This window comes from Halioglobus japonicus, from assembly GCF_001983995.1.
GTDB classification, from domain to species: Bacteria; Pseudomonadota; Gammaproteobacteria; order Pseudomonadales; family Halieaceae; genus Halioglobus; species Halioglobus japonicus.
Genome location: NZ_CP019450.1, coordinates 919,862 through 977,532, shown reverse-complemented (window position 1 = coordinate 977,532; position 57,671 = coordinate 919,862). Strand labels below are relative to the sequence as shown.

52 protein-coding genes and 1 pseudogene (2 of these 53 running past the window's edge) are annotated in these 57,671 nt (G+C 59.4%); 28 read left to right on the top strand and 25 right to left on the bottom strand.

Annotated elements, in window-relative coordinates; all coding sequences use genetic code 11:
• Positions 1–1,230, bottom strand: partial view of a MipA/OmpV family protein gene (locus tag BST95_RS04655; protein WP_084198351.1) — the 5' portion only. The gene continues 183 nt to the left of window position 1, outside the view; 1,230 of the gene's 1,413 nt are visible here — the first part of the coding sequence; its start codon is at positions 1,228–1,230; the stop codon falls past the left edge of the window.
• A 148-nt stretch (positions 1,231–1,378) separates the two neighbouring features.
• On the opposite strand from BST95_RS04655, the gene BST95_RS04650 reads away from it, so the two are divergent.
• Positions 1,379–1,963: a nuclear transport factor 2 family protein gene (locus BST95_RS04650; protein WP_084198350.1), complete on the top strand. Its 585-nt coding sequence runs from the start codon at positions 1,379–1,381 to the stop codon at positions 1,961–1,963.
• A gap of 66 nt (positions 1,964–2,029) precedes the next feature.
• Positions 2,030–3,697 carry a hypothetical protein gene (locus BST95_RS04645; protein ID WP_084198349.1) on the top strand — a complete coding sequence of 556 codons (1,668 nt, stop codon included), beginning with the start codon at positions 2,030–2,032 and terminating at the stop codon, positions 3,695–3,697.
• On the opposite strand, the gene BST95_RS04640 is transcribed toward BST95_RS04645, so the two are convergent.
• Positions 3,694–4,737, bottom strand: coding sequence for a SagB/ThcOx family dehydrogenase (locus BST95_RS04640; protein WP_157114452.1), 1,044 nt, complete (start codon positions 4,735–4,737; stop codon positions 3,694–3,696). The two genes, BST95_RS04645 and BST95_RS04640, sit on opposite strands and share 4 nt — an antisense overlap.
• Positions 4,738–4,874: 137 nt before the next feature.
• Between BST95_RS04640 and BST95_RS04635 the strand changes: the two genes are divergently transcribed.
• A complete protein-coding gene (locus BST95_RS04635) occupies positions 4,875–5,609 on the top strand; it encodes a hypothetical protein (RefSeq protein WP_084198347.1) in 735 nt (244 codons plus the stop codon).
• 119 nt (positions 5,610–5,728) lie between these two features.
• On the opposite strand, the gene BST95_RS04630 is transcribed toward BST95_RS04635, so the two are convergent.
• From BST95_RS04630 to BST95_RS04610, 6 genes are all read right to left on the bottom strand, one after another.
• Entirely contained in the window at positions 5,729–6,217 is a 489-nt protein-coding gene (locus BST95_RS04630; protein WP_240500261.1) for an alpha/beta hydrolase family protein, read from the bottom strand.
• The gene (locus BST95_RS04625; protein ID WP_169843853.1) at positions 6,193–7,935 is read right to left on the bottom strand and encodes a S9 family peptidase; all 1,743 of its coding nucleotides are present in this window, start codon (positions 7,933–7,935) and stop codon (positions 6,193–6,195) included. Before BST95_RS04625 ends, BST95_RS04630 begins: the two co-directional genes overlap by 25 nt.
• On the bottom strand, positions 7,932–8,729 hold the full coding sequence (locus BST95_RS04620; RefSeq protein ID WP_084201044.1) for an SAM-dependent methyltransferase: 798 nt from the start codon (positions 8,727–8,729) through the stop codon (positions 7,932–7,934). Before BST95_RS04620 ends, BST95_RS04625 begins: the two co-directional genes overlap by 4 nt.
• The gene (locus BST95_RS19615; RefSeq protein WP_066049011.1) at positions 8,726–8,911 is read right to left on the bottom strand and encodes a hypothetical protein; all 186 of its coding nucleotides are present in this window, start codon (positions 8,909–8,911) and stop codon (positions 8,726–8,728) included. The genes BST95_RS04620 and BST95_RS19615 overlap by 4 nt, the downstream gene beginning before the upstream one ends.
• Before the next feature lie 90 nt (positions 8,912–9,001).
• Positions 9,002–10,102 carry an MBL fold metallo-hydrolase gene (locus tag BST95_RS04615; RefSeq protein ID WP_229801758.1) on the bottom strand — a complete coding sequence of 367 codons (1,101 nt, stop codon included), beginning with the start codon at positions 10,100–10,102 and terminating at the stop codon, positions 9,002–9,004.
• Positions 10,102–11,019, bottom strand: coding sequence for an oxidoreductase (locus tag BST95_RS04610; protein ID WP_084198343.1), 918 nt, complete (start codon positions 11,017–11,019; stop codon positions 10,102–10,104). The genes BST95_RS04615 and BST95_RS04610 overlap by 1 nt, the downstream gene beginning before the upstream one ends.
• 95 nt (positions 11,020–11,114) lie before the next feature.
• On the opposite strand from BST95_RS04610, the gene BST95_RS04605 reads away from it, so the two are divergent.
• The gene (locus BST95_RS04605) at positions 11,115–11,735 is read left to right on the top strand and encodes a TetR/AcrR family transcriptional regulator (RefSeq protein WP_084198342.1); all 621 of its coding nucleotides are present in this window, start codon (positions 11,115–11,117) and stop codon (positions 11,733–11,735) included.
• Position 11,736: 1 nt separating this feature from the next.
• Here BST95_RS04605 and BST95_RS04600 read toward each other — a convergent pair whose 3' ends face one another.
• Positions 11,737–13,302 carry a SulP family inorganic anion transporter gene (locus tag BST95_RS04600; protein WP_084198341.1) on the bottom strand — a complete coding sequence of 522 codons (1,566 nt, stop codon included), beginning with the start codon at positions 13,300–13,302 and terminating at the stop codon, positions 11,737–11,739.
• A gap of 228 nt (positions 13,303–13,530) precedes the next feature.
• Here BST95_RS04600 and BST95_RS04595 point away from each other — a divergent pair, with 228 nt between their 5' ends.
• Positions 13,531–14,094: an NnrU family protein gene (locus BST95_RS04595; protein ID WP_084198340.1), complete on the top strand. Its 564-nt coding sequence runs from the start codon at positions 13,531–13,533 to the stop codon at positions 14,092–14,094.
• Between the two features lie 12 nt (positions 14,095–14,106).
• On the opposite strand, the gene BST95_RS20860 is transcribed toward BST95_RS04595, so the two are convergent.
• Genes BST95_RS20860 through BST95_RS04570 form a run of 5 tightly spaced genes read right to left on the bottom strand, consistent with a single transcriptional unit; the run spans position 14,107 to position 20,663 of the window.
• On the bottom strand, positions 14,107–14,985 hold the full coding sequence (locus BST95_RS20860) for a tetratricopeptide repeat protein (RefSeq protein ID WP_276205930.1): 879 nt from the start codon (positions 14,983–14,985) through the stop codon (positions 14,107–14,109).
• On the bottom strand, positions 14,880–15,539 hold the full coding sequence (locus BST95_RS20330) for a M48 family metalloprotease (RefSeq protein ID WP_084198338.1): 660 nt from the start codon (positions 15,537–15,539) through the stop codon (positions 14,880–14,882). The genes BST95_RS20860 and BST95_RS20330 overlap by 106 nt, the downstream gene beginning before the upstream one ends.
• A 14-nt stretch (positions 15,540–15,553) precedes the next feature.
• The gene (locus BST95_RS04580) at positions 15,554–18,139 is read right to left on the bottom strand and encodes an AsmA family protein (protein WP_084198337.1); all 2,586 of its coding nucleotides are present in this window, start codon (positions 18,137–18,139) and stop codon (positions 15,554–15,556) included.
• The gene (locus tag BST95_RS04575) at positions 18,136–19,746 is read right to left on the bottom strand and encodes a glycerol-3-phosphate dehydrogenase/oxidase (RefSeq protein WP_084198336.1); all 1,611 of its coding nucleotides are present in this window, start codon (positions 19,744–19,746) and stop codon (positions 18,136–18,138) included. The genes BST95_RS04580 and BST95_RS04575 overlap by 4 nt, the downstream gene beginning before the upstream one ends.
• Positions 19,747–19,775: 29 nt before the next feature.
• Positions 19,776–20,663: a LysR family transcriptional regulator gene (locus BST95_RS04570; RefSeq protein ID WP_084198335.1), complete on the bottom strand. Its 888-nt coding sequence runs from the start codon at positions 20,661–20,663 to the stop codon at positions 19,776–19,778.
• A 94-nt stretch (positions 20,664–20,757) separates the two neighbouring features.
• Between BST95_RS04570 and BST95_RS04565 the strand changes: the two genes are divergently transcribed.
• From BST95_RS04565 to BST95_RS20855, 5 genes are all read left to right on the top strand, one after another.
• Complete coding sequence (locus tag BST95_RS04565; RefSeq protein WP_084198334.1) at positions 20,758–21,891, top strand: citrate/2-methylcitrate synthase; 1,134 nt, start codon at positions 20,758–20,760, stop codon at positions 21,889–21,891.
• A 52-nt stretch (positions 21,892–21,943) separates the two neighbouring features.
• Complete coding sequence (locus tag BST95_RS04560; RefSeq protein ID WP_066048979.1) at positions 21,944–22,891, top strand: HlyD family secretion protein; 948 nt, start codon at positions 21,944–21,946, stop codon at positions 22,889–22,891.
• Positions 22,884–23,816 (top strand): ABC transporter ATP-binding protein, encoded by a 933-nt coding sequence (locus tag BST95_RS04555; protein ID WP_084198332.1) that lies wholly within the window; start codon positions 22,884–22,886, stop codon positions 23,814–23,816. Before BST95_RS04560 ends, BST95_RS04555 begins: the two co-directional genes overlap by 8 nt.
• The gene (locus BST95_RS04550; RefSeq protein ID WP_084198331.1) at positions 23,813–24,919 is read left to right on the top strand and encodes an ABC transporter permease; all 1,107 of its coding nucleotides are present in this window, start codon (positions 23,813–23,815) and stop codon (positions 24,917–24,919) included. The genes BST95_RS04555 and BST95_RS04550 overlap by 4 nt, the downstream gene beginning before the upstream one ends.
• A 159-nt stretch (positions 24,920–25,078) precedes the next feature.
• Positions 25,079–25,213, top strand: coding sequence for a hypothetical protein (locus tag BST95_RS20855; protein ID WP_268244999.1), 135 nt, complete (start codon positions 25,079–25,081; stop codon positions 25,211–25,213).
• 28 nt (positions 25,214–25,241) lie between these two features.
• Here the strand turns inward: BST95_RS20855 and BST95_RS04545 are convergent, their stop codons facing one another.
• Positions 25,242–26,906, bottom strand: a complete 1,665-nt coding sequence (locus BST95_RS04545; RefSeq protein ID WP_084198330.1) for an aminotransferase class V-fold PLP-dependent enzyme — start codon at positions 26,904–26,906, stop codon at positions 25,242–25,244.
• Between the two features lie 162 nt (positions 26,907–27,068).
• On the opposite strand from BST95_RS04545, the gene BST95_RS04540 reads away from it, so the two are divergent.
• Positions 27,069–27,521: an Lrp/AsnC family transcriptional regulator gene (locus BST95_RS04540; protein ID WP_084198329.1), complete on the top strand. Its 453-nt coding sequence runs from the start codon at positions 27,069–27,071 to the stop codon at positions 27,519–27,521.
• A 3-nt stretch (positions 27,522–27,524) separates the two neighbouring features.
• Here the strand turns inward: BST95_RS04540 and BST95_RS04535 are convergent, their stop codons facing one another.
• Positions 27,525–29,414 carry a hypothetical protein gene (locus BST95_RS04535; protein ID WP_146004222.1) on the bottom strand — a complete coding sequence of 630 codons (1,890 nt, stop codon included), beginning with the start codon at positions 29,412–29,414 and terminating at the stop codon, positions 27,525–27,527.
• A gap of 96 nt (positions 29,415–29,510) precedes the next feature.
• Between BST95_RS04535 and BST95_RS04530 the strand changes: the two genes are divergently transcribed.
• The 8 genes from BST95_RS04530 (at position 29,511) to BST95_RS04495 (ending at position 37,159) form a co-directional block, all read left to right on the top strand.
• Positions 29,511–30,071 carry an outer membrane beta-barrel protein gene (locus BST95_RS04530; protein ID WP_084198327.1) on the top strand — a complete coding sequence of 187 codons (561 nt, stop codon included), beginning with the start codon at positions 29,511–29,513 and terminating at the stop codon, positions 30,069–30,071.
• Positions 30,072–30,169: 98 nt separating this feature from the next.
• Positions 30,170–31,228: an MBL fold metallo-hydrolase gene (locus BST95_RS04525; protein WP_084198326.1), complete on the top strand. Its 1,059-nt coding sequence runs from the start codon at positions 30,170–30,172 to the stop codon at positions 31,226–31,228.
• A gap of 120 nt (positions 31,229–31,348) precedes the next feature.
• The gene (locus BST95_RS04520) at positions 31,349–32,998 is read left to right on the top strand and encodes a peptide ABC transporter substrate-binding protein (RefSeq protein ID WP_084198325.1); all 1,650 of its coding nucleotides are present in this window, start codon (positions 31,349–31,351) and stop codon (positions 32,996–32,998) included.
• 1 nt (position 32,999) lies between these two features.
• A complete protein-coding gene (locus BST95_RS04515) occupies positions 33,000–33,932 on the top strand; it encodes an ABC transporter permease (RefSeq protein WP_066048954.1) in 933 nt (310 codons plus the stop codon).
• 1 nt (position 33,933) lies between these two features.
• A complete protein-coding gene (locus BST95_RS04510; protein ID WP_084198324.1) occupies positions 33,934–34,821 on the top strand; it encodes an ABC transporter permease in 888 nt (295 codons plus the stop codon).
• A complete protein-coding gene (locus BST95_RS04505; RefSeq protein ID WP_084198323.1) occupies positions 34,821–36,410 on the top strand; it encodes an ABC transporter ATP-binding protein in 1,590 nt (529 codons plus the stop codon). Before BST95_RS04510 ends, BST95_RS04505 begins: the two co-directional genes overlap by 1 nt.
• Before the next feature lie 69 nt (positions 36,411–36,479).
• The gene (locus BST95_RS04500) at positions 36,480–36,959 is read left to right on the top strand and encodes a methyltransferase domain-containing protein (RefSeq protein ID WP_084198322.1); all 480 of its coding nucleotides are present in this window, start codon (positions 36,480–36,482) and stop codon (positions 36,957–36,959) included.
• Positions 36,956–37,159, top strand: coding sequence for a hypothetical protein (locus BST95_RS04495; RefSeq protein ID WP_084198321.1), 204 nt, complete (start codon positions 36,956–36,958; stop codon positions 37,157–37,159). Before BST95_RS04500 ends, BST95_RS04495 begins: the two co-directional genes overlap by 4 nt.
• On the opposite strand, the gene BST95_RS04490 is transcribed toward BST95_RS04495, so the two are convergent.
• The 3 genes from BST95_RS04490 to BST95_RS04480 form a co-directional block, all read right to left on the bottom strand.
• Complete coding sequence (locus BST95_RS04490) at positions 37,156–37,902, bottom strand: hypothetical protein (protein WP_084198320.1); 747 nt, start codon at positions 37,900–37,902, stop codon at positions 37,156–37,158. The two genes, BST95_RS04495 and BST95_RS04490, sit on opposite strands and share 4 nt — an antisense overlap.
• A 108-nt stretch (positions 37,903–38,010) precedes the next feature.
• Positions 38,011–39,318, bottom strand: coding sequence for a carbohydrate porin (locus tag BST95_RS04485; protein WP_084198319.1), 1,308 nt, complete (start codon positions 39,316–39,318; stop codon positions 38,011–38,013).
• A gap of 127 nt (positions 39,319–39,445) precedes the next feature.
• Positions 39,446–40,822: an amidohydrolase family protein gene (locus BST95_RS04480; protein WP_205737325.1), complete on the bottom strand. Its 1,377-nt coding sequence runs from the start codon at positions 40,820–40,822 to the stop codon at positions 39,446–39,448.
• Positions 40,823–40,984: 162 nt separating this feature from the next.
• Here BST95_RS04480 and BST95_RS04475 point away from each other — a divergent pair, with 162 nt between their 5' ends.
• The gene (locus tag BST95_RS04475) at positions 40,985–42,013 is read left to right on the top strand and encodes an AraC family transcriptional regulator (RefSeq protein WP_084198318.1); all 1,029 of its coding nucleotides are present in this window, start codon (positions 40,985–40,987) and stop codon (positions 42,011–42,013) included.
• Here BST95_RS04475 and BST95_RS04470 read toward each other — a convergent pair.
• Positions 41,989–42,684 (bottom strand): response regulator, encoded by a 696-nt coding sequence (locus BST95_RS04470; protein ID WP_084198317.1) that lies wholly within the window; start codon positions 42,682–42,684, stop codon positions 41,989–41,991. The two genes, BST95_RS04475 and BST95_RS04470, sit on opposite strands and share 25 nt — an antisense overlap.
• Before the next feature lie 325 nt (positions 42,685–43,009).
• On the opposite strand from BST95_RS04470, the gene BST95_RS19610 reads away from it, so the two are divergent.
• On the top strand, positions 43,010–43,180 hold the full coding sequence (locus BST95_RS19610) for a hypothetical protein (RefSeq protein ID WP_157114450.1): 171 nt from the start codon (positions 43,010–43,012) through the stop codon (positions 43,178–43,180).
• 107 nt (positions 43,181–43,287) lie between these two features.
• Positions 43,288–44,091 carry an inositol monophosphatase family protein gene (locus tag BST95_RS04460; RefSeq protein WP_169843852.1) on the top strand — a complete coding sequence of 268 codons (804 nt, stop codon included), beginning with the start codon at positions 43,288–43,290 and terminating at the stop codon, positions 44,089–44,091.
• Positions 44,092–44,095: 4 nt separating this feature from the next.
• On the opposite strand, the gene ggt is transcribed toward BST95_RS04460, so the two are convergent.
• Positions 44,096–45,817, bottom strand: coding sequence for a gamma-glutamyltransferase (ggt, locus tag BST95_RS04455; RefSeq protein ID WP_205737324.1), 1,722 nt, complete (start codon positions 45,815–45,817; stop codon positions 44,096–44,098).
• 148 nt (positions 45,818–45,965) lie between these two features.
• Positions 45,966–47,003, bottom strand: coding sequence for a TIGR03617 family F420-dependent LLM class oxidoreductase (locus tag BST95_RS04450; protein WP_268245004.1), 1,038 nt, complete (start codon positions 47,001–47,003; stop codon positions 45,966–45,968).
• Between the two features lie 185 nt (positions 47,004–47,188).
• Between BST95_RS04450 and BST95_RS04445 the strand changes: the two genes are divergently transcribed.
• Together BST95_RS04445 and BST95_RS04440 are read left to right on the top strand one after the other, a co-directional pair.
• Entirely contained in the window at positions 47,189–48,766 is a 1,578-nt protein-coding gene (locus BST95_RS04445) for an AMP-binding protein (RefSeq protein ID WP_084198312.1), read from the top strand.
• Positions 48,763–49,848, top strand: a complete 1,086-nt coding sequence (locus BST95_RS04440; protein ID WP_229801755.1) for an MBL fold metallo-hydrolase — start codon at positions 48,763–48,765, stop codon at positions 49,846–49,848. The genes BST95_RS04445 and BST95_RS04440 overlap by 4 nt, the downstream gene beginning before the upstream one ends.
• A gap of 32 nt (positions 49,849–49,880) precedes the next feature.
• Here BST95_RS04440 and BST95_RS04435 read toward each other — a convergent pair whose 3' ends face one another.
• The 3 genes from BST95_RS04435 to BST95_RS04430 form a co-directional block, all read right to left on the bottom strand.
• Positions 49,881–51,122 carry a flavin-containing monooxygenase gene (locus BST95_RS04435; RefSeq protein ID WP_205737323.1) on the bottom strand — a complete coding sequence of 414 codons (1,242 nt, stop codon included), beginning with the start codon at positions 51,120–51,122 and terminating at the stop codon, positions 49,881–49,883.
• Positions 51,094–51,342 carry an FAD-dependent oxidoreductase gene (locus BST95_RS20060; RefSeq protein WP_205737322.1) on the bottom strand — a complete coding sequence of 83 codons (249 nt, stop codon included), beginning with the start codon at positions 51,340–51,342 and terminating at the stop codon, positions 51,094–51,096. Before BST95_RS20060 ends, BST95_RS04435 begins: the two co-directional genes overlap by 29 nt.
• A 245-nt stretch (positions 51,343–51,587) precedes the next feature.
• A complete protein-coding gene (locus BST95_RS04430; RefSeq protein WP_146004220.1) occupies positions 51,588–52,619 on the bottom strand; it encodes a hypothetical protein in 1,032 nt (343 codons plus the stop codon).
• A gap of 244 nt (positions 52,620–52,863) precedes the next feature.
• Here BST95_RS04430 and BST95_RS04425 point away from each other — a divergent pair, with 244 nt between their 5' ends.
• The 4 genes and pseudogenes from BST95_RS04425 to edd all read left to right on the top strand — a co-directional run.
• Complete coding sequence (locus BST95_RS04425) at positions 52,864–53,889, top strand: AraC family transcriptional regulator (RefSeq protein WP_102106341.1); 1,026 nt, start codon at positions 52,864–52,866, stop codon at positions 53,887–53,889.
• Positions 53,890–54,060: 171 nt separating this feature from the next.
• Positions 54,061–55,515 carry a glucose-6-phosphate dehydrogenase gene (gene zwf / locus BST95_RS04420; RefSeq protein ID WP_084198309.1) on the top strand — a complete coding sequence of 485 codons (1,455 nt, stop codon included), beginning with the start codon at positions 54,061–54,063 and terminating at the stop codon, positions 55,513–55,515.
• Entirely contained in the window at positions 55,508–56,230 is a 723-nt protein-coding gene (gene pgl, locus BST95_RS04415) for a 6-phosphogluconolactonase (protein WP_084198308.1), read from the top strand. Before zwf ends, pgl begins: the two co-directional genes overlap by 8 nt.
• Positions 56,190–57,671 (top strand): annotated as a pseudogene (edd, locus tag BST95_RS04410) (phosphogluconate dehydratase) (it continues 326 nt past the right edge of the window). The gene pgl and the pseudogene edd overlap by 41 nt, the downstream one beginning before the upstream one ends.

Here is a 57,671-nt window from a genome sequence, read left to right as displayed (position 1 = left end):
GTTCAGGAAATGGGAACTGTTCTTGCCGCGCTTTTCCTGCTTGCTCTGCTCCACCGCGGGAATCTTGTCCGCATAGGAAAATCCGTAGCCGAAGCCGTAGCGAAATAGCTCACGATTACTCCAGGGGGAATATCCGGTGCCCATGAGCATCAGATAGGGATTTATCTCCCAGAAGTCCTCTTGGTAATCCTTCTCGAGGCGCCGGTTCAGTGACACCCGCCCCCATACATCCAGGCGCTTGCCGTTCAGTGCCAGTTTGCTCAGCGTCAGCCCCGCTAGATAGGTCTCGACATTATCGTTCTGTTTGATCGCACCGCGGTGAACCGCATGGAAGGTATGCTCTGCGGTGTAACCGGCGTTTGCGCGCCAGCTCCACTCGCCGGCGCGCTCCGGGTCACGTCTGCCCGCCTGGTCATCCTCGATCAGGTTACCCCAGGCATAGGCCAGGCCAATCATCGCACTGGTGGTATAGTCATCGCCCACCAGTGGAGAGTCCTGCACCTCCTCATCCAGCGCATCGACAGCAACATTGGCAAACAGCCGCAGGCGTTTCGACCAGCGATAGGTGGTGTTAACGCCTGCGCGCCAGATTGTCGACGACCCCGGCTGGTAAACCGGCAGGTCTTCGCGGGCCTCGGCGGGTGTCACACCGTAATAGTATTCGGTCAGGCTGCGATCCCAGTGCACATAGCTGGCAAAGGGCGAAACCGTCCAGCGATCGCTGAACCAATTGTAACGATAAGTGAGATCGAACTCTTCACCATTGTGGTGATCGAGGGTGTCCTGCAACCAGGTAACGGTGACCTTACCCCAGTCACCGCGCACACTGGCGCGCAAGCCGCCATCCAGGCTTTGCTCACGCTCCTCCACGCCTTCATAGTAGTCATTGCGCTCGGGCTCCAGCCGGTCAAAGCGGTAGGCAATAAGCGCATCTGCACTGAATGTGCCATCGTCAAACAGGTGTACACCGGCCGTACTACCGTGCGCGAACAGGTATTTTCCCTCATAGTAATAAAACGGCAGGATGTCGGAATTTTCTTCCGTTTCCTTGGAGGAAATGTCGTCGATATATCGGTAAGGGCTATCGCCGAAGCGCCAGCCAAAACCCAGGCCCAGGGTACCCGCGGAAATATCGCCGGTGGCGATTTCGGTCACGGGATTAATTGCATGGACAGGCATACATGCAACCGCCATCAATAGCGACAGCCCGTATCGAAAAATGCCTGGCATGAATCTCCCCTGAAGCTCCGGGCGCCATGCTAACACTCCCAAACTCGGCGTTCCATCTGGTTGACTGTATCAAGGCTTTTGACCGCTAAAGACAACCAGCCAGCCCACAGGCGCCGCTATACTCAGGGGCAACAACGGAGGACCCGCCATGAGCGACGAAAGACAACTGCTGAACAAAGACACCATGGGTATTGCCGATGGCATCCCGCTGGAGGCCTCCACCGGTGGCGTGGAAGAGCTGCGCAAGGACATCCAGCGCCTCATGGATATGGAGGCAATTCGTCAGCTCAAGCACGCCTATTTCCGCTGCATTGATACCGCCAACCTGGCTGAGCTTGCGACCTTGCTGCACCGCGATCTTGTGGTGGACTTCAAGGGAGGCAATTATCACTGGCAGTTCGACAACAGGGATGCCTATATTGAGAGCATTGGCGGCGCATTCAGCAAGCAGGCCATTACCCAGCACCACGGCCACCATCCGGAAATCCAGATGCTGTCAGAGACCGAAGCCACCGGTATCTGGTACCTGGAAGACAAGTTCTGGGTAATGAACCTCGGCTTTTACACTACCGGCACGCTGCTCTACTGGGATCGCTATGTCAAAGAAGATGGGCGCTGGCAGATTCGCGAAACCCGGTACGAGCGACTCTATGAATTTGCAGAGCAGCTGGACGAACCGCCCGCTCCGTCTTCGCACTACCTCGGCACGCACGGCGGCGAGCCCCAATACTGAATTTGCCGCGTGACACATTGGCAACAATCTGGCTTATAATTTGATCAGATTTTCAGTTTCCCATCGATGATGTCATTTTTTTCACCGCGGGAGGGGCAGTCCCGCACCCTCACATTTGTGCTTCTGGTGCTACTTATGGTGGCACTCGGGCTTTTGGTCGCGGATCGATTAACCCCCGCAGGCACGCTGGCTTCGATCTCCGCAGGAACATCCAGTAACGAAAGCAACGCCACCGAAGAGTCTATTGCCGTATTGCCCTTTGCGGCCCTAAGCAATGCCGAGGCAGACGCCTACTTCGGCGAGGGCCTGGCGGAAGAGTTACTCAATTCGCTGGCAAAACTGCCACGCCTGCAGGTGGCCGCGCGCACGTCTGCCTTTGCCATCGCTGAGCAGGATCTGGATTTGCGGGAAATGGGTCGGCAGTTGGGGGTGAACCATGTACTGGAGGGGTCGCTGCGGCGCTCGGGAAATCGTCTGCGGGTGACCGCACAGTTGATTCGCGTCAGCGATGGCTTCCACCTGTGGTCGGAAACCTATGAAAACGAATCGGAAGATATTTTTCAGGTTCAGGATGAGATCGTCCGTCAAATTTCCCACGTATTACAGATTCGGCTCGGCGTTGGCGGGGGCGAGGGCCGTGCCGCAGCCAATGAGGTTCACCCCCAGGCCTATGAAGACTATTTGCGCGGCCTCGACTACTGGTGGACTCGCGATCAGGCCGGGCACCGGCAGGCAGCCATTGAGAAGTTCATGATGGTGACTGAGCAGGACCAGGACTTTGCCGATGGCTGGGCGGCCTACGCCATGGCCCTGGCCCTGAGCGGCAGAAGCTTTGCGCCTCACTTCCCCGCGGGCACCTACATCGACTCCGTGGAAGACGCCTTTAACCGGGCATTGGAACTCGACCCGCGCAGCCACCGCGCCCTGGCGGCACTGGTGTACTGGCACACCAACCGCGCCATCGACATGCCCCGGGCTTACGAATACCTCAAGCGGGCCGAAGCCGCAGAAGTGTCCAATGGCTTCACCTATTACACCGCCTCTCAGTACTACTTTGCGGTAGGCGATGAAGCCCTCACCATGCGCTCCATCCGCCAGGCCTCATTGGCCGACCCGTTGAACCACACCTACAGCCGCCACGAATTTCTGTATGCGGCCGCATTCGGCGACTACCGCTACAAGGATCTGCTCCTGACGGAAGTGGCTTCCTGTACCGCATCCGACTGTAGCCCCAACCAGTGGGTTATCGCCTATAGCGCTGCTCTGGCAGCTCTGCATGCCGCAGATGAACAGGAGATTCAGCGCGCCCGCGACACCCTCATCGAGGTCTACAGTGCCCTCGGCTCCGCAGGCTTCGCCACCGCCCACCAGGAATACCTGATCGCTTACATGGACCGGGTACTGGGGCAGGATTCAGGTCAGGCATTCTGGGAGAAAGCGGACTTCTCAGATCGCGAGGTGAGCACCCTGTTCACGCTGGATGCCGCCATCCTCGCCCGCGTCGGACGACTCGATGAAGCCCTTGACCTGCTGGAACGCATTGCCGAGGGCGAGCGCTTCTTTGCCAACCGCAGCCTACCCTACGTGCTGTCAGAGGGCGGCCTCGAAATGCCTGAGGATATTCGCCGCCATCCGCGCTATCACGCGATCTGGGCGCGGCCCGGCATGCCGGCCATCGAGTTGGCCCGGCGCTCCAACGGCACCACGGCGGGACTACCCCTGCCTATTCTCTAGACCGACTCAACGCCCCGCGGTTCGAAGGGCGTAAACTGGGTGCGCTCAAACGCCTGCGGGTCGCCATGGCCGACAAACACCGCATATACCAGCGCCTGGCGAACCCTGTTCAAACCCAGCAACTGCCGCGCAACACTGTCGGATACCGCCCCGGTGGGCGCGGCATCGAGCCCGAGTTCGGTGGCAGCCAGCAACATATTCTGGGCGATATGCCCGGCCTCCATCAGCACAACGCGATACGCATTGGGATGGGGGTACTTCCAACTGCTGCGCTCGAAATTTGCGACGAGTAAAATGGCGAACGCTGCGGTCTCCGTCCAATCCTGCTGGGCGAATAGCGCCGTGGTATCCACCGCCAGATGCGGCGCGACCAGCCCCAGCGAGTGATCAAGCGCACTGTAGTGGTAAATACCGGGCTGCAGCCCTTCGACATTGCGCACATACACGTAGGCCTCGTAGGGATTGCGAGCCCCACCCGAAGGCGTCATCGTCAGCGGTAGATGCGGATCTTCACCGGGAATCTGGGTATCCAGAAATCCCGTCACGCCCATGCCTGCATAGAGACAATCTCGCAGTGCATTGGCAGTGACCGGCTCTGGGAGGAAAGTGCGCACACTGCGCCGCGCCTTCATTGTCGCGAGCAGGCCGCCTTCGACTTCAGGCAGGGCCATCGGCGCAACATGCTCGAGGCCTTCATTACTGGTGAACTGGGGAATTGCTGGCTGGGTGGCGGCGATATGATGCATCCACTGGGCGGATTGATCCTGGTCGAGCCACGGTGGATCCTGAATACCGAAATGGTACAGACCCGCCGTCGTATCCCAGGCCCAGGCAGCCTCATATTCCATGTCCAGTTGCGCGGCCTCGGTGTGCTCCATTACCAGCAGGCCGTGCTCTGTCATACCATGTAGATAGGCATCAACGGTTGCCGGGGGCGTGGCCGGATATAGCGCATGCAGACCCTGCGGCAACTGCCAATCGTCGGTGCGAGACAGCAACTCCAGCGTGAAGCCGTCTACCGGCATGGGCTGCTGATACATAAAGTTGCGCACCACTGGGCTTGCCCGGCAAAAGTCACTACCAGGGATCTGGCCCTGCGAATACGTACCACCGATCAGGACTCCAGGGTCAGGGGCTGCCGTCAGCCGACGCCATAAACGGACTGGCCGGAGATGCCATGAACGGGCTCGCAGGCGATGCCATAAATGGACTAGCCGGAGACGCCATAAACGGACTCGCGGGCGACGCCATAAACGGACTTGCCGGAGACGCCATGAACGGACTCGCAGGCGATGCCATAAATGGACTAGCCGGAGACGCCATGAACGGGCTCGCAGGCGATGCCATAAATGGACTAGCCGGAGACGCCATAAACGGACTCGCGGGCGACGCCATAAACGGACTTGCCGGAGACGCCATGAACGGGCTCGCGGGCGACGCCATAAACGGGCTGGCCGGAGACGCCATGAACGGACTCGCGGGCGACGCCATAAACGGACTTGCCGGAGACGCCATGAATGGGCTCGCGGGCGACGCCATGAACGGACTTGCCGGAGACGCCATGAATGGGCTCGCGGGCGACGCCATGAACGGACTTGCCGGAGACGCCATAAATGGACTGGCAGGCGAGGCCATGAACGGACTTGCCGGAGACGCCATGAATGGACTGGCAGGCGAGGCCATGAACGGACTCGCGGGCGAGGCCATAAATGGGCTGGCGGGGACACCCGGGGCGCCCGGCTGCATGGCACCACCTGAAGCGACCAGCATCGATTGCTGGGCTATCACAGCCAGGTCAACGTCGGTCAATTCACTGGTATCGGTTTCTTTCCAGGCTTTCTGGGTGGCGTCCAGATACACCTTCAGTGATTTGCGGGCCTGCTCACGCACCGACTCCAGGTACGCGTCATAGGCCTCGCGGAACGGATCCATAGGGCTTGTATCTTCTTTCTTTGTTGATTTCTTCTGTGCCATTTTCAGAACCTCGAAGGGTTAACGATTAATTATCAGCTGCCACACCCGCCCGCCGGGCTACAGCTTCTCTTCAAAAAAGTCAGTGATGCGCGTCCACAGTCGGGCCGGGCTCTGGCCCATACCAAAGAACGACATATGCTCCTGCTTCGGATAAAGCATCATCTGGAAACGCTTGCCGTCCTGAATCAATTGATTAACCAGTTGTATTGAGTGCTGCAGATGCACATTCGGGTCGGCCGCACCATGCATTAGCAATAAATCGCCGTCCAACCGATCACCATACTGGGGAATCGCGGTTTCGGTGTAGCCCGACTCGTTGCAGGCAGGAAGGTTCATATAGCGTTCCGTGTACACACAATCGTATTCGCGCCAGTCTGTCACCGGGGCATAAACGGCACCCGTACTGTATGCACCTTCCGTGCGCAGCATCGCATTCAGCGTCATAAAGCCGCCGAAACTGCCACCGATAATGCCGATCCGATCGGGGTCTACCCAGGGCAGGCTTTTGAGGTAATCCACGCCTACCAGCTGGTCTTGCAGCTCCACATGACCCAACTGCTGATAAATCGGCGTTTCCCAGTCGTGCCCGCGGGGGCTGCGTTAGAGCCACGATTATCAAGTGAAAACACGCCATAGCCATTCTGCGCCATCATCTGCAGCCACAACTCGGGCACCGGGCGCCAATAGTTCATGACGTTGCGCGCCAGGCCAAAGCCACCGGGCAGCGGGCCACCGTAGATATACACAATGACAGGGTATTGCTTGCCCTTTTCAATGTTCGCCGGCTCCAGCAATTTCGCCTGCAGCGGCATATCGTCGGAGGGGATGCCCAATTGCGCGGCGGGCAGGCTGAAAAATTCGAACTCGCGCAAGCCATAGTCGGCCAGTGCCTCGCAGGCATTGGCTTCAACCACAGCCAGCGCCTTGCCCTCAATGTCACGCAAGTCGAGCCGGGGCGGGCGCACTGCGGTGGAATTGATATCGGCAAAGAAGCGAAAATCCGGCGAGATATGTCCGAAATGCGATTCCCCCGCGGCGGTAAGCTGTTCGGCACCCAGCACGCGGTAGCTGCCTTTTTTCTCGGCGAAACGCACCCGCTTCACCTGCGCTTCGGTGTAGGGGTCAGGCCACACCACGTAATAAACAGCGCTGCCGGCCTCATCCAGCTGATTGACAGCAACACTGGCCTCAGGCCCGTCGGTGAGCTGAAGTAGCTCATTGCCGTCAATATCGTACAGGTACAGATAGCGATAGCTGTCGCGCTCAGATGACCACAGGAAACGTCTGGAATCAGAGAAGAAGCGCAGGTCATCGGCTACATTCACCCAGTAGGGATCGGTCTCCGTGAGAATAGTCCAGGTCACCCCGGTCAGACTGTCGGCAATCACAAGGTCGAGGCGTTTGTGGTCCCGGCTTAACATCTGCAGGGCGAGATGGCGCGAGTCAGGCAGCCACATAACACGCGCCAGGTAGTCACCCGCCCAGGCCCGGGTGTTAATATAACGATACCCTTCAGGGCCCAGTACTTTCAGGGCCATCAGCGGAATATTGTCACCGGGCTGCGGGAAACGCTCCGGGCGATTCTGTCCATCAGAGGACATGAGGTCGGCATACCAGAACATTGGCACACCGCTTTCGTCGGTTTCCAGAATGGCAATCTGACTGGCATCCGGCGACCACCAGTGGCCCATGCCTGAAAGCACATCGCCCATGGTGTCTGGCGTCGCTGAACGATATCGCTCACTGCTGCCGGTGGTCAGCGGAATCTCCCAGCCAGTGGCCAGGTCCCTCATATACAGGTCCCAACCCAAGCAGTAACTGACGTAACGGCCATCCGGAGAGACGCAGGTGTCTCGAATACTGGCGCCGGCCCGGCTAACGGGCACGAGCAGATCAGACGCCAGGTGCAGAACACAAGGTGCTGCACCGGCTTCCACGACAAGAATTCGTTCACCGTCGGGGAACCAGGTATAGGATTGATAGCCCGCCGCCTGCACCCGGCGGTGCCAGCCCTCGCTGCGGGCATTATGGGCCGCGGCCTGGTCCGCGTGTATGCAGACACCCGGTGCTTCCAGCCGGCAGTAGTCGAAGAGCACCCGGTGCGTGTCAGCAGCCGGATCATAGCCTACCAGTTCGGTACCGCTATCAGCTTCACGGAGATAAGTGAGCAACGACCCGTCCGGGCTCCAGCTAATATCGTCGATGGCGTAGCCGCTGAGGTTGGGTTGGTCGTAGATACGATCAACGGTCAAGTGTTTGCTCATGCCGTTACCTGGGTCTGCATGCCCAGTTCCCATTGCACCTGCGTATCCGGCTGGGGTTTGGCCAGCGGGGGGATGTACATGGTGGCGTTGGGCGTGGGCGAACTATGGGGTAGCTGGCACAGGGGGCCTGTGCCGATGATAGGGTCCACGCCGGCAAACTGCGGCGCTTCATAGAGCGTCACCGGGTGATTGGGGCCGTAATAGGCCATCAGCTTCTGGGTCAGGCGCTCCAACCCGACCAGCGGATAATGGTGCGTCTCGTAGGTGAGCACACCCACGCCGCCGATCTGCCACAAAATCAGGTGACAGGCCGGATCAATGGCGCGCAGATTCAGCAGAAAGTCGGTGGCCTCGTAGGATATACAGCCCCCGAATTCATCCACACCCAGGTCGGCATACAGACAATCGGCTGCGGACACTGCCGGCAGCATTTTTGCACTGTAGCCTTCCGCCCGGGCCTTGCGCACGGCCTCATGCGTTGACATGGCCAAGACACCTGGATGGCCGTAGACTGCCATACAGACGCGCAGGCCCTGGCGCAGATAGTTCATAGTGCGCTCGACGATATCCGCGTAGGTATCCAGCCGCAGTTTGTCCGAGCCATAAAGATCCATCAACGACTCTGCGCCGTCCGGATTGAGGGAGCGAATCACTTCCTCCGCCACCGGGTCAGCGGTGATATACAGCACTTTATCTGCAGCTCGAATCCAGGCAATGGTCTCAATCGTGAGTTGGCCAGTCGCACGAATGCCCGTGCCGACCACAATGAGCTGTTCGTTATTAATGTCAGTCACGGGGTAGGTTCACCCCGCAGGCTGGTGTAAATCAGATTCTGGTCGCGGCTCAGTAGTATTGCCACGTCATCGGCGGACAGCCCGGCCCGCTCGGCGGCGCCGCGCGGGTCCAGGACAAATTCACTGTACAGGTCTGGCTGGGTGGCCACGGCCACCAGGTAGGACTTCAAATCGGTGCTCAAGCTGTCCCCTCACTCCCTATGCTTGTTCTTTTTTGTGGGCACTCGTAAAGAGCTACCCACAAGCTAGTGCAAGGGAGCGTGTGACGCAAGCTATCCGGCGGGTTCTGCGCCCATATTTACAGATTCAATTGAGGCAGTTTCGGTTTGTGTCGCTACTGTTCGCCACCAGGCGTGTCCGGGGGATGGCTCTAGCACCGACACAGGCGCACCAATCACCGGGGTCAGCACGTTCACATTGTGCTCCTCCCCCAACGCCGTCGCCCGTTCCATTGGTTCATACCAGGGATGAAACGCGAGGTCGAAAGTACTGTTGTGAATGGGCAACATAGCCTTGCCGCGCAGATCGAGGTGCGCCTGTAAGCCCTGCTCCGGCAGCATATGTACGCTGGCCCACAGTTTGTTATAGGCGCCGGTTTCGATCATCGTGATATCAAAGGGGCCGAGCCGCTCGCCGATTTCACGGAAGCCGTCGAAGTAGCCCGTGTCGCCACTGAAGAACAGCTTCGCGCTCGCACCTTCAATCACCCAACTCGCCCACAGCGTCTTGTTGCCATCGGTCAAGCCCCGACCCGAGAAATGCTGGGCAGGCGTTGCTGTCAGAGTCAGTCCTTCCAGCTCGAGGCTCTGCCACCAGTTCAGCTCGTGGATGCGCGTAGCGTCGATGCCCCAACGTCGCAGATGGGCGCCCACGCCCACCGGCACTACGAAATTTTCCACCTGAGCCGCAAGGCGCTTCACCGATCCCTTGTCGAGATGGTCGTAGTGGTCGTGACTGATGACCACGGCGTGAATGCGCGGCAGCTCTTGGAAGTCGATCGGCACTGGGTGGAACCGGCGCGGGCCAGCCCACTGCACCGGCGATGCACGCTTACTGAACACCGGGTCAGTGAGCACATACTGATCGCCGAGCTTAATCAGTACCGAAGAGTGGCCCAATCGATACAGCATCGGCCCGTACGCAGCCTCGAGGTCGGCGCGATGCAGTCGCTGCAGCGGTACCTCCGTCTTGGGCCGCTTATCAATTTGTTCTGTTGTAAACCGCGCTTTAATAATTTCCCACATTGCCATCTCTCTCGGACCAGCCTCGTTCTCAAATTTTCCATCCGCCCTGGGAGCGTTGCTTTCCAGCGTCGCCTGGGCAGCCATTGCAATCACAGCCACGACCAGCAGCATTAACCTGATGGCGCGCACTACAGCGTCCAACTCATGTCAGTCAGCGCTTCACTGCGCTGCCAGAGCTCAGCGGCAGACTGTTCATCACGACCGCGCCCTGCGATGCGCGCAGTGCCCACGGGCCCAATGGAGTCCATAAGCTTCACGGGGCCATAGTAACCGCCGTTCTCGGCCTCCTCGCCAGCCACCGCCAGCACAGTCGGAATGGCGCCTTTGTAGGCTGACTGGGCCCAGACTTTGTTTAGCACACCATAAAGCCCGACCAGAAAACCTTCCGGCCCGGTGCTCTGTAGGTTAGTTGCCGAATAACCGGGGTGACAGGCGTTGGCCATCACCGAGCTACCCGCGGCCGCAAGCTTGCGCGCCAATTCCTGGGCGAACAACATATTAGCCAGCTTACTCTGACCGTAGGCTTTGGTTGCGTCGTAGCGTTGCTCGAGCATCAGGTCATCGAAATGCATCTCACCAAATTTGTGCGCGATACTGCTGACCACGGTAATCCTGCCTGCGGCTTTCTCTACCAGATCAAACAGCAGGCCAGCCAAGAGGAAGTGACCCAGGTGGTTGGTACCCAGCTGCAATTCAAACCCATCCTCGGTCCGCGTGTCTGGGGTTTGCATAATCCCCGCATTATTGACCAGACCGTCCAGCGCATCCCAGCGCGAGCGTATTTCATCCGCCGCAGCGCGCACTGAAGCCTGCGATGACAGATCCAGTGCCACGGTGTCCACCGCGCCGGCGCCGGCAGCGGCGATTTCGCTCGCCGCCTCCTCCGCCTTGTCAGGATTGCGACAGGCGATCACGATATCGGCTCCGGCAGCTGCCATTATTTTGGCGGCCTCCAGGCCGATGCCGGAATTGCCGCCGGTGATGAGATAGCGCTTACCCGCCAGGGAAGGCAGCCGATCGGGGGTCCAGTTTCTAACCTTTGCCATGCCGTACTCCAATCAACATTTCATACAACAAGTAAACTACACGGTGTAGTTTAGTGTGGAATTTGAAAGTGTCCCTTTAGTGCAATTTTCGCAGCATGAACTCCGCGGAACCCAAGCTCACTCTTACCCAGCGCAAGCGCCTGGACATTCTGGCGGCCGCCCGCACTGAATTTCTGGAAACCGGTTTCCGCGACACCAGCATTGACCGGGCGGCAGAGCGGGCCCAGGTCAGTAAACGCAGCCTATACAACCACTTCGCCAGCAAAGAAGCGCTATTCGGCGCCATTGCCGAGCAGTTTGTCGCAGAACTGCAACAGGCTATTTATGTGGAGTACGATCCGGCACTACCGCTGGATGAACAACTGCGGGATATTGCCGAACGGGAAGTGGCCCACGTCACTGACGACGACTACGTGGCGGTCTTTCAGATGTTTTTCTCAGAGTCGGAAAGTTTGCGGGACATTATTGACGAGATGGCTGCCAGGGCCGGCGGCCATGACCCGATCGCCACCTGGATTAGCGCGGCGGCGGCGGATGGCAGGCTGGCGGTAGACGACCCCGCCTTTGCATCCGGGCAGTTTGTGGCACTGATCAAGGGGCCACTGTTCTGGCCACGGGTGGCAGGCTGCGGCCCTGCCCCCGGCCAGAAGGTAAAGGAAGCTGTGGTGAATGGCGCGGTAGAGATGTTCCTGGCGCGCTACGGCAAGCCAGCCTGAATCAGGCCAGCGCGTCCTCTGCAACAAAGTACTTGGGATCTTCAATCACGTTGACTTCAACCAGGGTGCCCGCCTTCTTGAGCAACTGCTTGCAGTCAGACGACAAGTGCACCAGGTGCAGCGTCTTACCGGCATTCAGATAGCGCTCAGCCAGCGTGTCGATGGCCTCCAGTCCGGAGTGATCACACACCCGCGACTCGGCAAAGTCGATGATGACGTCATCGTTGGCATCCGCGGGGTTGAACTGCTCCAGGAAAATCGTCACCGAACCAAAAAACAGCGGGCCACTGACGGCATAGACGGTTGAGCCCTTGTGGTCCTCGCGAGACTTCACCTGAATCTGCTTGGCGTGCTCCCAGGCAAATACCAGTGCCGATACGATCACACCGACGACGACTGCCACTGCCAGGTCAGTCACCACAGTCACACCGGACACCAGCACCAGCACCAGCGCGTCCGACTTGGGCACCTTGCGGATTACCCGGAAACTCGACCATTCAAAAGTGCCTATGACCACAATAAACATCACGCCAATCAGCGCAGCCAGCGGAATCTGTTCAATCAACGGCGACGCCACCAGAATAAAGGTGAGCAGGAACAGCGCAGCAGAAATACCGGACAGACGACCACGACCACCGGAGTTCACATTAATCATGCTCTGGCCGATCATGGCGCAGCCACCCATACCGCCGAAGAAGCCGGTGGCCACGTTGGCAACACCCTGGCCAACACACTCCTTATTGCCGCGACCGCGGGTCTCGGTAATCTCGTCCACCAGGCGCAGCGTCAGCAATGACTCGATCAGACCAATCGCCGCCAGAATGACCGAGTAAGGCAGAATAATCATGAAGGTTTCCCAGGTGAAGGGAACCGTCGGAATGTGGAAGGTTGGCAAGCCGCCCTTGATCGACGCCACATCACCCACCACCTTGGTGTCGAGGCTCAGGCCAATCACCAGCAGGCTCACGACAACAATCGCCGCCAGCGACGAAGGAATCGCCGTGGTCAGCTTGGGCAGGAAGTGAATGATTGCCATAGTGAGCGCCACCAGCCCACACAGCATGTACATCTGCTGACCTTCCAGCCAAGCTACATCGATAATCGTGCCTTCCATGAAGGTGCCGGTGAGCCAACCGGGCTCGCCTGGAGTGCCGAACTGGCCCAACTGCGCCAGGAAGATCACAATCGCCAGGCCATTCACAAAGCCCAGCATCACCGGGTGCGGCACCATACGGATAAACTTACCCAGGCGCAGGGCGCCAGCGGTAATCTGGATGATGCCCATGAGGACCACAGCGGCAAACAAATACTCAACGCCATGGTCGGCAACCAGTGCCACCATCACCACCGCCAGCGCACCGGTCGCGCCGGAGATCATGCCCGGACGGCCACCGATGCAGGCGGTGATAAGCCCCACCATAAAGGCCGCGTAGAGCCCGACCAGAGGCTCAACCCCTGCCACAAAGGCGAATGCCACGGCCTCCGGCACCAGGGCCAGGGCCACGGTCAGACCGGACAGCACGTCATTCTTGACGGTTGCTACTTTGCTGGGATGTAACTCAAACATCGCACTTCTCACCTGATTTTGGGGTTACGGTAACGGTCGGCGGAGTGGTTGTTATGCGCAGACAGAGAAAAGCGAGGCATTTTATGGAGATTGACCGACGTTAGCTACCACTATCAGTGGTGAAAAATCACACGCTCGGCACCCTCGTTAGGCCCACCCTAACCAGAGCCCCCATAGGCCCTGTCCTGGGTTACACTCTAGACCAATAATAAAAAAGGACGATTCGCTATGACACTGATACTCGTTGGTCTGCTGCTCTGGGCAGCGGTGCACTTCATTCCTTCCCTGGCCCCCGACCTGAAAACCAGCCTGAAAAACCGGCTCGGCGAGGGCGGTTATATGGGCCTGTTCAGCCTGGCGCTGGTGGCAGCACTGGTGCTTATGGTGTTCGGCTGGCGCTCGGTGGAGCAACCCACACACTACTACACGCTACCGCTCTGGACTCGCGATGCAGGGATGGGCCTGATACTCGTGGCGATGATCCTGTTCATGGCCTCCAAGCCACCCACCCGGATCCGCCGCATTATCCGCCACCCACAGCTGACCGGACTGATTGTCTGGGCCCTGGCACACCTGATGATGAATGGCGACAACCGCTCGGTGCTGCTGTTCAGCGGCCTGGCGGTGTGGGGCGCGCTGGAAATCCTGCTGATCAATCGCCGCGAGGGCGAGTGGGTTAAGCCGGAAGCGCCATCCTGGGGCAAGGAGATTGTGGTGGTGTTAATCGGCTGCGTTGCCTACGCCATCTTCGCATTTGCCCACCCGTGGCTGGCCGGCGTTGCCGTGTTCTGAGCGCCAGGCGGCTTAGAACTGCCCCAGGGCATGCCCCACCTGAATGAAGAAACCGCGGCGCTGGTTCAGCCGCTCTACTTCCACATCGTTGGGCGCCAGCTTTAACGCCAGGTCAATCTGTTCCAGCGCCGGTGGCATGGCGCCGTTGAGGAAGTAGTACTGGGCCCGTGACTGATGCACGCCGTAGACATTCCCCGCCAGGCCCTGCACTTCCGCCAGCCAATACCACAGGATCGCGTTTGTGGGCTTCACCTCGGCGTGTGCCGTCAGCAGCTCATCGGCTTCAGTGTAACGCCCCGCTTTGAAGTATGTTTTCGCCAGCTGGATGGTAATCGGATGATTCCCCGGCACCAATTCCAGCCCTCGCTGCAACGTGGCCACGGCATCTTCAAAACGCTCTTCTTGCAGAGCGATATCAGCGCCCGCCAGACCATAGGGAATGCTGCTGGGCTTGAATTCACGCATGGGCTTAAGGAGGGTCCGTGCTTCGGCTGTCTCACCATTGCGGGTCAGCGCCAACACCAACCCATACTGGGCCGCTACCGCTTCGGCACCGTGGCTCTCTTTGCGTTGCTTACGGAAGTGGGCCACCGCCTCGGCGGGGTCCTCAATCTGGGTCAGCGCCACTCGCGCCCGCATCAGGTGAAAGTCGGGGTTGTCCTGATACATGCGTCGCGGGTACTGGCCGGCGCGGTTGCGCGCATCGGCAATGCGCCGCTCGGTCAGCGGGTGAGTGAGCAGAAACTCTGGCGGGCGACTGCCGTATTTGCGCGACTCCGCCTGCATCACCTCGAACATTCCGGCCGTGGCGTTGGGATCGTAGCCCGCCGCCACCAGGTTTTGCATGCCGACCCGGTCCGCCTCCTGCTCGTGCTGGCGGCTGTAGCGCAATGACTCGCCCTGGGCTGCTGCCTGCGAGCCGGCCACCGCAGCAACGCCAACATCACTACCGCCCCTGCTGCGGCGGCCACCAGGCCTCCCAACATACCGAGCAGGGCTTTCTTTTGTGTCACCGCCGCATTCTCGCGGCTGCGCGAAAAGTGCCGCTGACTAAGGTGTGCCAATTCGTGCCCGAGCACGCTGGCTACCTGCGCCTCGTTCTCGGCCGCGAGCAACAAGCCGCCGTGTACGCCCACCACGCCTCCGGGCACAGCAAAGGCATTAATGGTGGCGTTGTCGACCATCACCACTTCCAGGCGGCGCTCACGCAACTGGCTGGTCTGGGCCAGGCGAAAAATCAGCTCTTCGATATAGTCCTGCAACAGCGGGTCTGCGAGCAACGGCGCCTGGCGCCGAAACTGCATCAGCCAGGCCCGGCCCAGCATATATTCCTGGTTGAGGGACACCGCGTTGCCCTCGCCGAAGTCGGGCAGGCCGTCCTGAGACTGTGCGGGGAGAGCAACCAACGCCGCAAACGCGGTGATAGAGAGCAGTAATTTTCGCATGGAGTTCCTTACGTTCAGGGGCGCCCGAATAGCTTGCGCAATTCTTCAGAGCCTTTGCTAGCCTGGCTGGACAATGCCTCACAGGGATTGGCAGCAGTGGCCACCCAGCGATCCCACATTCCCTCAGCCACGATCGACATGCCACCGGTCGCCATGGCCAGCCCACCGGAGATAACCACCCCCTTGGCGTTCACGCCTACCCGCGGGTGGGAGAAGTTGCCGCCCAGTTTCACATAGGGGGTGACGGCCTTGCTGGCGGAAATACCGACACCCTTACGGGCGCGGGTATTAAAGACCAGATTGAGCGCTTCAGTACCCAGATTAATCGTGCCACCGAGGCCGACATCCAGTTTGTGTGTTCGCAAGGCGATCCCGGGAGCAAGATTAATCACACCCTCTGCTATGGTCATGCTGCCCGCCTGGCACTCCACGTTGATGTAGGGCTCCTGGTGCGAGGTCGGATCGATGCGGCTGACAATTTCGCCAAACAAATCCCCCAGAATCAGATTCATGCCGGCATTGCTAAATCGCCCGCCAGTGCCCTTAAGCGCAAGCTGACCATCCAGCGCTGATGCCAGCTGCGCCAACGAGCCGCCTTCCGAGCTCAGCTGGGTGTGGTAGTGAATGCTGTTGTTGGGGCTGTCGTTACCGGTCAGCAACCACATCAGGGGCAGCCTGCGACTATCCAGGCTCAATTCAACGGCAGCGCCCTTTGCCGTCTCACGTAACGCTAACTGTGCCTTGCCCGCGGAAAATTCACCGCGCCATTCAAACTTCTCACTGGTGAGCGCTCCTTCCTTCATGACCAGCTTGAGCTCGCCGGAACTGCGAATGTTATCCGCGTAGCGTATCTCCTCAATGCGCAATTCCAGCTGACCTTCATAAGCGCTAAGCCAATTGAAATTCAACGGGGTATCGGGGATCATCCGGTCCGCCAGCTGTTTGTCGGTCAGGGCCTCAGAGTTACTGTAATTGTGCTCGGGAGCAGCGTCATTGTCTGCGATGGGCGCGGCCAGAAAGCGAAAATCAAGACGAGGCGCCACCAGCTTGGCCCTGATCTGGGCAGGCTGGCCCGGCGCATAAAACGCCTCACCGCGCAACTCACTGCTGCCCAGCTGAATGTCGAGGTCGCTCAGCTGCATCTCGCCCGAATCCGCCAGCGCCAGGCTCGCACTGAGCAGGTAGCTTTCGTCCGGGACCGGAGAATCCAAACCCAGCGACTCAAGCACGCGGTGGGCTCTTTTTCCCGTCGCTTTGACCTTTCCGGACAACGCCGGTTTTTCGCCGCTGAGATCGACATTGAAGTCTGCCCGCAATTGATTCTCACCGAACTCCATATCGACTTGATCCAGGGTGAGCACCGGCGCCTGCCACTCAGCTCTGGCGTCGATATCGTAGTGGGTATCTACCGGCACAGCTGGCAGCCAGGGCTGCAACAGCTGACCGAGGCGCTCACCACTGGCATTCAGCTGAGCCTGGGAGCCGGAAAAATCATCGGCCAGCACCCACTCCGCACTGCCACGTATTCGACCTTCACCGCTGTTGCCGGCGATATCCTGGAAGCGCAGGCGATCACCGCTTGAGGTCAGCCGCGTCTTCAGGGTCAAGGGTACTGGCGCGTCCAACTCGGGTGCCGGGGACAGTTCACGGAGATCGGGGCTGTTGGCTGATAGTGACAGCGCCATGCCCTGCAAGGTATTGAGATTACCGAGCGCACCCTCGGCCTCAATAACTGTCTGCCCTGCTTTGATGCTGCCCTGCCGCAGATGGAGGTTGTCGCCATTGCCGGTCAATTTCACCTGCAGGTGAACGGGCAGGCCAGCATCACTGTCGTCCGGCAGTGCCTGCCACTGACCACTGACATCGACACTCGCGTCCAGGCCGCTAAAGGCCAGCGGTTCGGCAAGCCGGGCCGTAGCATCCACCTGCCAGCCGGCGAGGTCACCACTTGCAGAGAGGATTGCCGCAGTGCCCTCTCGATCAAGATGACCGCTGAAATCGATCGACTGCCCCTGCGCAACACCGGAAAGGTGCACTCGAATACCGCCCTCGCCCTCCAACTGCCCTTCGAGCTTCGCTAGGACATCGCGCTCCGGGTCGCGGTAAATCACCTGACTATCGCGGATGTGCGCCTGGGCAAGATACACCGGCAACTGCACCGGCCCCTGCGCAGGCTCCGCCGGCTCATCAGACCCTAAATCCAACGCCCAGCTGGGCGACTCGCCTTCAGGCGCCAGCAAATTCGCCCGCAAACCGCTGACTTCAAGATCGCTGATCACAACGGGGCCATCAGACCACAGCGATGCCAGATCGAGATGGACACGCAGGCTATGTAATTGCAGCAGATACTGCTCCTCGGCCCAGGCGGGGTTGGCAATACTCAGGTCGCGCAACTCCACCCGGGTGTCGCGCCCGAGATGGAGGCCGGTGATTTCGCCGATACGTACCGCTCGCCCCAGTTGCTCGGCCACCAGCGCCTCCAATTTACGCGTGTCGTTCAGGTAGTGGTGAACCGCCCCTGCCAACAGGGCCAGTAACGCCAGCACCAGCAGTGCCAGCCCCGCCAGCCCCGCCAGCCACTTGCCCAGGGTACTACTCATTGGCCGGGCCCTTCGCGCAAGTACTCCTGCAAACGCTGTTCGGCCTGATCGCCGAACAGCAACTCACAGGCTTCACGCAGCCCCGGCGCTGATTCGATCTCATGCCAGCGCACCACCAGCTCAATCTTGGAGCGACGGCGCATGAAATCACTGAGCCGCGTAATCATCTCGCGCCGTGCGGCCAGTTCAATTTCGCAGCGGGTGTATTCTGCGTTTTCAATGAGCAACCGCGCGCAGGACTCGTCCTCGCGAATCCGTTCAAGCAGCCCAAAGGCCGCCGTACCGTAGCGACGCCAGAAGCGTTCTGACAGGGGCTCAGGTGAACTTGGATCGGTCAATGCATCCAGCTGCATCAGCCGGGCCTGCAACATGAATTCCGCTCGCTGACTGGCCGACGGTTCGCCGTACCAGCAATGCTCGGGATTGGGAATTCGCACTCCCAGCGCCTGAACCTGCTCGACGACTTCGTCACCCACATTGAGGCAGTCCGTGAGCTTGCCCCCAAAAATACTTAAGTGACGTGACTGGGTATTGGTTTCGATGACGTGTTTGCGCGACAGCTTCACCCAGTCTGCAACGCCGTCCTCGCCCTCAATCGCCAGGGGGCGCACACCGACGCGCTCGGCCACGACATCATCAAGCGACAGCTCCAGATCGAGCAGGGCATTCACATTGTCCAGCACGAACTGTCGATCCTCATCGGTAACCCCGACCTCAGGGTCGGCAACCTGTGTGTCGGTGGTACCAATGCAGGTTTTAGGGCCCATCGGAATGAGAAAGAAAAGGCGGCCATCACTGGCGAAAAACGTCAGCACGCGCTTGTTGTCGGTCACCCGGTCGACGATCAGGTGAATTCCCTTGGAGAACAAATGGTGATGGCGGGTCTGCTCGCCGGTCATCCGGTTGTGATCATCCACATAGGGACCACAGGCGTTAATCAGTACCCGGGAGCGGATCTGGAATTCCTTGCCGGTCATCGTATCCCGGGCGCTGGTAAACCACAGGTCTCCACCCTTGCGGTTGCCGAGGGACTCCACATAGTTCGCCGCAATACAGCCGTAGTTCAATGCTGTACGCACGAAGTTGAATACAAACCGGGCATCGTTGTCGTACAGGTAGCAATCGGAATACTCCAGCCCGCCAGCCGCGTTTTCTGTGTTAACCACAGGCTCTCGCGCCTCCAGTTGGCGCGCGGTGAAATAGCGCGGCGGCGCGGTCTTGCAACGCCCCATCAGCCAGTACAGCAAGGCGCCGAGATACACAAAGAACGACCAGAACCGGAAGCCCCGGGCGATGGTGGTAAAGAACCGGATTTCCTTGACCGTGGAAGGGTAGGCGCGCATCAACTCGTTGCGCGACTTGCACAGTTTGTTAACCAGCAGGTATTCGTGGCTCTCGAGGTATTTAATACCCCCCCAGGCGAGATTCGAAGAATTGGAGCTGACACCACTGGCAAAATCTTCGCGCTCAATCAGGGCGACTCTCACCCCGCGCCCTGCCAGGGCCGCCGCTGCCACCGCGCCGTTAATCCCACCGCCGATAATGAGCACGTCGTAGACCTGCTCAGTCAGTTTTTCCAGATTGGTATTGCGCAGCGTCGACGACATGGAATCACTCCGGATACAGAGCGAACACTCTACAAGCTCCAGCGGCGCTGGCAAAGCGCAATAAACTGTCGCGCAGCATCCGTTAGCTGTTTGCCCGTCCGGTAGTAAATACCTACCTGTTTATCGATGGTGCCGAAAGACACATCGTCGATGATATGGAAGTCGGCGCAATCCGGGTGCTCGGAGAGTAGCTGGCGGTCCACAAAGGCCACTCCCATACCCTGGCGCACCATATGCACCCGGAGCATCAGGCTGCTCACCTCCCACACGGTGCTGAACTGGTCGCGCAGGCGGGCAATAGATGGGCGCAGATCGGGACTGTCCAGTGCGGAGGTAATCAGGGGTGTCTGGCGAATGGCCTCGGCGTTGCCCTCCACCATGGCTTCGAAACGGGGATGACCAGGGCTGACGACCAGGTGCCGCGAGTCCGAGTACAAAGGCAGTGTTGCAAAAGCCTGCATATCTTTCTGAAAAGGGCCAAAGCCCAGTTCGACGTTACCCGCCAATACCGCGTAGATGATATTGCGCGCCGGCATCTCCGCCACCTGCAATCGGACCCGGGAGTTTTCGCGGTGAAAGCTGCTCATCAGCCCGGGGGCATGGAAGCGATTCACTGAGGCACTCAATGCCAGATTGAGGGTTTCAGCCTGGCCCGAGCGCAACTGGGCAATGTCCTCCAGGGTTTGCTGCTCACCGGTCAGCACCTCAAATGCATGGTCGAAAAGGCGCCGCCCGGCATCGGTGAGACGCAACTCTTTGCCGCGCTGGATTAGCGGCACACCCAACTTGCCCTCAAGTCCGGCCACCGCCTGGCTCACCGCCGACTGACTGATATGCAAAGCTTCGGCCGCCCGCCGAAAGCCGCCCTCTTCGATCACAGCACGAAACGCACGTAACTCACTGTTTTCCAAACGCATATAAGTTCACCTAATACTTCTATAAGTAAGATTAACCCACCTAATCAAAACCTGTGAGTATACTGCCAAAAAATACCAAAACCGGGAGCCGCACATGTCTAACACCGAATCTGTCTATTCCTCCGATCTCGCCGGGGTCGTGGTAGGTGAAACCGCCATTTCCGATGTTCAGGGCGAGGCGGGCGTGCTCAGCTACCGGGGTATCGATATCAATGACCTGGTCGACGCCTCTTTCCTGCACGTGGCCTGGCTGGTGGTCTTTGGTGAATGGCCGACCGGACGCGAGCAAAGTGCCATCAAGAGTTTCATGTGCCGCCACGCCACCCTGACCGACCGCGAGCAAGACCTGCTCAAGCAGGTTAATCGCGAACTCCACCCCATGCTGATGCTGCAGGGCATGGTGCCGCTGCTGGAACTGCCAACGGAAGCCACCCTGGGCCGCGGGCTCGACGCCGAGCAGGGCCTGTGTATTGCCGCCAAGATTTCCAGCCTGATTGCGGCTCACTATCGCCTGGGCCAGAACAAATCCATCCTGGAGCCCACCCCCGGCAAACTGCGTCACGAGAACTTCCTCACCATGTTCCACGGCCGGGCACCGAGCCGCGAGCAGGTGCGTATGCTGGACGCGGCGCAGATTCTGCAAATGGAGCACAGCTTCAATGCGGGCACGTTTGCCGGCCGGGTCTGTGCCAGCACCCTGGCACCGATTCAATCATCGATTTCCGCCTCCATCGGCACCCTGTTCGGCCAACTGCACGGTGGCGCCGACCAGGCGGCACTGGAAATGGCCATGGCCATTGGCAGCCCCGACAAGGCCGACGCCTACGTGAAGGACTGCCTGGCAAACAAGGTCAAGATCATGGGCATGGGGCATCGCGAGTACCGCACCGTCGACCCCCGCGCAAAAATTCTGAAACCCATGGCCGTAGAGCTGTGCCAGGACGAAGAGAGCAAAAACCTGCTGGCGACACTGGTCGCGGTCGAGGAAGCCTGTCAGCGAGAATTCGGTGCCAAGGGAAAGGAAATCTGGGCCAACGTCGAATTCTACAAAGGCGCGGTATTCCACAGCCTCGGCATTCCTACCCATTACTTCACTGCCATGTTCGCCCAGGCGCGTGTATACGGCTATATCGCGCACTTCCTGGAGTTCCGCCCGCAGAACAAGCTGATCCGGCCCAGGGCCCTCTACAACGGCACCCCACCCCAGAGCGACAAAAGCGCCGCCTGACGACCGCCGCGGGATGACCTACACTTTCCCCGAAGCCTGTCGGGGGAATCTCTTGCGCCAATTCATCTACGCTGCCTTTACCGTTCTGCTCCTGTCCGCCTGTGAGGGAGCAGATCGAAACGAAGCTCTGGGAACACTGGAGCGCGACCGTATCCTGCTCAAGGCCACGGACGACGAAATCATTACCGCCCAACCCGTCGCCGAGGGTTCTGCTGTCACCGCAGGCACACTGCTGGTGCAATTGGATGACCGCCGCCAGACAGCCAAGGTCGCCAGGGCCACCGCCGAGGTGGGGCGAGCAGCCGCGCAACTCGAGGAACTGCGCAACGGTGCCCGGGTTGAAGACATCGCAGCAGCCAGCGCACAGGTGGCCGCCGCCAAAGCCGCCCTCATAGAGGCCAGCGCCAACTACGAGCGCGCCGTATCACTGGTCGAGCAAAAGCTGGCCGCCCAGGCCCAACTCGATCGGGCCCTGGCTGGCCGCGATGAAGCCGAGGCCAATCTGGAAGCCGCCGAAGAGAACTTGCTGCGGCTGACCAACGGCACACGCCAGGAGCAATTGGACGCCGGTGCCGCGGCCCTGGCCGCCGCCCAAGCGCAACTGGCCCTGGAGCGACACCTGCTCGAGGAACTGAGCGTTCGGGCGACCCGCGACGCCTACCTGGACAGCCTGCCCTACAATGTGGGCGAACGTGTATCGCGCGGCGCCACCCTGGTGGCCATGCTGGCAGACAACACACCCTATGCCCGGGTGTACGTGCCCGAACCCTGGCGGGCACGGCTAAAAGTAGGCGACCGCCGTGCAATCCATATCGATGGCATAGACACCGCCTATACCGGCACGCTGCGGTGGATCGCCACCGATCCCGCGTTCACCCCCTACTACGCGCTCAACGCTAGCGACCGGGCGCGGCTGGTTTACATGGCCGAGTTCGATCTCGACGAGGGCAATGAACTGCCCATTGGCGTACCGGTACAGGTATTGCTCGAGAATGACTGACACCGCCATCCGCACTCGCGGCCTGACCCGTCATTTCGGCGAATTGGTGGCCGTGAACAATATCGACCTCAATGTGCCGCAAGGCGCCATTTATGGTTTTCTGGGGCCCAATGGCAGCGGCAAAACCACCGCCATACGCATGCTTTGCGGGCTGCTGACACCTACCAGCGGCGAAGTGGAGGTACTGGGAATGAAAGTCCCGGAACAATCTGACGCACTGCGCCAGCGGATTGGCTATATGACCCAGAATTTTTCTCTCTACGACGACCTGAGCGTGACGGAAAATATGGCCTTTATGGCGCGCATCTTCGGCATGTCGCGCAGCGATGGCAACGAGCGCATCAAGCAACTACTCGACCGCTACAACCTGAACTCCATGCGCGACCGTCGAGCCAGCGCCATGAGTGGCGGGCAGCGGCAGCGCCTGGCCCTGGCAGTGGCGACGCTGCACTCGCCCGACCTGCTATTCCTAGATGAACCGACGTCTGCGGTAGATCCGGAAAATCGGCGCGATTTCTGGGAAAAACTGTTTGACCTGGCAGACGAGGGAAAAACCGTGCTCGTCTCCACGCATTACATGGACGAAGCGGAGCGCTGTCACCAACTGGCGGTGCTGGAAACCGGGGAACTGCGCACCGCCGGCACGCCGAACGAACTGCTCGCTGCACTTGAGCAACGGGTTGTGGAGGTCTCCGGGCCAGGCCTGCGCCAGCTGAAAGACCAGCTATTGCAACTGCCCGAGGTCATCTCCGCAGCCCAACAAGGCATGCAACTCAGAGTGTTACTGCAACCCGACCTGACGGGATCACCCACCGAGCGGCTGGCATCAGCCATCGCTCGGGACGACATCAGCATCGCCGTCGCGCGGCCCAGTCTTGAGGATGTGTTTGTAGCGTCCACCACCCAACAGGAACAGGCCGCATGAGCTGGTCGCGACGCATCGGCGCCGTGGCGGGCAAGGAGTTTCGGCAACTGTCGCGGGACCGGATCACCTTCGGCATGGTGGTGATGATCCCCCTGATCCAGCTGCTGCTGTTCGGCTACGCCATCAACACAGTGGTGCGCGATATTCCCATTGCCGTCGTCGACCTCAGCCACTCCGCCGTCGCCCGCGCCATTGCTGAACAGGTGCGGGTCACCCAGGTGGTGGACGTGGTCACCAGTTACGATACGCCGGCAGAGGCCGAGGCCGCCATTGTCGCAGGCACCATTCGCGCTGCCCTGGTCTTGCCGGTTGATCTCACCCAGCGCCTGGCCGCCGGGCAGACCGCCGGGCAATGGATGGTTGACGGCTCTGACACCGTGGTGGGCTCGGCCATGCTGGCGCTGCGCAACATGCCTCTACAGCTCCAGGCGGGGACTCCCCCAGGTGCCTATACAGCTGGGAAACCGAGCTTTGAGGTTGCCTTGTTCTTTAACCCGGAAAGGCGCTCCGAAGTGAATGTTGTGCCCGGACTGACCGCCATCATCCTGACCATGACCATGATTCTGTTCACCTCCGCAGCCCTGGTACGGGAAACCGAGCGGGGGAATATGGAACTGCTGATTACCACACCGGTACGACCGCTGGAGCTCATGATTGGCAAACTGGTGCCCTATGTATTTGTCGGACTTATCCAGATCGCCATCATCCTCGGGCTGGGCCAGGTAGTTTTCAACGTGGTGTTCCAGGGCGAGTTGCTGGACCTGGCCATTATTACCGTGGCATTTATTGCCGCCTGCCTGACCCTGGGCCTATTGATTTCAACCATTGCCACCACCCAGATGCAGGCTATGCAGATGACGGTGTTCATTCTGCTCCCTTCCATTCTCCTGAGCGGCTTTATGTTTCCCTATGAAGCTATGCCCGAGGTGGCTCAATGGATTGCCGAAGTATTACCGGCAACCCACTTCATGCGTCTGATTCGCGGTGTATACCTGCGAGGCGCAGAGTTCCACCAACTGTTGCCGGACATACTATGGCTGTTAGGTTTCACCGTGGTTGTTCTGGCTATCGCCACCAAACGCTTTAACAAAACGCTGGACTGATTGATATTGCTGCATTACCGCCGTTGTTCAACGCGGACGCCCGGCGCGCCGGCCTCACTGCGGGCGCAGTTATCGCCGGAGAAACTCCTGCAGCGAACACCTGTCCCTAGCCAACAAGCGTTATCGCAATGGTGACTAGCCTACCTGGACGTGCTCGAAGTGCAGCGGCGCCTATTCGGCACACAGCTGGCGGTGAGCGGTGCCCGCGGGTCACAGCTGTTTGCGCTTGTTGATCTCTACAACGCACTCGGTGGCGGCTGGGACCCGACCACCGTGCCAGCCCCTGAAGAGTAAGCCGATACGTCGGTGAATCCAGCGGCCATCATGCGGCCACTGAATCGAAGGCGATATCCTGGGGAAGGACAAACCAGCGCAACCGCTCGGCGGCCTCGCTGAGCTCCAGTGCATAGCGTACGCCGCTGCGCTCCGCGCGCTGCAGCTCAGCCTCACCCAACGCCAGGCAGTCTGCCAGGGAGGGTGCATCCGCAGCACTGGAGCCGTCAGCCGCATTGATATCCGCGAAAGACCAGTCTTCAAGGCTCGCAGCCAATGACATTGGCATGCCCTGATAACGCCACACGCCGGCGGTGGCATCAAACTGATAGTACGGGAGCAGGCGCCAGCCGTGCTCTGCCACCAACTCGATGGCCCGCACCAGATATTCAAATTCTTCTTCGCCGATGAAGTAGTTGAAGTTCAGCCGCACCCAACCCGGGCGCAACACCATGGCACCGTTCTGAATTTCATGCTCGATGGCCCGGCTGTAATCCATATCCATGCCCAGCAGGCTATGTCCGTAGGGGCCTGCACAGGAGCAGCCGCCGCGGACCTGGATACCGAACAGGTCGTTCAACAACGAGACCACAAATCCGTAGTGCAGATCCTGCTCGCCATACTTGAAGCGCAGCGACATGATGGAGAGCCGGGGTGCAGACGGACTTCCCAACACTTCGATTTCCGGTCGGGCCGCGAAGCGCTCAAGCGCGCGCTGTACGAAATCGTGCTCGCGACGCTCGATCTCGTCCACCCCCACTTCCTGCTGCAACTTGAACACCAGGCCGGCGCGAATGGATTCGATGATGGCCGGGGTACCGCCTTCTTCACGACGCTCGTGATCCTCAATAAACAGATGGTCTTCCGGTGTCACATACATAACGGTGCCGCCACCAACGACGGCGGGCACAGAGTTTGTCAGCACAGACTTCTTGACCACCAAGACACCGGGGGTGCCAGGTCCACCCACAAACTTGTGAGGTGAAATAAACACGGCATCGATCGGGGTAGCGGCCTGCATATCAATGCCCACATAGGGCGCTGCGGCGGCATAGTCCCAGAATGACAGTGCATCGTGTTGCTTCAGCAGCGCGGTTACCGCCGCCACATCGCTCTTGATGCCGGTCACGTTCGAGCCTGCAGAGAAGCTGCCAATTTTCAGGGATCGGCTGGCATAGGCACACAGTTCCTCTTCCAGAACAGCCAGATTCAACTGACCGCACTCGGTGAGTGGAATGGAGACCACATCGGCAATCGACTCACGCCAGGGCAGTTCATTGGAGTGATGCTCATAGGGGCCAATAAATACCACCGGGCGATCCTCCGCCGGAATCTGCTGCTCCAGCGCATAGCGCTCATTAAGGTCAGCGGGCAGGCGCATATTGAGCATGTCGATGATCTTGTTGATGGCAGCCGTCGCCCCCGGGCCACAGAAAATGACCTGGTCTTCCTCACGTCCATTTACCGCACGGCGGATCTGCTGGCGGGCCTGCTCACGCAATGCAGTGGTCTGGGCACCGGTGAATGACGTTTCGGTGTGGGTATTGGCATACCAGGGCAGGGCCTGGTGGCGAATATAGTCCTCGACAAAGTCGAGGCCACGGCCGGACGCGGTGTAGTCCGCATATACCAGCGGCCGCACACCAAAGGGGGTCTCGACAGGTGCCCGGGCGCCGATGACGCCTGCGCGGATTTTCTGGATTAATGTCTTCATGCTACCTCCCCGAAATTCATGCCCTAAGCTTAGTCGAAGAAGGGGGAAACATTGTGCCTATTTGCAGCGCGATACAGCAACAACTAAGAACGTTTGTTTCTAAAATATCACTTCAATGATATATTTGTTTCACATTGATCAATTATTCAACACAAAAACTCCATGGACAGAACCGATCTGGGCATTCTCGCCGCCATGCAGGAAGACGCCACGCTGTCCGTTGGCGACCTGGCAGAGATTGTCAGCATCTCCAAGTCAGCCTGCTGGCGACGCATTCAGAAACTCGAAGAGCAGGGTGTCATCCGCGGTCGGGTGACCCTGCTCAATCCCGGGGCACTGGACTTGTCACTCACCGTTTTTATCGCGATCAAAACCAACCAGCACAACGAAAACTGGGCGCAGCAATTCAATGCCGTGACCGAGAGTATTCCGGGGGTGATGGAGGTCTATCGCATGGGCGGCGATGTGGATTATCTGGTCAAGGCGGTTGTCAAAGGCATGCCCGGCTACGATGCCCTGTACCAGGAACTGATCAAGGCCGACCTCTACGACGTCAGCGCCAGCTTCGTCATGGAGGAACTCAAGCAGACCACCGCCCTGCCGCTGCGCAGCTAACGCTTATTGCGCGAGCGTGTATTCGTCGAATCGCTCCCGCGCTTTGCGCAACTTCACCTTGGTTTCATCCCCAAGCATTTCCATGGTGGCCTGAAGCTTCTTGTAACGGGCATAGATCATGCCCTCACGGCCATCCGCTGAAAACATGGCCTTGGCTGCCACCTCCGCCTTGTCGCTGATGAGCACCGAATGAGGGATACGCAGGCGATTCTCCGCCAGTGCCAGTATTGCCTCGCCCTCGATGTCCTCCATCTCGAGCATATTTCCCACCCAGCGAGGCGCATCCAGGTGGTTGCTGAACATGGCGACCAGCGGCCGGGTATCGCTCACCGTCAAAATACTGTCAGCGTCAAACACCAGGGGGTTCTGGGCAACGACATTAGCCCGGGTCAGGCGGAACTTTGCCCACCAGTAATCCTCGTGAAAGGCTTCGCGCGCACCGGCGACACTGACATTTTCCAGAAGCACATCCGATGTGCTCAGATCAAACTGCATATTCGCGGGGTCGCCACCGGTGATGACCAGGTCAACACCGAGGTCACCGCGCAAGTCCTGCCCATCCAGGTCCATTGCCACGGCTTTGGAGCGCAACTCCAGACGCCCCTTAACCGTTTCCAGCTGTGATTCCACCGCGCCATTGAGGCTGGCCGTGCCACCGGTAAGCGTCAGCGGCAGATTGGGTGGCAGGTAGTCGTTAACAATGGCCATGTTCAACAAGGTCGCGTCGTCGATACTGAAACTCAGGTTACGGCGCTCGCCGCTATCACGGGCCTTCTCCTCCGCCACGATGGCCTCGAAGCTGAGCTCCCTGCCAGGAGCCACCAGGTTGGGATCGGAAAAGTCCAGTTGCAGGCTATCACCGGCGAGGAAGGGTTCGGTGTCGCCGTCGCGGGTGACCGTCAGGTCGCTGTAGTCGATTTCCAGACCCAGGGAGCGGCCCTGGTCGGCGGGCGTGTAAATGTGTACCTGCCCCTCCCCGACCACATTCATTTTCTGCACGTGGACACTCAACGTATTGGCGCTGGCCCACAGGTCAGTCCCATTGCGCATCAAGTTTTCAGCCAGATGCACCCGGCCCTTCACCTGCCCGGCGCCACCAATTTTCAGGTCCTGGAGGCCACCCGTGAACAGGTTGATGAAGGCCAGACTCTGCACGTCCAGGTCGAGGTCTGCATCGAGCCGCAAGAACGGCAACATCGCCAGGCCCTTGTTCTCACGGGGTACAAACGGGTCAAAGCCAAGTGTGCCGCGCACAGTGCCACCATGAAACACCTCGGCATCGCCATTGAGATAGCCTGGCGCCAGATCCAGGTCGAGATCATGCAACGCCAACTGCATGGGGCCGCCTGGGGATTCAATCTGGAAGTCGCCCGCAGCGCCGCCGCGACCACCGCCGGTCAGATTGAAAATCCAGAACGTGTGCTCACCCTCAAGGCGGGCATTGCTGACAAACACCTTCCATGGGCGCTTCTTTTTACGTGGCGCGGTCTCTACTCCCTGCACATCGCGGCCCTCGATCTCGGGGAAATAGGCGAGCCGTTCGCTGTAATCCTTATCCGGCTTCAGCCTCGGCCGCTGGCGATAGTCGACATCAAAGGCATCTACATTGCGCACATACACGCGTTTGGCGATCAACGGTAGTATCGACACACTGGCTGATCCGCCACCAATCTCCACCTGCCACTGCTGGCTGCGGCTCTGGCCATTGGCGGAAACGCCGCGCACATGGGCGCGAAAGGGGTAAAAGGTCCAGGCACGCTCCCAGCGAATATGGAATTTCTCTGGCCGGACCATATTGATCACATCCTGGGTCAGCGGCAGCCAGAGCAGGCTATTCACCACCAGCAGGTAGGCCAATTCCAGGCCCACCAGCCATTTTAAAACCCGAAACAATGGGTATTTTTGCCACCACAAATTCATTTTGGCGTCGTTTTTGTCCCGTACCATACCCAACAAACTAGCACACCACTGGTCCAGGGAGGACTCAACATGCGCAATTCATTCATCACCGCACTATTTCTGACTGTGCTGGGCAGTACGCTCAGCGCCAACCTCGCTCACGCTGATGGCACCGGCTTCTTTATCGCCGGTGGCGCCAACTGGGGCCAGTTGGATGCCGATATTGAGGACGTCATCGACTTTGACGGCCCCATTGAAGCCATCTTCGATGACAACGCAGTGGGCTATAACATCGGCGCGGGCTACCGCTTCAACAAGTGGCTGGCGGTCGACGCGGCCTATTGGGACTTGGGCGAATTCGATTCCGACCGCCTGGAAAACGGCCAGCGCATCGGCTTTGACAGCTCCATCTGGACCGTGGGTGGGATTGTCTCTGTACCGCTGTGGATTATCGACGTCTATGGCCGCGCCGGCGCCGCCATGTGGGATGTCGACTCTCGCTATATCGAAGAAGACGGTACCGACATGTACTACGGTGCCGGTGGTGCTATCAATATTCTCGGCAGCCTGGATGTGTACCTCGAGTACGTGCGTTTTGATGCCGACGAAGCGATCGACACGGCTAACCTGGGACTGCGCTGGACGTTCTAAGCCCTTCGGCGCGTCCCGGGGCGCGCCAGCTTCACCCCCTCCGAGCAGTGGCCAATCGCTGTGCTAGACTCGCGGCCTAGCCCAGCCTGGATAACCCCATGATTTTTCGTCAGCTGTTCGACGCCGCCTCCTCCACGTATACCTACCTGCTCGCCTGTGCTGATACACGCGAGGCCATGATCATCGACACCGTCTTCGAACAATACGACCGGGATGCTGCGCTGGTGCGCGAACTCGACCTGGAAGTGCGCTACGTGCTGGACACACATGTGCATGCCGACCATGTCACAGGCGCCTGGCTGTGGCGTGAACAAACCGGGGCCCAGTCTGGCATTGCCGATGCCGCCAATGTCGATGAGATCGATATTCGCATAGCCAACGGTGACGTGTTCGCTTTCGGCAATGAGTCCATTACGGCCCGGGCCACGCCCGGGCACACCAGTGGTTGCCTGACCTATGTAACGCGCGACCTCAGCATGGCATTCACCGGCGACACTTTATTGATTCGCGGCGCCGGTCGCACAGATTTCCAGGGCGGCAGCGCCCACCGTATGTGGCAGAGCATTCGCGAGCAGATTTTCACCCTGCCCGATCACTGCCTGCTCTACCCCGGTCACGACTACGATGGCCGCACCGTCTCTACGGTGGCAGAGGAAAAGGCCTACAATCCGCGCATAGGCGGCGAAGCGAAAGAAGAAGACTTCGTCGGCTATATGAACAACCTCGCGCTGCCCCATCCGCGGCTCATCGATATTGCCGTGCCCGCCAATCTCAAAGGTGGCAAACCGGACCAACCCCTGGTGAACGAAAGCTGGGGACCAATCATCCAGACCTTTGCCGGTGTCCCGGAAATTCGACCGGACTGGGTCGCCCGCCATCGCGACGAGCTACACCTGCTGGATGTGCGCAGCGAGGGCGAGTACAGCGGCGAGCTGGGCCACATTTGCGGCGCCCAGCTCATCCCCCTGGACGAGCTGCGCGACCGCCTGTCGGAGGTACCACAGGAGAAGCCGGTGATAGCGATTTGCCAGTCGGGCCGGCGCTCCGCCATGGCCACCCAGATCCTCCGCCAGGGAGGGATCGATCACTGCGCCAACCTGGCCGGCGGCATGATTCAGTGGCAGCGCCTTAGCCTGCCGAGAACGGCGCTAGACTAAACCCCTGATTGCCCCATAAAGTTACGTCTCCCGGTGAGGGATTGGACACCCCATTCGTCTCACCACAACGGCACAAAATGCCACTATAATACGCCCGTCAAAAACGGACCTGATCACAAAATGACCAATCTCATCCGCGGGCTGATAGCTACCCTGCTGTCGGCCACTCTGCTTACTGCCTGTACCGGCGGTGAATCCAATGTTTCGAAAGGTAATCGCGAGGGCATCCTCCACTACGGCAACGGCTCCGAACCCCAGGGTCTGGACCCACAGGTAGTGACCGGCGTCCCCGAGAACCATATTGTCAGCTCACTGTTCGAGGGGCTGACCACCAAGAACCCCTGGACCCTGGAACCTGAGCCCGGTGTGGCCATGTCCTGGGACATCTCGGAGGACGGCAAGGTCTATACCTTCCACCTCAACCCCGAGGCGAAGTGGTCCAACGGTGAGGTCATCACGGCCAGCGATTTTGTCTGGTCCTGGAACCGCGCCCTGCACCCGAAAATGGGTAACCAGTATTCCTACATGCTGTTCCCCGTGGAAGGCGCCGAGGCCTACGCCAAGCGCGAGACCGAGGACTTCAACGATGTGGGTGTAAAGGCCATCGACGACCACACCCTGGAAGTCACCCTCATCGCCTCCACGCCCTACTTCCTGCAGCTCCTCGACCACTACTCCACCTACCCCGTTCACCCCGAAACCATTCTCAAGCACGGCGAAATGTACGACCGCTACACCAAGTGGACCCGCCCCGAGAACATGGTGGGCAACGGCGCGTTTGTACTCGATGAGTGGCTGCTCAACCGCCGCGTCAGCGTGAAGAAGAGTGAGACCTACTGGGACCGCGATACGGTCAAATTGAACGGCGTCATCTTCTACCCCACGGAGAACATCGTCTCCGAGGAGCGCATGTTCCGCGTAGACCAGCTGCACTACACCCAGGAAGTGCCCTTGGACAAGTTGCCGGTATACAAAGCCAAGGAAAACTCGCCGCTGCGCCTGTCACCCTACCTGGGCAGCTACTTCTACCTGTTCAACACCGAACAGGCCCCGGTGGACGATGTGCGGGTACGCAAGGCCCTGGCCATGTCCATCGACCGCGACAAGCTGATCCGCACAGTGCTGCACGGTATTTATACGTCGTCCTACAGCATTACCCCTCCGGGCACTATGGGTTACAACCCACCCAAGCTGTTTGACTACGACCCGGAACAGGCCCGCCAGTTGCTGGCCGAAGCAGGCTATCCAAACGGTGAGGGCTGGCCGGGTGTGGAAGTGATTTACAACACCAGCGAAAACCACCGCAAGATTGCCGTGGCGCTGCAGCAGATGTGGAAAGACGAGCTCAATATCAACATCACCATCTCCAACCAGGAGTGGAAGGTGTACCTGGATTCCATCGACACCATGAACTACGCCATCGCCCGCCGCGGCTGGATTGGCGACTACGTCGATGCCAATAACTTCCTCGATATGTATCTTACCGGCGGCGGCAACAACAACACCGGCTTTGCCGAGCCGGCCTACGACGAAATGATCGCGCGCCTCGCACCCCGGGCCAAAACCCAGGAAGAGCGCTACAAGATTTTCTACGAGGCTGAAACCATGCTGATGGAGCAGATGCCGATCCTGCCCATCTACACCTACTCCAGCAAGCACCTGCTGCACCCCAGCGTCCGCGATATGCCTGCCAACCTGATGGATCACCTGAACCTCAAGTACGTGTGGCTGGATGAAAACTGGAACGCGGCAAACGAGGAGACCGAATAATATGTGGCGCTTTATTGGCATTCGCCTGCTTCAGGCAATTCCGGTGATCCTCGCTGTGATCACCGTGACCTTTTTCCTGGTGCGCGTGGCACCGGGTGGCCCCTTCTCTGCAGAGAAGGCCGTACTTCCCGAGGTAAAAGCGGCGCTGGAAGCCCAGTACCGCCTCGACCAACCCCTGTTCACTCAGTACACCGCTTATTTGGGTGACCTGGCCCAGGGCGAGTTTGGTCCCTCCTTCAAATACCCCGGCCGCAGCGTTAACGAGCTGATTGGTGCCGGCCTGCCGGTCACCGCAGAGCTCGGTCTCTACGCCCTGCTGGTGGCGGTATTAATCGGTGGCACCGCCGGCGTGATTGCGGCCCTGCGGCCCAATACGCCGCAGGACTACATACCCATGACCGCCGCCATGATTGGTATCTGCGTGCCCTCCTTCCTGATGGGGCCGCTACTGGTACTGGTGTTCGGCATCCATCTGGACTGGCTACCGGTATCGGGCTGGGGCGATATACCCGGCGATAAGATTCTCCCCGCTATTACCCTGGGCTCTGGTTACGCTGCCTACATTGCTCGCCTGTCGCGGGCGGGCATGCTCGAGGTGATGAGCCAGGATTACATCCGCACCGCCCGGGCCAAGGGCCTGCCGGAATGGCAGGTGGTGGTAAAACACGGCCTGCGGGGCGGCCTCATCCCCGTGGTCGCCTTCCTGGGGCCGGCTTTCGCCGGTCTGCTGGCGGGCTCCTTCGTGGTGGAAACCATCTTCCAGATCCCCGGCCTGGGCCGCTTCTACGTGCAGGCCGCGTTTAACCGCGACTACACCATGATCCTCGGCACCACTGTGTTCCTGTCCACCCTGATCGTGCTGTTCAACCTGCTGTCAGATGTGCTGGCCGCCTGGATGAACCCGCGTCTGCGCGCACAATTCGGGGAGAACTGATATGAGCACTGATATCATCAACGACATCACCGAAGCAGAGCAGGGTTCCAGCCTGTGGCACGACGCCTGGCTGCGCCTGCGCAAGAATCGACTCGCCGTCGCCGGCGGCGCCATTCTGCTGCTGTTCGTCATTATTGCGCTGCTCACGCCGTGGATAGCGCCCTACGCCTACGATGCCCAGAACCTGGACCTCGGCGCGAGCCCGCCCTCGGCCCAACACTGGCTGGGCACCGACATCTTCGGCCGCGACCTACTCACCCAAATTATGTACGGCGGCCGCATCTCCCTGGCGGTGGGCTTTGTCGCCACCTCCGTGGCGCTGCTGATCGGCGTCACCTGGGGAGCTATCGCCGGCTACGTGGGCGGCCGCACAGACGCCGTTATGATGCGCCTGGTAGACATCATGTACGCCCTGCCCTTCATGATCTTCATCGTTCTGCTTATGGTGGTCTTCGGCCGCAACATCCTGCTGCTGTTCCTCGCCATTGGCGCGGTGGAATGGCTGACCATGGCCCGGATCATGCGCGGTCAGGTGCAGCAGTTACGCCAACAGGAATTCGTGGAGGCGGCCATCTCCCTGGGGCTCAGCCCTGGTACGATTATCCGCCGCCACATGATTCCCAATGCCCTGGGCCCGATTATCGTGTACACCACGCTGACCATTCCCTCGGTCATGCTGCTGGAAGCCTTCCTGTCCTTCCTCGGCCTGGGTATCCAGCCGCCCCAGACCTCCTGGGGCCTGTTGATCTCCTACGGCGCCGAAACCATGGAAGAGTACCCCTGGCTGCTGATCTTCCCCGGCCTGGCCCTCACCATTACCCTGTTTTCACTCAATTTCCTCGGTGACGGCCTGCGGGACGCCCTGGACGTGCGGAGGAGCAAAGACTGATGAGCCTCTTAGAAGTTAAAAACCTGGGTGTCAGCTTTGTCACCCGCATGGGCACCAACAAGGCGGTGGATGGTATTTCCTTCAGCGTCGACACCGGCAAGATCACCGCCATCATCGGCGAGTCAGGGTCCGGTAAATCCGTGTCCTGCTACTCCATGCTGGGCCTGGTGCCTATGCCCCCCGGCCGTATCGACAGCGGTGAAGCCCTGTTCGAAGGCCAGGACCTGCTCAAAATGAGTGAGGCCGAGCTGCGCGAAATTCGCGGCCGCGACATCGCCATGATTTTCCAGGACCCCATGACCTGCCTGAACCCGTTCATGACCGTGGGCAAGCAGTTGATGGAGCCACTGCTGTACCACAAGGACGTCAGCAAGGAAGAGGCCCGCAAGCGCGCCCTGGAACTGCTGGAGGAAGTGGGCATCCGCGACCCGGAAACCACTTTCGACAACTTCCCGCACCAGTTCTCAGGCGGCATGCGTCAGCGAGTTATGATTGCCATGGCGCTGATCAATGAGCCCAAACTGCTGATCGCCGACGAACCGACCACCGCACTGGATGTCACCATCCAGGCGCAGATTCTGAAGTTGATTGCCGAGCTGCAGCAAAAGCGCGATATCGGCGTGATCTTCATCTCACACGACCTGGCGGTAGTCGCCGACATCGCCGACCAGATCGTGGTGATGCAGCAGGGCAAGATTGTGGAAGGTGGTGACTCCAACCACATCTTCAATAATGCCGAGCACCCGTATACCCGCAAGTTGCTGGAAGCGATTCCTCACGGCAGTAAGGCGCCCATGGAAGCGAAGCCGGAAACCCTGATCGAGGTAAAAAACCTGCGCACCTGGTTTGACCAGGGCAAGGACAAGGAGCCGGTCAAAGCCGTCAACGACGTTAGCTTCGATATCAAGCGCGGTGAAGTGCTGGGCCTGGTGGGCGAATCCGGTTCCGGCAAATCCACCATCGGCCGCTCCATCCTGCGCCTGGTGCCCGTCACTGGCGGCAGCGTGAACTTTGACGGCACCGAAGTGAGTGGCCTCGAGGGCAACGAGCTCAAGAACTTCCGTCGCCGCATGCAGATGATCTTTCAGGATCCGTTTGCCTCGCTGAACCCACGCATGACGGTGTTTGATACCCTGGCCGAGCCCCTGCTGCTGCATGGCATCGAGACCAAGAAATCAGTCACCAGCGGTGTACTGAAACTGATGGACGACGTGGGCCTGGCGCGCAACTTTATGCGCAAGTACCCTCACGAGTTCTCCGGCGGCCAGCGCCAGCGAATCGCCATCGGTCGCGCCCTGGCGACACGCCCGGAGTTTATCGTGGCAGACGAGCCGGTATCAGCCCTGGACGTGACCATTCAGGCGCAAATCCTCGACCTGATGCAGGACCTGGGCAAGGAGTACGGCCTGACCATGCTGTTTGTGTCGCACGACCTGGCGGTGGTACGCCACCTGGCGGACCGTATCCTGGTGCTGTACAAGGGTGAGCTGGTGGAACAAGGCACCGGCGACGACCTGTTCGAACGCCCCCAGCAGGACTACACCCGCCAGCTGCTCAGCTCCATTCCCGGCCGGTCACTACTGGACTGAGAACATGAGCAGTCTGGACGTACCCACAGAACTCCAGCGCGGGGCCGGGTCGGTCACAGCGATGACAACCTGGCTTCCAGCCTGTGGCTACTGGATCGTATTGCGCAGCTCTCCGGCCGGGAAAACCTGGCCGGTGCCGCCGTGCTGGACATGGGCTGTGGTAACAAGTTTACCCAGACCATTCTGCGCGAGAACATCGCTATCGGCAGCTACACTGGCATCGATGTCTACCGGGACTTGATCGAGTACTTGCAATCCTCGGTGGACGATCCGCGCCTTGAGTATCAGCACGTGGATATTCACAACGCCATGTACAACACCGAGGGCAAACCGCTGTCTGAGCTGACTGGCCTCAATGTGCCCGACGCTCACTTTGACATCGTCTGCCTGTTCTCGGTGTTCACCCACCTGGCGCCCCACGACTATCCGGCCATGCTGAAACTGCTGCGGCCCTACATCAAACCGATGGTGTACTGGTATTCAGCTTGTTCATCAATGAAGTGGCGGCCAATGGCCAGGGGTATATTGCGGGCGTTCACGATCAGTTGACCGCAGGCCTTACGGAAGAGCAGAAAGCGGCACCGATCCCGGCGTTTGTGGATATGGATCCGGCACAACCGCTCAAGTGGGCCGTATACTCCCGGGAATACGCCCACGAATTGTTGGAGGGCACGGGCTGGGAGATACGGAGCCTGGAACTACCGGTAGATCCTTACGTTCAGCACCACTTTGTGTGCAGCCCCGCCTAACCTTTCTTCTTGAACCAGCCCTTCACGTTGTCAACGCCGTCCTGCACGGCGTCGGCACCGGCCTCAATCGCATCACCGGCGGTATCGCGGGTGGTATCCATGGCGCGATCTACGGTTGAATCGTATTCGCTGTCCCACTGAATCAAAATACCGTCGACACCACCGTTCAGGGCCAGGCCGCGCATCTTGGTGTGCAATTCAATGACGACCCCATCAGGATTTCGCAACCACAGGCGGCCACCACCGGAGTCACCGCCCGTCATGCCGAGGCGCGCATTGCCGTAGGTCCCGGAAAACGCATCGATATGGGGAAGGTTGTACACCGTACCCTCAGCATCCACCGAGGAAGCGCCGTAACCGCCAATACCCAGCCCTGCGAGACGGAAGGGATAATCCTTGCCGTCAATGGTCAGGGTGCCGCCCCCCATGGTGCCACTGCCTACCCAGGCCACGGTGTACTGCTTGAGCTCAATGGTACCGGCAAGCTGCAGATCTTCAGCGTCAATTTCCTGCACCTCGGCGTCCGCCGGCGTCTCCGTACTGGCGGCAACGTCTTCAACAGCTTCGGCCGCCCTGACTTCCTCGCTGGCTTCTGCGACAGCCGTATTCCCGGCAGCAACATCTGTCTGGACGTCGGCGCTGGAAGTCGCCGTGTCAATCGCGGGCGCTGCTTGATCATCGCCACACGCTGATAACCCAGCTGCCACCAGTATGGAGAGTGGCACAACCATCATCTTGTTCATTGCTAACTCCTGATCAACCTGTCTGGGACCCTATTGGTTTCGTCGGCCCTGGCGGCAACAACTAAACGTTGCCATTGCGCGCATGCTCGAGCGGATCATCGTTCTTAACTACAGCGCAAAGCGCGCACGCAGACCCCAGATATGGGAGCTGTCTTCATCCGGATTCAGGGCAGGGTCCTGCAGATACTGATAATCTACCGTCAGCGCCAGCTGCTGCGAGAGCTGCCAGCGGTAGAACATTTCCAGCGTGTACTGGTCATCAAGGCCGGGGCCAAATGCATTTTCGTTGACCTCACCCCAATTTAAACCGACACCGATCAGATCACCGGGTGCGGCGGCAATGGCACCGGGCCGATAGCCCAGGCCAACACTGACCGTTTTCTCCAGCAGGGATCCACTGTCGTCGGTATAGCCGGCGCGGACAAAAGGCATGAGCCTGTCATTGTAATAGCGCGACCAGGACACATTGGCACCCCAGCCACCCGGCGCGCCGGCCTCCTCTCGGGCATCTACATGCCACAGAGTCAGGTGTAAGTTGTCCAGGGCTATGTTGGAGTGCGCCGAGGTGTGGCCTATTTCAATACTGCTGAAGTACTCGTTGTCGTCAAAGAAGGTATCGAAGCCATCGCCGATCTCGGTGGGATCGCCATTGCGATCCACCACGCTGCCAATGATGAACACGTTATTGTCAAACAGGTGCCCGGCGGCGACACCCAGGCTGGCGTCGTTCGGCAGATCAATGGCACCTGACCCAGTCGAGAAGGCCAGGTTCATGAAATGCAGCCAGGGGCTGGCCATCCCGTATACATCCACGAAGTCGGTCACATCCAGGAAGCCACCGACAACCGTGGTACGGCCATTATTCAGGCTCTGCCGCCAATAGAGGTTGGTCCAACGCGTACCCTGGTCGCTAAAGGGTGGCTCGGTGAGCCCGACATAACCGACATTCCCCAGCAAAAACCCACTGGGGGCATTGTCACCGTAGCTGTGCCGGTGCTCGAGCTTATACACCAGCCCGCCGGAGCTGGACTTGCCGTCGCCGGTCAAATTCCAGCGACCGTACAGCCTGACCATCCCACCGCTGGCGCTGTCATCAGCGCCATCGAGCACATCACTGGCGTGTACGGTGACGGCTGAATAATCGGCACCGAAACTGAAGCCGTAATCCGCTTCGACCCGGGCCTGCCAATCCTCGAAGGGGCCTAGTAATTGGGTATCAAAGAAACCACCACGGGGGGTGCGATCAGCTTCAATCACCTGCTCGACTGAATCCGGACCGCCGAATTGAAGCGGCGCTTCGTCCTGATCTTCCGCCTCCTCGGCACCGACAATAGGCGCCACCGTCATGCAAATGAGCAGGGCGCTGCCCCGAAGGACCCGCCGGATCGGATTATCGATAAATTCAAGATGATTCATAGGAAGCCTTACTGAAAAACACACTACTGAAAGTAATCGCTGTGACGGCAGCCATTCTCAACAACAGACCCTAATGCCAAACAAGCTCCCCGTCCAAGCGGGAAGCCAAGTCCAAAGGTCTATTTATTTAGAGCGTGTTCTTGTAGATCTTGCCATCTTTCATGATGACTCGGAGCGTCTGAGGGCTATCTGGTCGTAAATCTGCACCAAACCATTTTGTGCCTGTACCTACCACCGAGAAATCTTCCAGAGGGTTGCCATCAACAATCAGAATATCTGCGTAGGCACCTTCTTCGATCACGCCCAGCTTGCCTTCCGTGTAGGGGTTCATAAAGTCACCGGAGAGCGCGACCAGTTCGCCGCCCGTTGAGGTCATAGTGACCAGCGAGGTGTAGGGCCCGAAGAACTCGTTATTGAGGTGCTTTTCATAGGCAATCTGAATATTACAGGCGTCCACGGAACCTACGCAGTCGGTCTGGAATGCTCGCTTTACCGGACACTTCTTCATATTGTCGATATAACCAGCGAATGTCGCTGACGCCGACTTCGCTTTTGCCAAACTGGAAGGTACGTTGGCCACCGCCGGGATATCCAGCAAGCCGGGATCAAAGGCTGTCAAATTGGTCGTAATAAACGCGCCTTTTTTCTTCATCAGTTTCGCTATTTCACAGTCGAATGAGAAACCGTGTTCAATCGATTTTACGCCTGCATTGAGCGCATTCATCATGGCCTCCTTACGATAGGAGTGCGCCATTACGTAACTTCCGTATTCGTTGGCTACCGCCACCGCCGCCTCAATCTCTGCCGGTGATCCTGCGAGCAATTGCCAGGGGTCGAAAGCACTAACCACGCCGCCAGACTGCATATATTTGAGCTGAGTCGCCCCCATGCGAAAGTTATTGCGTCCGTACTTTTGTACGTCCGCCACGCTGTCGACTTCCTGCGCCATATTCAGGCGGCTGAAATTTGTCGAAGCCCCGGGGGGAGAGGAGAAGTTGGCAAAATCCGCATGGCCCCCGCGCGTGCCCAGGAATGCGGCGGAGGTATAGAAACGCGGCCCCACAATCGCGCCTGAATCGATTGCTCGGCGCAGGCCACCGTTGGCACCGCCGGCATCCCGCACAGTGGTGAAGCCCTGCATGAGGTACATCTCAGCCATTTGCGTGCCGTGAATACCAAAATCTTCCCAGGTGGTGGCCGCTTCCATTTGGGGCAGGCTCGGCCCCATGAGCATCAGGTGAGCATGCGCCTCGATGAAGCCTGGCAGCAGAGTTCGACCACCGCCATCGACCACCGTTGCTCCCGGAGCACTGATGTCACCTTTGGAAACGGTTTTGATGAGGTTGCCCTCTACCAGCACACTCGCATTCTCGATGCGCTTTTTATTCACACCGTCGAAAATATGGACATTGGTAAATAATGTTTGGGCTGGCGCTTCATCCTGGCCCCAGGCCGCATTGAATCCAAAGGCAATAGTGACTGCAATTAACCACTTTCCAAGCACTGCTCTCTCCCCACAGATAAGTATGATTTTGATAGACCTAAATTTAGCCACAGAGCGCCGACTTCTCTATTGGCAGTTCACGCCACACGAGCAACAAATTGGCACAGAATATCGATTGATACGCTAGACTCGAATCTAGTCATTCAACGGGGAACCCAACCCATGCCTACGACCACCTCCGAGAAGCTGCGCCTCCCTATGGTGAGGCTGAATCTTGCGAGACCTTTCCTCGAAGCTGCGCTCAACGCCGATGCTCACGTGGATAAAACGCTTGGCCAATACTGCCTGACCCTAAACTGCTTTGAAGACGACGACCACTTTGTCACAGCAGCGACCATGTACGATGTCGTTGAATCACTAGCCGAGCTAAGCCAGGATCCATTTTGCGGCGTGCACCTGGGCGAAGCGCTCGACCCTTTCAAATGGTCGCCGCTGGCGGAGGCTGCCTATAGTGCAGTCTCTGTGGGAGATCTGTTACTGCGCTTCTCCATCGACGCATACAAGGACGCCAATTCTGTCGAATTTAAACTGGAGACGAAGGGCACACGCAGCACGTTCACAGAAAATCGACTGACCGATAATGGACGCGTGCCGCGCCACAACGACGGCTTCGGCGCCGCTTATGTGCTATCCATCCTGCAGACTGCTCTTGGCGACAACTGGGAAGGCACTCAGGTCTTGGTTAAGGTTTGTGACCCCGAGGTTTTCCCGCCCAATTATGCCGATGTCAAAGTAGCCACTACTGACACCAATGGGTTCAGCGTGGCCTTTCCGAGCGCCTGGTTACTGCTCGAACCCCAATTGCACACCACCCAATGCTCAGCCAGACCTCAGATCACCCGCAACAGTGCGCCGGAGGAAACGCTACCCACCCTGCGCTACATTCTTGCCCAGCACATACATGAGCCAGGCCTGGATGCCGATCACGTGGCGCACTTGTGCGGTATCAGTAAACGCACGCTGGTTCGACGCCTGGCTGAACTGGGAACAACCCTCAAGCAGGAACTGGATCAATTGCGCCAGCAACAGGCTCAGGACATGTTGACGGTAGGGGCAACCGGTATCGCCCAGATTGGAGAAAAGCTGGGCTACCCTGACCCCACGGTGTTTACCCGCGCGTTCAAACGGTGGACAGGAACCACCCCGCGAGAATTTCGCGAGGCCATTCAACGGGACAGTACCCAGCGATAACCCCTGCCCCGCTCGGTGACGATACAGCCGAAATCCGCGTCGCAGCGGACAAAGGCCTTACGGATAGATTTCACGTGGGCGGCAATGGTGTTGGGCGCCACCACGATATTGGCAGCCTTCATCAGTTCGCGGTGGCTGCGCACCTCGCCGGGATGGCTGGACAGTTCACGCACCATCCAGAAGTGGGTTAGCGGCAGGTCAACCTGCATCCCATTCCAGAACACCGTGGCATACACCTCGTCGAGTTCCAGTCCGGCGCTCGGCTGTGCGTTGGATACAGGGCCGGCATTGCGCACTGCCTCCATGCGCCTGATCAGGGCCTCGATACGAACAACCAGATACTCGATCGAAGCATCCTTGCTAATGTAGTCATCAGCCCCCAGCCGCAGCCCCGAGATACGATCGATCTCGCCCGTGCGATGGGTGAGGAAAATGATGGGGACGTCGCTAGAAAGCCGCCGCAACTCGGCACAAACCTGATACCCAGCGTCGCGATCATCGGCATGGGCGACATCAAGCAGTGCCAGGTCGGGCAATTGCTGACGCAGCCCGGCAATCGCCGCATCCACGCTAGAATATGCAGCAACGACAAAACCTTCCTGGCGCAATGCGCTGACATAGCGATTACGCGTGACATCGTCATCTTCGACATAGGCAATCGTTCGCGCCATGCCTCCCCCGGTGCTAAACCCTGATATCCATCATGGTATACGACAAATCATAATTCTTCATAGTTCTCCACACACGCTCACAGCCACTGGCGTAGGCTTTACCTGCGGCCGCCACACGGCTACCTCTTAAGGGATAAATACAAAGGTCTACGGATGAGAAGCGAAAATATGGTTATTGAAACAGCACTGTGTGTGCTCTGCGCATGCCTGTTTGTAGCCGCTGCCAGCTCCGCGCACAGTGCCGAACGCGACAGTGTGTATCTGGAGACATGCCGAGCCGATGTGGAGAAACACTATAGCGAGCAGCGCGATCTGACCTTCGTAAATGAAGCGCAGCGCCATGGACGGCGCTCAGCTGACGCTATCTGCAAAGAAAGACAGCAACAACGCAGAATTCGTCAACTGGTGGGTGCCCCACGACCGCAGCCATACTGAATTCGCATCGAATAGTCAGCGAGTCGCCACCACCGTTTCCCCTGGGCCCATCGTCAAATAACCGTCTTTTAGTAGGAGTGGTTTTACCTCGCCAGCGACGGCCTCTTACCACTGTCGCCATTCACTGCTATGGTTTCGGAACACCCTGACACCGGATTCCGAGCCGCCATGAATATCGATCATTCCCGCATCAGCGACATCATCCGCCAGGCCGCCCACGAGCAAGTACTTCCCTTGTGGCAAAACCTGCAGCAGGACCAGATCGAAGAAAAGCAGCGCGGCGATTACGTCACCGTCGCGGACAAAGCCAGTGAAGCGTTCCTCACACCCGCATTGGAAACTGTGTTACCCGGCTCATTGGTCATCGGCGAAGAGGCCGCGCACGACGACCCGACACTGATGCAGCGACTGACATCTGAACAGCCGGTGTGGGTCATCGACCCGGTGGACGGTACGGCAAACTTTGCGGCAGGAGAAACACCGTTTGCGGTGATGGTGTGCATCGTCCAGCAAGGCCAGACGCTCGCCGGCTGGATTTACGACCCGGTTGAAGAGACCCTGCTGCAGGCTGAACGCGGTGCCGGCGCCTTTCTGGACGACGAGCGCCTGTCGTTCGCGGAACCGTCGGGCGTAGCCGGCGATATTCACGGCGCACTTTCCACGAAATACCTGCCCGAAGAAATGCGCCCCTATGCCATGCGCGGCGCAGGCCATCTCGGCAATACCCGTGCCAGTGGCTGCGCCGCCTACGACTACCGCGCCATGGCCCGCGGCGACTACAGTTTCAGCTTTTACTATCGCACCATGATCTGGGACCACGCGCCAGGAGCGCTGGTAGTAGAAGAAATGGGCGGCGTGGTGGCGCGGTACGACGAATCGCCATATCAGCCGGCATCCGATGCCACCGGCCTGATCTGTGCCAGCGATCCGGATACCTGGCAGACCGTGCGCCGGCTATTAGTCGAGCGCTAGTTCACTACCAGGCGGCTACCGTGCCGTCTTTACGCATCTCCGTGGCACCGGCGTAGCTGCCGTTTTCACGGTCCACGTAAATCGCCTGATAGCCGCCAAAGCGCACACCGCTACTGTCAACTTCCACCTTATGGCCCATGGCCTCCAGGCGCCCAATCGTCTCGACGGCGACACCGGGCTCTACATACAGCGTACCCAGTGGATCGCCATCGATACCGGTCGTCTCGCTACCGCCATCGTGCAGGAAGCGCGCAGCATCGCCGGCCTCCTGTACGTTCATGCCGAAGTCGAGCATGTTAACCAGTATCTGCACATGACCCTGGGGCTGCATGGAACCGCCCATCAAGCCGTAGCTCATTACTGGCTGTCCGTCTTTCATCAGCATGGCAGGAATAATGGTATGGAATGGGCGCTTACCCGGCGCATAGACATTGGGATGGCCGGGTTCCAGCGAAAACAGTTCGCCGCGATCCTGGAACATAAAGCCGAGCCCGTCCGGCACCATGCCCGACCCCATGCCCCGATAGTTGGACTGGATCAGGGACACCAGCATGCCGTTCTCATCGGCCACGGTCAGATACGTGGTATCGCCCTCGCCCTCGAGCTTTGGTTCACCCGGGCCAAACTCCGGTGACGCCTGTTCTGGGTCAATCAACGCAAAGCGCTCACGACCGTAGGCATCGGAGAGCAAGCCCTCCAGAGGAATGTCGGCGAAGGCCGGGTCAGCGTAATAGCGAGCGACATCCTCAAACGCCAGGCGCTTGGCCTCCACCATGTAGTGGAAAACCTCGGCGGAGCCGCGCTCCCACTGAGTGAGGTCCACATTCTTGAGAATGCTCAGCATCTGCAAGGCGGCGAAGCCCTGGCCATTGGGCGGCAGTTCATACAGTTCATAGCCCCGGTATTCGACGCTGCCCGGCTCAACCCACTCACCCTCGTGCTGAACAAAATCCTCGTAGGCAAGGCCACCCTCCATGGACTCGAAATAATCGGCCATTTCTCGCGCCAGGCGACCCTTATAGAATGCATCACGGCCATCCAGCGCAATCGCCTCGAGCGTGTCACCCAGGTCCTTGTTGGTCACCACGCTACCTGCGGCCGGCGCCTCGCCACCCTTGAACCAGGTATCGCGAATATTGGCGAGATGCGGGGTGCCCGCATATTTTTTCTCGAAGAAATTCCAGCTGCGGTCAAAGTAGTAGGCGATAACCGGGGTGACGGGAAAGCCCCCGCGCGCATAGTCGATCGTGGGTGCCAGTACCTGATTCATGGGCAGGCTGCCAAAGCGCGCATGAATTGCAAACCAACCGTCGACCGTGCCGGGCACTGACACCGGTAGCGGCCCGTGGGAGGGAATACCCTGATGATCTTCCGGCAGCTCGCCGCGGGCCTTCATGGCGGCAATGCGCTGCTTGAGTTGTTCGAGGCTCTGTCCCTGCGGGGAGCGGCCCGAGCCATTGTAACCATAGAGTTTTTGGGTATCGGGATCCCACAGCAGGACAAAAATATCACCGCCAATACCGTTGCCGGTGGGTTCCATCAGACCCAGTGCCGCGTTGGCCGCAATGGCCGCATCAACGGCATTGCCGCCCTGCTTGAGCACATCGAGCGCCACCTGGGATGCCAGCGGGTGGGCAGTGGCGGCCATTCCGCGGGTCCCGTACACGGGGCTGCGCGACCAGATTTCCCCGACCGGCCGGCCGCCGGCTCCGAGCTCAGTGCTCACAGCGCTGCTCTGGGGGGATGTTGTCTGCACGGCACAGGCAGACAACAGTATCGGTGTGACTAAAGACAGGGCCAATTTGCATAGTGTGTTCATCCGCTCTCGCCGCTTATATCGCAATGGAGAGCAGATCATAGCCCAGATCAGGGAATCACTGACAGACGGCGGCAATCTCCCCGCGCAATGCGGTCAGCAACTCGACATCTGGTTGGTACACCACCGGTGAAATACGCTCGACCTGACCACCGAAGCGGTCCTTGATCTTGGCGGCCACTTCGGCGGGGCCGCCCACCACCGCAAAGGTGTTGAGAATGTCGTCATCGATCAGGTCATTGAGCTCAGCCCACTTCCCTTCGCGCATCAGGGTGTTGGCGTCCTGCTGCAAGGACTCCCAACCGTGGCACTCCAGCACCGGCAGATAAGCAGGCGTAGAAGCATAGAAAGCGATCTGGTTGCGCGCTGACGCGACAGCGGCCTGCATACTCTCTTCATTCAGGCCCGTGGCGGTAATCACCTGGGCCGAGACCTGGTAGCCCTCGCGCGATTTGCCAGCCTTGTCCAGCCCGCGCTGAATGGCCGCTAGCGACAGGGATTGCATGGATTCAGCGGTATTAAAGGGGTGCAGGAAATAACCGTCACCTACCTCCGCCGCAACTTCAGTCATCACAGGCCCCACACCCGCGATAAAAATGGGCGGCGGTCCATACTCATTGGGTTGGGGGGCAAACACCGGTGACATCAACGTGTGCTGGTAAAACTCACCTTCAAAACGGAGCTTCTCGCCGGTTTGCCAGCAATCCCAGATCGTGCGAATAGCCTGCACCATCTCCCGCATGCGCGAGGCCGGCTTGCTCCAGGGCATAGAGAAGCGGCGCTCAATATGCGCCTTCACCTGGGCACCCAGGCCGAGGATAAATCGGCCCCGAGACAGGTTTTGCAGATCGTTACCCAGATAGGCCAGGTTCATGGGGTTACGCGAGAACGCCACGGCGATGGATGTCATTAATTCCATGCGCTGGCTGTTCATAGCGGCCGCCGCCACGGTGATAAACGGGTCCGACTGGCCTTCAAAGGTATAGGCACCGTCAAAGCCGGCATCGTCCAGCTGCTGGGCCATACCGGCGACACGGGCCGGATCGAACATGAGTGAACTGTCTATTTTCATGAGGGATCTCCTAGTGGGCTCCAGTATCCCTGTTCATGTCACCTGGGACAGCACCGCGAGGGGACAATTTTCGTTGGCATTAGCAGTCAGCCTGAGCGCAAAGGACAGGCCTGTTTGGGCCGCAGGGTCATTGTCGGCGGTTGACCGATTGTGGCATTTTCTATGCTTGACCGCCCTACCGGGTAATCGATGAATACAGGACCCCTGAGATGAATCCGAGCGAACTCTACCAACCCCCGCTGATGCCCCACTTGCTGGTGGAAGGCCTGAACCGTTACAACGACGAACCCTGTCTGTATCTGGGGGATACCGTAGCCTCCTATAAGGATGTGCGCGAAAGCACCAGCCAGATGGTTCAGGCGCTGCAATCCCAGGGCCTGGGCGTGGGCAGCCGTGTGGCTATCATCTCCGCGAATCGACCCGAGGTACTGTCCAACATTGCCGCGATGCAGCTTACGGGCTGTATTGGCACACCGCTCCACCCCCTTGGTGCTCTGGACGACCATATCTATATTCTCGAGGCCGCCGAAATTGAGGCGCTGGTCTTTGACCCCAGCGTGTTCTCCGAGATCGCCGGCGCCCTCAAAGCACGTTTCCCCGACCTGAAACTGCTGGGCTTTGGCCCCAACGAGGTGGGCGAGGACTACATGGCGCTGGCAGCGCAATTTGAGCCCAAGCCACTGGAAGTACCCGACATTGGCCCCGAGAGCCTGGCGTCGGTCAACTTCACCGGCGGCACCACCGGCAAACCCAAGGGCGTGATGAGCCCACATCGGGTCAGCGCCTATATGACCCAGGTTCAATTGGCCGAGTGGGAGTTTCCCGAAGAAGTGCGCATGCTGTTCGCCACACCCCTGTCACACGCAGCGGCTGCGTTCTTTGTGCCTATCCTGCAAAAGGGCGGTGCCTTCTACGTCATGCAGGGCTTCGATATCGACGAGTTCTACAACATGGTCAAGGAGCATCAGATCACCTGTACGTTCCTCGTCCCTGTCATGCTCTACTTCATCATGGACTCGCCGCGCGCTACCGACGGCTCCATGGACAGCATGGAGACCATCTTTTACGGCGCCTCGCCCATGAGCCCGGCGCGCCTGCAGGAAGGCCTGGAGAAATGGGGGCAGATCTTCTACCAGTGCTTTGGTCAATCCGAATGCCCTATGGTGATCTCCAACATGTCTCGCAAGGATCACGATCTGGCCAAGCCCGAGCGCCTGAGCTCCGCCGGCCGGCCCACACCCTGGGTGCAGTTGGCACTTCTCGATCAGGACGGTAATCGCGTGCCCGAGGGTGAACCCGGTGAAATCTGCGTGCGCGGACCTCTGGTCATGGCAGGCTATAAAGATATGCCGGAGCAGACCGCCGAAGCCTTCGAAGGTAACTGGCTGCATACCGGCGACGTCGGTAAGTTCGACGACGAGGGCTTCCTGTACATCGTCGACCGGACCAAGGATATGATCGTCACCGGCGGCTTCAATGTGTTCCCCCGCGAGGTCGAGGATGTGCTGGCCACCCACGATGCCGTGGGCCAGGTGGTCGTTGTCGGCGTACCGGATGAACAGTGGGGCGAAGCCGTGAAAGCCGTTATCGTCCTCAAGCCCGGGGCCGAGGCAGGTGACGCGCTCGAAAACCAGCTACAGGCACTGGTCAAAGAGAAGAAGGGCTCGGTGCAATCACCCAAGTCCATCGACTTCGTCGCTGGTATTCCCCTGACACCGGTAGGCAAACCTGATAAAAAGGCAGTTAAAGCACAATACTGGGAAGGCACCGACCGCAGCGTGGGATGATCGACACAGGCTCAGCAGAAAGTTATCGCGGCCTCCGCTACCCCTATGGCCGCAAGCCCGGGCTCACCCCAGGTGAGCCGGTTACTGTTGCACCCGGCGTCTACTGGGTGCGCTTCCCCATGCCAATGTCGCTGGATCACATCAACATCTGGCTGCTCGAAGATGGCGAAGGCTGGACGGTTGTAGACACCTGTCTGGATATCGGCACCTCGCGCGAAATCTGGGAAAACCTGTTCACCGACTTTCTTGCCAACAAGCCGATTACCCGCGTGATCTGTACCCATATGCACCCCGATCACGTGGGCCTGGCCGGCTGGCTGTGCGAACGTTTCGGCTGCGAGCTGTGGATGTCCCGGGAAGAGTTCCTGATGTGCCGGGCCATGGCTGCCGACACCGGCCGCCCCGCGCCCGATGTGGCGCTGCGCTTTTACCACGCTGCGGGCTGGGACGAAGAGGCACTGGAGCACTACAAGCAAAAGTTCGGCAACTTCGGCCGCGCCATCTACACCCTGCCGGACAGCTTTCACCGCCTGACCGATCGCGAGACCATTACCATTGGCGACCACTATTGGCAGGCGATTGTGGGCCGCGGGCATTCACCCGAGCACGTCGCGCTGTACTGCCCCGGACTCAAGCTGCTCATCTCGGGTGATCAGGTGTTGCCCCGCATTTCACCGAATGTCAGCGTGTACCCCACCGAACCCGCGGGCGATCCGCTCAAGGAATGGCTGCGGACCCAGGCAATTATTCGCGACATACTGCCCGACGACCTGCTGGTATTGCCAGCCCACGAGGCTCCCTTCCACGGCCTGTACGTGCGCCTGAGCCAGATTATCGAGGCCCACAAGCGCGACCTGGTGAAACTGTTTAATTTCCTCGACAAGCCCCTGCGCGCGGTGGATTGCTTCCCGGCGCTGTTTCGACGGGAGATCAACGCGGGCAATATTTCCCTCGCCACCGGCGAAACCATTGCCCACCTCAACTGCCTGCTGGGCCGCCATCGTATTACCCGCACTCGCGACGAACACGGGGTGGAATGGTACGAGCAAATCCTGGAAACCGCAGATTTCGAAGACGAGTAGCCGGGCCCCGGCTACCCGCCCTTGCAGCGCTGTCAGGCCGCCTTGCGGAAGTCGTCGAGGTCCGGTTCCTCCAACTCTTTGACCCACTGCTTCCAGCTGTAGGGCCACATCGCAGGATCACCGTCGGCATCCAGGTACCAGCTCTGGCAGCCACCCACCCAGACCGTATTCCCCATCCCCTCGCGCAGGTAATCGTTGAAGCGCTGCTTGGCTTCCTCAGTGGCCTCCACCTGATCCAGCTTGCCGGCGCGCCACTGGTCAATCAGCTTCAGCACGTAGTTGGTCTGCACCTCGCTCATGGCAATGACTGAGTAATTACCAATCGGCGTATTTGGCCCCAGCATCAGGAAAAAATTCGGGAAGCCTGGCAGACACACAGAGCGATACGCCTGCACCTTACGTTCCCAGACCTGGTCGATAGAGACGCCGTCGCGACCGCGCAAATCCATGGGCCGCATGAAATTGAACGGGCTGAAACCGGTGGCAAGAATGAGCACATCCACCTCGTGGAGCTGACCGTCGGCAGTGACAACACCGCCCTCTTCTATACGCTCGATGCCTGCCGTTTCCAGCAGCACATTGTCGCGCTGCACAGCCTCGTAGAAGGTGCTGTTAATAATGAGTCGTTTACAGCCCACCGGGTAATCGGGCGTGAGCTTGGCGCGCAGCTCGGGGTCACGGACACTCTTGCGCAAATTGCGCTTTGCCGCCCAGCTCATCAGGGCCAGGGGAATCTTTTTGCCGGTCACTGCCTTGCTAAAGGTATTGCGCAGGGCCATGGCGTAGCGGCGGCTGAGTGCGCTGAGCTTATCCTGGCGGCCGCGCAACCCGGCCTTGTCCTTCTCGGTATACTGCTGGTCGGGCACGTCCACAATCCACTGCGGAGTGCGTTGGAAAATGGTCAGCTGGCCACAGCGCTCAGCAATATTGCCAATTACCTGACAGGCAGTGGAGCCGGTACCGATGATTCCCACACGCTTGCCGGCCAAGTCGACATCGTGGTTCCAGCGTGCGGTATGCCACATCTCGCCCTGATAGCGGTCCAGTCCCTCGATATCGGGATAGGCCGGATGATGCAGAATACCGGTAGCGGCCACCACGAAGTCGACCGTCAGTTCGGCACCCTTGCTGGTGTGCAGCTGCCACTGACCGTCCACATGATGACAACGCTCCAGAGCTTCACCAAAGCGAATCTGTTGATCGACCCCATATTCCTGGGCCACCTGTTTGAAGTAGGTGTGGATCTCAGCCCCCGGGCAAAGCGATGGCTCCATTCAGGATTACCCCGGAAGCTGTAGGTATACATATGCGACGGAACGTCACAGGCCACCCCCGGATAGGTATTCTCGCGCCAGGTGCCCCCAGCTCGTCCGCCTTCTCGAGCACGACGATGTCGTCGATACCCGCCTCGCGCAGCTTGATCGCCGCAAGGATGCCGGTCATACCGGCGCCGATAATCGCCACGGATGGATTGCGTAAAGTATTGGCTGACATGGGTTGATCTCTCCTATTCGACCAGCACATGGTAGCGCCGGAACGGAAACAGCCCATCTGGATGCGGGACAAAAACTTATGAAATTCGGTCAATCGCCGTATGCCCGGCGCCTCTCTATCCGCAACAGATAGAGACAATATCTTTAAATTTCAATTAGTTACAATGACCTGGCACAGCGGGGCAGAGCAAGTCTACCAGGGAACCCAGCAGCGCATGCAATCGTCGCCCCGGGTGTCAGCAGTCACTAAGCGGAACTTCGCTGCGCCAGCGATCGCACCTGCTCGGCCACGGACTTGTTACTGCCCGCATCACCTCTCGGCAACGCGCTGTGCTCGGTACGCTCACGCAACCATTCCATTGCCGTGTCGGGAATAGCGAGAAGATCGCTTTCGTTGCGCACGGCGAAGGCATCGTGGGCCTCAATATCTTCACTGATAGAAAAGCCGACACGCTTTTCGAATCTCCGCACGCCCCACTTGGGTGTGCCGCATAGTTCGCTGTAGAGATCACTGTGAAAGCGCAGCGGCGGACCAGCAAGATGGGCAAGCTGCGCGACGATATCCTTATCCCCTGGCTGGGGCTTTGGATATTCTCTGCGATAAGCATAGAGCAGCTGTATGGCAGGTAGCGAGAGGCTGTTATTGTCTTGCACCGCCGCTTCCAGGGGCGGTTGTTCACCGACGGCCTGCATAAAGTGACGAACCACATCACCGCCGGGAAACTCATCACGGGCATATCGAAAGACCCGGATATTGTCCTGCCCAAAGGCATTGTCTAACATCTCAACGCGCCCGGCGTAGCCAAGTGAAAACCGGTCCTCCAGGCTTGACATGCGCCGCTTCAACCGCTCCTGGAAGGCACTTTCAATCCGCGACTTCAGGGGCCGAAAATAAATCAGCACCTCGATTTCGTCGAAGTGTTCTCGAAAGTAATCGTGCACATCCTGTAGCTCGGCCGCCATCAGCGTCGACAGTGATTCGGCCGACAGAATGGCATTGCCCCCATCGAGACTGGACAGGCGATCCGCCAGGCCAGCGCGCGCCTGACGCTTCAGCCGCTCTAGTTCTGCAGCGGCAAGATCCCGATGCCGATACACCGGGGAATTGCCCAGGTCATGCGCAAAGGCCTGCAACATCCACAGCGATGAATTGGGTCTATCACCCCGGAAAAGGTAGCGCGCAGCCAATTGCTCACGGTGCCGATACAAACAATTTTGAATGGCCGAAGTACCCGTCTTGTGGGTACCCAGATGAAGCGCTAGTCGAGTTCCAGCCAATGATTACATCCTTGTTCAGTCGATCTCTGGAGACGACTGCAGGTGAGTCATCGCGGCCTGAGTGGGCAGCTTACTGGAGAGCAACCCGGATGTCAGCGGTGGTAATACACTTCAGGACGATCACTGCCGCAGCCCGAAGCACGCGCTCCAGAACGCGCACCTGGCGATTAAAACTTATGAATAACGGCCAATTCATGGTATTTTGCGCCTCATAGCCCCAGAAGAGGCCGCCCGCATCACATCTATGTCGAACAAGAGCGATACCAGCCACCACATCAAGGCCCTGCCGATTGCGCTGCAGGCGATGGCCAATATGGGCTTTGCCGCGGAAGATTGCCTGGCCGGCACCGGTATCAGCCCCGCCAACCTGGTCCGGGACAGCGCCGACACGCCCTTCACGCTGGAACAGGAATTTCACTTTCACCGCAATCTGCTTAGCCTCACCGGCAACACGATGCTGGGGCTGTTGCTGGGCAAGGACTATCGAGTAGAGAGCTACGGCCTGCTAGGCTACGCCTTTCTCAGCTCGTCCACACTGCGCCACGCCCTGGCCGTCATCCAGAATTTCGGGCCGCTGGCCTTCAGCCCCTTCGACATTGCCTTTCGGGTCGAGGGCAATAAGGGCATTTTAAGCATGCGTCCAGGCCTGACACTGCCAGAAGACCTGTTCACCTTTTATGTCGACCGGGATATTACCGCCGCCATCTATGGTAGCCAGGGCTCGCTTCGCCGGCCGCTGGAACCCTTAGCGGTCAAGCTCATGCATACCGGCTCCGCGCAGCAACAGATTTACGAACGTCACTTCGGCTGCGAGGTATCGTTTGGTTGCCCAGTCTCTGAAGTGCACATGGACGCGGCCCTGCTCGACGAACCCATGCCACTGGGAGATGCAGAAGCCAGCTCCATGGTGCAGCAGCAGTGTCAGTTCTTGCTGTCGCGGGTGAGGGGCGGGGGCAGCCTCGGCGATAAGGTGCGCCAGATTATCGTCTCCCGGCCGGGCTACTTCCCGGACATTGATTTCGTCGCCGAGAAACTCAATACCACCAGTCGCACACTGCGGCGGCGCCTGGCCCGGGAGGACAGCAGCTACCAGGATATCCTGGCCGATGTGCGCTACGAGCTGGCCCGCGAGTACCTGGCCAACTCCACCCTGCCGCTGGATGAAGTTTCCGTGTTACTGGGGTATAGCGCACCGGGCAATTTCAGCAACGCCTTCAAACGCTGGCACGGCAGCTCGCCCCGCGCCTATCGCCAGGCGGCGAGCAGCTGAGGCGGGGGAAAAATTACCAGAGGCAGGCCAGGGCGATTCCTGTTATCATCTGCCACCTCTCCAGCAGCGCTCAGAAAGCTGCGGACTAAATCACCGCTATTTGGATTTCTGCGCCCGCAGAAATCAATGACACACAAACACTTTGCCACTCAGTTTTGAGGAACCACGTGTATGAGTCAGAAGGTCGATTTAGTGATATTTGGTGGCACGGGAGATTTATCTACCCGCAAGCTGCTGCCGGCCCTGTACCAACTTCAACGCCACAACCTGGCGGATCGCCTGGATCGGATCATTGCCACCGGTCGCGGAGAGATGGACTCTGCGAGTTTCATTGAGGAAGCGCGCAACAATCTGCAGACATTTCTACCTGACGGCACCTGGGACGACGCCCAGTGGAGCGCCTTCAGCGACCGCCTGGAATACGTCAAGGTAGATGCCGACAACGCCGGCGACTACACCCTGCTGGCCGAATTACTGGCCGCAGGTTCAGCACCCGGCGCGCTCTACTATCTCGCCACTCTGCCTTCCCTGTACGGCGAGATCTGCCGCCAGCTGGACGCCGCAGGTATCGTCGATGATGCCAGTCGCGTGGTACTGGAGAAGCCTCTCGGACACGATCTGGAGTCCTGTCAGGAAATCAATGAGCAGGTCGCCCAGGTCTTTGCCGAAGAGGCGACCTTCCGTATCGATCACTACCTCGGCAAGGAAACCGTGCAAAACCTGTTGGCGCTGCGCTTTGGCAACCAGTTGTTCCACCCCATGTGGAATAACACCTTTGTCAGCAGCGTCCAGATTACCGTCGCCGAGGAGATCGGTGTGGCGGGCCGCGGCAGCTACTACGCCGATACCGGCGCACTGCGCGACATGGTGCAGAACCACCTGTTGCAGGTCTTGTCGCTGGTCGCCATGGAACCGCCCGCGACCCTGAAAGCCACCGATATTCGCGACGAGAAGATGAAGGTGTTGCGCTCGCTGGAGCCGATTACCTCCGCCAACGTCAAGGCGCGCACTGTGCGTGGGCGCTACGCAGCCGGCGCAGTGGGCGGCAAAGCCGTAAAGGGTTTCCTGGAAGAAGATGCCTTTGCCGACGCGGATGACACCGAGACCTTTGTGGCCCTCAAGGCGAACATCAATAACTGGCGCTGGGCGGGTGTGCCGTTCTACCTGCGCACCGGCAAGCGGCTGAGTCGCCGCTATTCGGAGATCGTCATCGAATACCGCCGCCAGTCGTTCTCCCTGTTTGCCAATGATCCGCAGGAGCTGACCAACAAGCTGGTCATCCACCTCCAGCCCGAGGAAAGCATCAGCCTGCACACGGTAAACAAAAAGCCGGGGCTTACCAGCAAGTTGAAACTGCAGCCGGTAGAGTTGCACCTCACCGACGAGTCGCAAAACAAAGGCGACAGCTATGACGCCTATGAGCGCCTGCTGCTGGATGCCATTCACGGCGACCAGACCCTGTTCATGCGTCGCGACGAGGTAGAGACCGCCTGGCGCTGGATTGACTCCATTATCGAAGCCTGGGAAGAGAACAGCACGCCCATCAAGTCCTACAACGCCGGCACGATGGGCCCGACAGCCTCTACCGCATTAATGGCAGTAGACGGGGGCAGCTGGCATGAATAACCGGGAGCACTTCGGCGATCGGCCGGCGCTGGATAAGGCTCTGGCAGCGCACATCGCCGGCCTGCTTCAGGCAGACATTGACACACGCGGCCGCGCCGGCCTGGCGCTGTCCGGAGGGTCTACCCCCAAGGGTATGTTTGCCGCCCTGGCGCAGTGTGATATCGCCTGGCAGAACGTCTGTATCACGCTCGTCGACGAACGCTGGGTGGCACCTGACCACGAAGATTCCAACGAACGCCTCGTCCGCGAGCACCTGCTCACAGGGCACGCCGCCGCAGCCACCTTCGTGAGCCTGACTGGCGACGCCGCCAATGCGGCGGATGGCCTGGGCGAGGTCACCGCGCGTTTTAGTGATTTCCCCCTGCCCTTCACCTGTGTGGTTCTGGGTATGGGCGGTGATGGCCACACGGCCTCCTGGTTTCCGAAAGCGAGCAACCTCCAGGCACTGATTGACCCGGCCAACCCGGCGTTGCTGGGAACCTGTGACCCGGTCACCGCGCCCCATCAGCGCGTGACCTTCACACTGCCGGCGGTGCTGGCAGCGGGCAGCATCATCCTGCATATCACCGGCACCGAGAAACGCGACGTGCTGGATGCTGCTGCGGATCAGCACTACCCCATCGCCGCTGTCACCGAACAGCACGACAACCCCGTAACCACCTGGTGGGCCCCTGATGACAGATTCACGATTAAGCGCCATTACCCAACGCATTGAAGCGCGCAGCGCGGATTCGCGCGCCGCATACCTGGAGCGTATTGCCGGCATGGGCGAGCAGGGACCGCATCGCGGCCAACTTTCCTGCTCCAACCTCGCGCACGGTTTTGCGGCCTGTTCCGAACAGGACAAACAGGCGCTCACCCTGACCGAGTCAGCTAACGTCGGCATCGTCAACGCCTACAACGACATGCTGTCGGCTCACCAACCGCTGGGCGAATACCCGGAACTGGTGAAGCGCGCCGCGCACGGCGTGGGCTGCACTGCTCAGGTCGCGGGCGGTGTTCCCGCCATGTGCGACGGCGTGACCCAGGGCACACCTGGCATGGAACTGAGCCTGTTCAGCCGCGACATTATTGCCGGCAGCACTGCCATTGCCCTCTCCCACAACATGTTCGACGGCGCCCTGTGCCTGGGCGTGTGTGACAAGATTGTGCCTGGCCTGCTGATCGGTGCGCTGTCTTTTGGTCACCTGCCGATTATTTTTGCACCGGCAGGCCCCATGACCTCAGGGCTGTCCAACAAGGAAAAAGCCGCTGTGCGCCAACAGTATGCCGAAGGCAAGGTTGGCCGAGATGAGCTGCTCAAGGCGGAGTCCGCTGCCTATCACGGCGAAGGCACCTGCACCTTTTATGGCACGGCCAACAGCAACCAGATGCTGATGGAAGTCATGGGCGTACACATCCCCGGCGCCGCCTTCGAACCACCGGGTACCGAGATGCGCAACGCCTTGACCGTGGCCGCCACCGAGCGCCTGTGCAAGATCACCGCCCTGGGCAACGAGTACACGCCTTTCGGCCACGTGGTCGACGCAAAATGCATCGTCAACGCGATCGTCGCCCTGTTGGCCACCGGTGGCAGCACCAACCACAGCATTCATTGGATTGCGATCGCCCGTGCGGCGGGCATCCTGATCGACTGGCAGGACTTTAACGATCTCTCGGCCATTACCCCGCTGGTGGCCCGGGTCTACCCCAACGGCAGCGCCGACGTGAACCACTTCCATGCCGCCGGTGGCACGGGCTACGTGATCCGCACGCTGCTCGACAACGGCCTGCTCCACGAGGATGTAAAAACCAACTGGGGCGAGGGTCTGCGCCACTACACTCAGGAGCCGCAACTCGACAACGGGCGCCTGACCTATATCGACGGCGTCAGCAGCAGCGCCGATACAGACGTTTTGCGCCCGGCGGACGATGCGTTTTCTGCCGAAGGCGGCCTGCGCCTGATGGAGGGCAACCTCGGTCGCAGCGTGATCAAGATCTCCGCTGTCGCCCCTGAGCACCAGGTGGTTGAAGCACCGGCGGTCGTATTCGACGATCAGACCGAACTCGCCGCAGCCTTCGAGGCGGGCGAACTGGAAAAAGATTTCATCGCGGTCGTTCGCTTCCAGGGCCCGGCCGCCAATGGCATGCCCGAACTGCACAAGCTGACGCCTTTC

Excerpts from the sequence above, each read along its gene's own strand:
- BST95_RS04600 (WP_084198341.1), bottom strand. The coding sequence starts at position 13,302 with ATGTTTGAGTTACATCCCAGCAAAGTAGCAACCGTCAAGAATGACGTG.
- BST95_RS04545 (WP_084198330.1), bottom strand. The coding sequence starts at position 26,906 with ATGAAGACATTAATCCAGAAAATCCGCGCAGGCGTCATCGGCGCCCGG.
- BST95_RS04610 (WP_084198343.1), bottom strand. The coding sequence starts at position 11,019 with ATGGCAAAGGTTAGAAACTGGACCCCCGATCGGCTGCCTTCCCTGGCG.
- BST95_RS04570 (WP_084198335.1), bottom strand. The coding sequence starts at position 20,663 with ATGCGTTTGGAAAACAGTGAGTTACGTGCGTTTCGTGCTGTGATCGAA.
- BST95_RS04565 (WP_084198334.1), top strand. The coding sequence starts at position 20,758 with ATGTCTAACACCGAATCTGTCTATTCCTCCGATCTCGCCGGGGTCGTG.
- BST95_RS04475 (WP_084198318.1), top strand. The coding sequence starts at position 40,985 with ATGCCTACGACCACCTCCGAGAAGCTGCGCCTCCCTATGGTGAGGCTG.
- BST95_RS04650 (WP_084198350.1), top strand. The coding sequence starts at position 1,379 with ATGAGCGACGAAAGACAACTGCTGAACAAAGACACCATGGGTATTGCC.
- BST95_RS04640 (WP_157114452.1), bottom strand. The coding sequence starts at position 4,737 with ATGTATCAGCAGCCCATGCCGGTAGACGGCTTCACGCTGGAGTTGCTG.
- BST95_RS04645 (WP_084198349.1), top strand. The coding sequence starts at position 2,030 with ATGATGTCATTTTTTTCACCGCGGGAGGGGCAGTCCCGCACCCTCACA.
- BST95_RS04520 (WP_084198325.1), top strand. The coding sequence starts at position 31,349 with ATGACCAATCTCATCCGCGGGCTGATAGCTACCCTGCTGTCGGCCACT.
- BST95_RS04575 (WP_084198336.1), bottom strand. The coding sequence starts at position 19,746 with ATGTCGTCGACGCTGCGCAATACCAATCTGGAAAAACTGACTGAGCAG.
- BST95_RS04445 (WP_084198312.1), top strand. The coding sequence starts at position 47,189 with ATGAATCCGAGCGAACTCTACCAACCCCCGCTGATGCCCCACTTGCTG.
- BST95_RS20060 (WP_205737322.1), bottom strand. The coding sequence starts at position 51,342 with ATGTCAGCCAATACTTTACGCAATCCATCCGTGGCGATTATCGGCGCC.
- BST95_RS04605 (WP_084198342.1), top strand. The coding sequence starts at position 11,115 with ATGAACTCCGCGGAACCCAAGCTCACTCTTACCCAGCGCAAGCGCCTG.
- BST95_RS04625 (WP_169843853.1), bottom strand. The coding sequence starts at position 7,935 with ATGAGCAAACACTTGACCGTTGATCGTATCTACGACCAACCCAACCTC.
- BST95_RS04510 (WP_084198324.1), top strand. The coding sequence starts at position 33,934 with ATGAGCACTGATATCATCAACGACATCACCGAAGCAGAGCAGGGTTCC.
- BST95_RS04555 (WP_084198332.1), top strand. The coding sequence starts at position 22,884 with ATGACTGACACCGCCATCCGCACTCGCGGCCTGACCCGTCATTTCGGC.
- BST95_RS04595 (WP_084198340.1), top strand. The coding sequence starts at position 13,531 with ATGACACTGATACTCGTTGGTCTGCTGCTCTGGGCAGCGGTGCACTTC.
- BST95_RS19610 (WP_157114450.1), top strand. The coding sequence starts at position 43,010 with ATGAAGCGCAGCGCCATGGACGGCGCTCAGCTGACGCTATCTGCAAAG.
- BST95_RS04530 (WP_084198327.1), top strand. The coding sequence starts at position 29,511 with ATGCGCAATTCATTCATCACCGCACTATTTCTGACTGTGCTGGGCAGT.
- BST95_RS04635 (WP_084198347.1), top strand. The coding sequence starts at position 4,875 with ATGAACGGGCTCGCAGGCGATGCCATAAATGGACTAGCCGGAGACGCC.
- BST95_RS04485 (WP_084198319.1), bottom strand. The coding sequence starts at position 39,318 with ATGAATCATCTTGAATTTATCGATAATCCGATCCGGCGGGTCCTTCGG.
- BST95_RS04515 (WP_066048954.1), top strand. The coding sequence starts at position 33,000 with ATGTGGCGCTTTATTGGCATTCGCCTGCTTCAGGCAATTCCGGTGATC.
- BST95_RS04550 (WP_084198331.1), top strand. The coding sequence starts at position 23,813 with ATGAGCTGGTCGCGACGCATCGGCGCCGTGGCGGGCAAGGAGTTTCGG.
- BST95_RS04580 (WP_084198337.1), bottom strand. The coding sequence starts at position 18,139 with ATGAGTAGTACCCTGGGCAAGTGGCTGGCGGGGCTGGCGGGGCTGGCA.
- pgl (WP_084198308.1), top strand. The coding sequence starts at position 55,508 with ATGAATAACCGGGAGCACTTCGGCGATCGGCCGGCGCTGGATAAGGCT.
- BST95_RS04435 (WP_205737323.1), bottom strand. The coding sequence starts at position 51,122 with ATGGAGCCATCGCTTTGCCCGGGGGCTGAGATCCACACCTACTTCAAA.
- BST95_RS20330 (WP_084198338.1), bottom strand. The coding sequence starts at position 15,539 with ATGCGAAAATTACTGCTCTCTATCACCGCGTTTGCGGCGTTGGTTGCT.
- BST95_RS04540 (WP_084198329.1), top strand. The coding sequence starts at position 27,069 with ATGGACAGAACCGATCTGGGCATTCTCGCCGCCATGCAGGAAGACGCC.
- BST95_RS04525 (WP_084198326.1), top strand. The coding sequence starts at position 30,170 with ATGATTTTTCGTCAGCTGTTCGACGCCGCCTCCTCCACGTATACCTAC.
- BST95_RS04470 (WP_084198317.1), bottom strand. The coding sequence starts at position 42,684 with ATGGCGCGAACGATTGCCTATGTCGAAGATGACGATGTCACGCGTAAT.
- BST95_RS04490 (WP_084198320.1), bottom strand. The coding sequence starts at position 37,902 with ATGAACAAGATGATGGTTGTGCCACTCTCCATACTGGTGGCAGCTGGG.
- zwf (WP_084198309.1), top strand. The coding sequence starts at position 54,061 with ATGAGTCAGAAGGTCGATTTAGTGATATTTGGTGGCACGGGAGATTTA.
- BST95_RS04505 (WP_084198323.1), top strand. The coding sequence starts at position 34,821 with ATGAGCCTCTTAGAAGTTAAAAACCTGGGTGTCAGCTTTGTCACCCGC.
- BST95_RS04440 (WP_229801755.1), top strand. The coding sequence starts at position 48,763 with ATGATCGACACAGGCTCAGCAGAAAGTTATCGCGGCCTCCGCTACCCC.
- BST95_RS04460 (WP_169843852.1), top strand. The coding sequence starts at position 43,288 with ATGAATATCGATCATTCCCGCATCAGCGACATCATCCGCCAGGCCGCC.
- BST95_RS04425 (WP_102106341.1), top strand. The coding sequence starts at position 52,864 with ATGTCGAACAAGAGCGATACCAGCCACCACATCAAGGCCCTGCCGATT.